This window comes from Natrinema altunense (assembly GCF_000731985.1).
Classification (GTDB): Archaea; Halobacteriota; Halobacteria; order Halobacteriales; family Natrialbaceae; genus Natrinema; species Natrinema altunense.
The window spans coordinates 1-54,716 of record NZ_JNCS01000010.1; the positions used below are offsets into that span (position 1 = coordinate 1).

The 54,716-nt window shown below is 63.8% G+C and carries 52 protein-coding genes, 5 tRNA genes and 1 other RNA gene; 19 read left to right on the plus strand and 39 right to left on the minus strand.

Features of this window, described 5'->3' with window-relative positions:
• Positions 1-388: 388 nt before the first annotated feature.
• The 4 genes from ALTAJ2_RS15060 to ALTAJ2_RS15075 form a co-directional block, all read right to left on the minus strand.
• A tRNA-Ile gene (locus tag ALTAJ2_RS15060) sits at positions 389-495 on the minus strand.
• Between the two features lie 390 nt (positions 496-885).
• Positions 886-1,404, minus strand: coding sequence for an ATP-binding cassette domain-containing protein (locus tag ALTAJ2_RS15065; protein ID WP_007110415.1), 519 nt, complete (start codon positions 1,402-1,404; stop codon positions 886-888).
• A 157-nt stretch (positions 1,405-1,561) separates the two neighbouring features.
• Positions 1,562-2,149, minus strand: a complete 588-nt coding sequence (locus tag ALTAJ2_RS15070; protein ID WP_007110414.1) for a MogA/MoaB family molybdenum cofactor biosynthesis protein — start codon at positions 2,147-2,149, stop codon at positions 1,562-1,564.
• A gap of 135 nt (positions 2,150-2,284) precedes the next feature.
• A tRNA-Asn gene (locus ALTAJ2_RS15075) sits at positions 2,285-2,357 on the minus strand.
• Positions 2,358-2,452: 95 nt separating this feature from the next.
• On the opposite strand from ALTAJ2_RS15075, the gene cca reads away from it, so the two are divergent.
• Positions 2,453-3,898 carry a CCA tRNA nucleotidyltransferase gene (gene cca, locus ALTAJ2_RS15080; RefSeq protein WP_007110413.1) on the plus strand — a complete coding sequence of 482 codons (1,446 nt, stop codon included), beginning with the start codon at positions 2,453-2,455 and terminating at the stop codon, positions 3,896-3,898.
• Positions 3,899-3,904: 6 nt separating this feature from the next.
• On the opposite strand, the gene ALTAJ2_RS15085 is transcribed toward cca, so the two are convergent.
• The 3 genes from ALTAJ2_RS15085 to ALTAJ2_RS15095 all read right to left on the minus strand — a co-directional run bounded on the left by ALTAJ2_RS15085 (position 3,905) and on the right by ALTAJ2_RS15095 (position 6,869).
• Positions 3,905-4,936, minus strand: a complete 1,032-nt coding sequence (locus tag ALTAJ2_RS15085; RefSeq protein ID WP_007110412.1) for a histone deacetylase family protein — start codon at positions 4,934-4,936, stop codon at positions 3,905-3,907.
• 4 nt (positions 4,937-4,940) lie between these two features.
• Positions 4,941-5,372, minus strand: coding sequence for a histone (locus tag ALTAJ2_RS15090; RefSeq protein ID WP_007110411.1), 432 nt, complete (start codon positions 5,370-5,372; stop codon positions 4,941-4,943).
• A gap of 66 nt (positions 5,373-5,438) precedes the next feature.
• Positions 5,439-6,869, minus strand: coding sequence for a single-stranded DNA binding protein (locus ALTAJ2_RS15095; RefSeq protein WP_007110410.1), 1,431 nt, complete (start codon positions 6,867-6,869; stop codon positions 5,439-5,441).
• 455 nt (positions 6,870-7,324) lie between these two features.
• Between ALTAJ2_RS15095 and ALTAJ2_RS15100 the strand changes: the two genes are divergently transcribed.
• A tRNA-Arg gene (locus ALTAJ2_RS15100) sits at positions 7,325-7,397 on the plus strand.
• A 326-nt stretch (positions 7,398-7,723) separates the two neighbouring features.
• On the opposite strand, the gene ALTAJ2_RS15105 is transcribed toward ALTAJ2_RS15100, so the two are convergent.
• Both ALTAJ2_RS15105 and rnpB read right to left on the minus strand, forming a co-directional pair.
• Positions 7,724-8,119, minus strand: a complete 396-nt coding sequence (locus tag ALTAJ2_RS15105) for a hypothetical protein (protein ID WP_049900825.1) — start codon at positions 8,117-8,119, stop codon at positions 7,724-7,726.
• Positions 8,120-8,200: 81 nt separating this feature from the next.
• Positions 8,201-8,642: RNase P RNA component (rnpB, locus tag ALTAJ2_RS15660), an RNA gene on the minus strand.
• A 591-nt stretch (positions 8,643-9,233) separates the two neighbouring features.
• Here rnpB and ALTAJ2_RS20145 point away from each other — a divergent pair.
• Complete coding sequence (locus tag ALTAJ2_RS20145) at positions 9,234-9,443, plus strand: hypothetical protein (RefSeq protein ID WP_239647742.1); 210 nt, start codon at positions 9,234-9,236, stop codon at positions 9,441-9,443.
• Between the two features lie 139 nt (positions 9,444-9,582).
• Positions 9,583-10,182: a TIGR00296 family protein gene (locus ALTAJ2_RS15115; RefSeq protein ID WP_006183876.1), complete on the plus strand. Its 600-nt coding sequence runs from the start codon at positions 9,583-9,585 to the stop codon at positions 10,180-10,182.
• A 69-nt stretch (positions 10,183-10,251) separates the two neighbouring features.
• Here ALTAJ2_RS15115 and ALTAJ2_RS15120 read toward each other — a convergent pair whose 3' ends face one another.
• The 4 genes from ALTAJ2_RS15120 to ALTAJ2_RS15135 form a co-directional block, all read right to left on the minus strand.
• A complete protein-coding gene (locus ALTAJ2_RS15120) occupies positions 10,252-10,512 on the minus strand; it encodes a hypothetical protein (protein ID WP_007110406.1) in 261 nt (86 codons plus the stop codon).
• 83 nt (positions 10,513-10,595) lie between these two features.
• Complete coding sequence (locus ALTAJ2_RS15125) at positions 10,596-11,756, minus strand: nicotinate phosphoribosyltransferase (RefSeq protein WP_007110405.1); 1,161 nt, start codon at positions 11,754-11,756, stop codon at positions 10,596-10,598.
• A gap of 30 nt (positions 11,757-11,786) precedes the next feature.
• Positions 11,787-13,349, minus strand: a complete 1,563-nt coding sequence (locus ALTAJ2_RS15130) for an Hvo_1808 family surface protein (RefSeq protein ID WP_007110404.1) — start codon at positions 13,347-13,349, stop codon at positions 11,787-11,789.
• A 51-nt stretch (positions 13,350-13,400) separates the two neighbouring features.
• Positions 13,401-15,113 carry an Hvo_1808 family surface protein gene (locus tag ALTAJ2_RS15135; protein ID WP_081603393.1) on the minus strand — a complete coding sequence of 571 codons (1,713 nt, stop codon included), beginning with the start codon at positions 15,111-15,113 and terminating at the stop codon, positions 13,401-13,403.
• 447 nt (positions 15,114-15,560) lie between these two features.
• Between ALTAJ2_RS15135 and ALTAJ2_RS19810 the strand changes: the two genes are divergently transcribed.
• A complete protein-coding gene (locus ALTAJ2_RS19810) occupies positions 15,561-15,737 on the plus strand; it encodes a hypothetical protein (protein WP_007110402.1) in 177 nt (58 codons plus the stop codon).
• 487 nt (positions 15,738-16,224) lie between these two features.
• Here the strand turns inward: ALTAJ2_RS19810 and ALTAJ2_RS19480 are convergent, their stop codons facing one another.
• Positions 16,225-16,413, minus strand: a complete 189-nt coding sequence (locus ALTAJ2_RS19480) for a hypothetical protein (RefSeq protein WP_152421245.1) — start codon at positions 16,411-16,413, stop codon at positions 16,225-16,227.
• On the opposite strand from ALTAJ2_RS19480, the gene ALTAJ2_RS15145 reads away from it, so the two are divergent.
• The 3 genes from ALTAJ2_RS15145 (at position 16,412) to ALTAJ2_RS19820 (ending at position 17,584) form a co-directional block, all read left to right on the plus strand.
• On the plus strand, positions 16,412-16,984 hold the full coding sequence (locus tag ALTAJ2_RS15145; protein ID WP_007110400.1) for a cysteine hydrolase family protein: 573 nt from the start codon (positions 16,412-16,414) through the stop codon (positions 16,982-16,984). The genes ALTAJ2_RS19480 and ALTAJ2_RS15145 overlap by 2 nt on opposite strands.
• Before the next feature lie 129 nt (positions 16,985-17,113).
• Positions 17,114-17,278 carry a hypothetical protein gene (locus ALTAJ2_RS19815; protein ID WP_006183882.1) on the plus strand — a complete coding sequence of 55 codons (165 nt, stop codon included), beginning with the start codon at positions 17,114-17,116 and terminating at the stop codon, positions 17,276-17,278.
• A 141-nt stretch (positions 17,279-17,419) separates the two neighbouring features.
• The gene (locus ALTAJ2_RS19820; RefSeq protein ID WP_007110399.1) at positions 17,420-17,584 is read left to right on the plus strand and encodes a hypothetical protein; all 165 of its coding nucleotides are present in this window, start codon (positions 17,420-17,422) and stop codon (positions 17,582-17,584) included.
• A 54-nt stretch (positions 17,585-17,638) separates the two neighbouring features.
• Here ALTAJ2_RS19820 and ALTAJ2_RS15150 read toward each other — a convergent pair whose 3' ends face one another.
• The 8 genes from ALTAJ2_RS15150 to ALTAJ2_RS15185 all read right to left on the minus strand — a co-directional run bounded on the left by ALTAJ2_RS15150 (position 17,639) and on the right by ALTAJ2_RS15185 (position 26,170).
• Positions 17,639-18,208 carry a nitrous oxide reductase accessory protein NosL gene (locus ALTAJ2_RS15150; protein ID WP_007110398.1) on the minus strand — a complete coding sequence of 190 codons (570 nt, stop codon included), beginning with the start codon at positions 18,206-18,208 and terminating at the stop codon, positions 17,639-17,641.
• Complete coding sequence (locus ALTAJ2_RS15155; RefSeq protein ID WP_007110397.1) at positions 18,205-19,152, minus strand: ABC transporter permease; 948 nt, start codon at positions 19,150-19,152, stop codon at positions 18,205-18,207. The genes ALTAJ2_RS15150 and ALTAJ2_RS15155 overlap by 4 nt, the downstream gene beginning before the upstream one ends.
• Positions 19,149-20,078: an ABC transporter ATP-binding protein gene (locus ALTAJ2_RS15160; RefSeq protein ID WP_007110396.1), complete on the minus strand. Its 930-nt coding sequence runs from the start codon at positions 20,076-20,078 to the stop codon at positions 19,149-19,151. Before ALTAJ2_RS15160 ends, ALTAJ2_RS15155 begins: the two co-directional genes overlap by 4 nt.
• The gene (nosD, locus tag ALTAJ2_RS15165; RefSeq protein ID WP_007110395.1) at positions 20,059-21,438 is read right to left on the minus strand and encodes a nitrous oxide reductase family maturation protein NosD; all 1,380 of its coding nucleotides are present in this window, start codon (positions 21,436-21,438) and stop codon (positions 20,059-20,061) included. The genes ALTAJ2_RS15160 and nosD overlap by 20 nt, the downstream gene beginning before the upstream one ends.
• The gene (locus ALTAJ2_RS15170) at positions 21,435-22,277 is read right to left on the minus strand and encodes a hypothetical protein (protein WP_007110394.1); all 843 of its coding nucleotides are present in this window, start codon (positions 22,275-22,277) and stop codon (positions 21,435-21,437) included. Before ALTAJ2_RS15170 ends, nosD begins: the two co-directional genes overlap by 4 nt.
• 7 nt (positions 22,278-22,284) lie before the next feature.
• The gene (gene nosZ, locus ALTAJ2_RS15175) at positions 22,285-24,204 is read right to left on the minus strand and encodes a TAT-dependent nitrous-oxide reductase (RefSeq protein ID WP_007110393.1); all 1,920 of its coding nucleotides are present in this window, start codon (positions 24,202-24,204) and stop codon (positions 22,285-22,287) included.
• 327 nt (positions 24,205-24,531) lie between these two features.
• A complete protein-coding gene (locus ALTAJ2_RS15180; protein WP_007110392.1) occupies positions 24,532-25,023 on the minus strand; it encodes a PaaI family thioesterase in 492 nt (163 codons plus the stop codon).
• Positions 25,024-25,276: 253 nt separating this feature from the next.
• Entirely contained in the window at positions 25,277-26,170 is an 894-nt protein-coding gene (locus ALTAJ2_RS15185; RefSeq protein ID WP_049900819.1) for a hypothetical protein, read from the minus strand.
• Positions 26,171-26,226: 56 nt separating this feature from the next.
• Here ALTAJ2_RS15185 and ALTAJ2_RS15190 point away from each other — a divergent pair, with 56 nt between their 5' ends.
• The 3 genes from ALTAJ2_RS15190 to ALTAJ2_RS15200 all read left to right on the plus strand — a co-directional run bounded on the left by ALTAJ2_RS15190 (position 26,227) and on the right by ALTAJ2_RS15200 (position 28,306).
• A complete protein-coding gene (locus tag ALTAJ2_RS15190) occupies positions 26,227-26,940 on the plus strand; it encodes a lipoyl protein ligase domain-containing protein (protein ID WP_007110390.1) in 714 nt (237 codons plus the stop codon).
• A gap of 87 nt (positions 26,941-27,027) precedes the next feature.
• Entirely contained in the window at positions 27,028-27,582 is a 555-nt protein-coding gene (locus ALTAJ2_RS15195; protein WP_007110389.1) for a class I SAM-dependent methyltransferase, read from the plus strand.
• A 157-nt stretch (positions 27,583-27,739) separates the two neighbouring features.
• Positions 27,740-28,306, plus strand: a complete 567-nt coding sequence (locus ALTAJ2_RS15200) for a DUF7529 family protein (protein ID WP_007110388.1) — start codon at positions 27,740-27,742, stop codon at positions 28,304-28,306.
• 6 nt (positions 28,307-28,312) lie between these two features.
• Here ALTAJ2_RS15200 and nadC read toward each other — a convergent pair whose 3' ends face one another.
• Genes nadC through nadA form a run of 3 tightly spaced genes read right to left on the minus strand, consistent with a single transcriptional unit; the run spans position 28,313 to position 31,804 of the window.
• On the minus strand, positions 28,313-29,128 hold the full coding sequence (nadC, locus tag ALTAJ2_RS15205) for a carboxylating nicotinate-nucleotide diphosphorylase (RefSeq protein WP_007110387.1): 816 nt from the start codon (positions 29,126-29,128) through the stop codon (positions 28,313-28,315).
• Position 29,129: 1 nt separating this feature from the next.
• Entirely contained in the window at positions 29,130-30,668 is a 1,539-nt protein-coding gene (locus tag ALTAJ2_RS15210) for an L-aspartate oxidase (RefSeq protein ID WP_050031479.1), read from the minus strand.
• A 2-nt stretch (positions 30,669-30,670) separates the two neighbouring features.
• A complete protein-coding gene (gene nadA, locus ALTAJ2_RS15215) occupies positions 30,671-31,804 on the minus strand; it encodes a quinolinate synthase NadA (protein WP_050031480.1) in 1,134 nt (377 codons plus the stop codon).
• Between the two features lie 205 nt (positions 31,805-32,009).
• Between nadA and gfo6 the strand changes: the two genes are divergently transcribed.
• The gene (gfo6, locus tag ALTAJ2_RS15220) at positions 32,010-33,080 is read left to right on the plus strand and encodes a D-xylose 1-dehydrogenase Gfo6 (RefSeq protein ID WP_007110384.1); all 1,071 of its coding nucleotides are present in this window, start codon (positions 32,010-32,012) and stop codon (positions 33,078-33,080) included.
• A gap of 454 nt (positions 33,081-33,534) precedes the next feature.
• Here the strand turns inward: gfo6 and ALTAJ2_RS15225 are convergent, their stop codons facing one another.
• Positions 33,535-34,965, minus strand: a complete 1,431-nt coding sequence (locus ALTAJ2_RS15225; protein ID WP_007110383.1) for a sodium-dependent transporter — start codon at positions 34,963-34,965, stop codon at positions 33,535-33,537.
• Between the two features lie 526 nt (positions 34,966-35,491).
• Here ALTAJ2_RS15225 and ALTAJ2_RS20325 point away from each other — a divergent pair.
• A complete protein-coding gene (locus ALTAJ2_RS20325; protein ID WP_275039514.1) occupies positions 35,492-35,620 on the plus strand; it encodes a hypothetical protein in 129 nt (42 codons plus the stop codon).
• Between the two features lie 1,182 nt (positions 35,621-36,802).
• On the opposite strand, the gene ALTAJ2_RS19240 is transcribed toward ALTAJ2_RS20325, so the two are convergent.
• Entirely contained in the window at positions 36,803-37,321 is a 519-nt protein-coding gene (locus tag ALTAJ2_RS19240; RefSeq protein WP_144240256.1) for a hypothetical protein, read from the minus strand.
• 592 nt (positions 37,322-37,913) lie between these two features.
• On the opposite strand from ALTAJ2_RS19240, the gene ALTAJ2_RS15235 reads away from it, so the two are divergent.
• Complete coding sequence (locus ALTAJ2_RS15235) at positions 37,914-41,747, plus strand: Eco57I restriction-modification methylase domain-containing protein (protein ID WP_007110382.1); 3,834 nt, start codon at positions 37,914-37,916, stop codon at positions 41,745-41,747.
• A gap of 2 nt (positions 41,748-41,749) precedes the next feature.
• On the opposite strand, the gene ALTAJ2_RS20150 is transcribed toward ALTAJ2_RS15235, so the two are convergent.
• From ALTAJ2_RS20150 to ALTAJ2_RS15260, 4 genes are all read right to left on the minus strand, one after another.
• Complete coding sequence (locus ALTAJ2_RS20150; RefSeq protein ID WP_050031481.1) at positions 41,750-42,697, minus strand: DUF4268 domain-containing protein; 948 nt, start codon at positions 42,695-42,697, stop codon at positions 41,750-41,752.
• 316 nt (positions 42,698-43,013) lie between these two features.
• Positions 43,014-43,427 (minus strand): SWIM zinc finger family protein, encoded by a 414-nt coding sequence (locus tag ALTAJ2_RS15250; protein ID WP_239647743.1) that lies wholly within the window; start codon positions 43,425-43,427, stop codon positions 43,014-43,016.
• Positions 43,428-43,453: 26 nt separating this feature from the next.
• Positions 43,454-43,663 carry a hypothetical protein gene (locus tag ALTAJ2_RS15255; RefSeq protein WP_007110377.1) on the minus strand — a complete coding sequence of 70 codons (210 nt, stop codon included), beginning with the start codon at positions 43,661-43,663 and terminating at the stop codon, positions 43,454-43,456.
• A 347-nt stretch (positions 43,664-44,010) separates the two neighbouring features.
• Complete coding sequence (locus ALTAJ2_RS15260) at positions 44,011-44,256, minus strand: MarR family transcriptional regulator (RefSeq protein ID WP_394295519.1); 246 nt, start codon at positions 44,254-44,256, stop codon at positions 44,011-44,013.
• Positions 44,257-44,389: 133 nt separating this feature from the next.
• Here ALTAJ2_RS15260 and ALTAJ2_RS15265 point away from each other — a divergent pair, with 133 nt between their 5' ends.
• Both ALTAJ2_RS15265 and ALTAJ2_RS19485 read left to right on the plus strand, forming a co-directional pair.
• Positions 44,390-44,863 carry an FxLYD domain-containing protein gene (locus tag ALTAJ2_RS15265; RefSeq protein ID WP_050031482.1) on the plus strand — a complete coding sequence of 158 codons (474 nt, stop codon included), beginning with the start codon at positions 44,390-44,392 and terminating at the stop codon, positions 44,861-44,863.
• Positions 44,864-44,884: 21 nt separating this feature from the next.
• Complete coding sequence (locus tag ALTAJ2_RS19485) at positions 44,885-45,061, plus strand: hypothetical protein (RefSeq protein ID WP_160163699.1); 177 nt, start codon at positions 44,885-44,887, stop codon at positions 45,059-45,061.
• Between the two features lie 51 nt (positions 45,062-45,112).
• Here the strand turns inward: ALTAJ2_RS19485 and ALTAJ2_RS15270 are convergent, their stop codons facing one another.
• The 4 genes from ALTAJ2_RS15270 to ALTAJ2_RS15285 all read right to left on the minus strand — a co-directional run bounded on the left by ALTAJ2_RS15270 (position 45,113) and on the right by ALTAJ2_RS15285 (position 48,464).
• Positions 45,113-46,102: a hypothetical protein gene (locus ALTAJ2_RS15270; RefSeq protein ID WP_007110374.1), complete on the minus strand. Its 990-nt coding sequence runs from the start codon at positions 46,100-46,102 to the stop codon at positions 45,113-45,115.
• A gap of 50 nt (positions 46,103-46,152) precedes the next feature.
• Positions 46,153-47,343, minus strand: coding sequence for a tyrosine-type recombinase/integrase (locus ALTAJ2_RS15275; protein ID WP_049900809.1), 1,191 nt, complete (start codon positions 47,341-47,343; stop codon positions 46,153-46,155).
• A 183-nt stretch (positions 47,344-47,526) separates the two neighbouring features.
• Positions 47,527-47,598, minus strand: a tRNA-Thr gene (locus ALTAJ2_RS15280).
• Positions 47,599-47,696: 98 nt separating this feature from the next.
• Positions 47,697-48,464, minus strand: coding sequence for a DUF7114 family protein (locus ALTAJ2_RS15285; RefSeq protein ID WP_007110372.1), 768 nt, complete (start codon positions 48,462-48,464; stop codon positions 47,697-47,699).
• Positions 48,465-48,524: 60 nt separating this feature from the next.
• On the opposite strand from ALTAJ2_RS15285, the gene ALTAJ2_RS15290 reads away from it, so the two are divergent.
• Together ALTAJ2_RS15290 and ALTAJ2_RS15295 are read left to right on the plus strand one after the other, a co-directional pair.
• On the plus strand, positions 48,525-49,229 hold the full coding sequence (locus ALTAJ2_RS15290) for an enoyl-CoA hydratase/isomerase family protein (RefSeq protein ID WP_007110371.1): 705 nt from the start codon (positions 48,525-48,527) through the stop codon (positions 49,227-49,229).
• 87 nt (positions 49,230-49,316) lie between these two features.
• A complete protein-coding gene (locus ALTAJ2_RS15295) occupies positions 49,317-49,859 on the plus strand; it encodes a GNAT family N-acetyltransferase (protein ID WP_049900806.1) in 543 nt (180 codons plus the stop codon).
• Here the strand turns inward: ALTAJ2_RS15295 and ALTAJ2_RS15300 are convergent.
• On the minus strand, positions 49,856-50,650 hold the full coding sequence (locus ALTAJ2_RS15300) for an NAD+ synthase (protein ID WP_007110369.1): 795 nt from the start codon (positions 50,648-50,650) through the stop codon (positions 49,856-49,858). The two genes, ALTAJ2_RS15295 and ALTAJ2_RS15300, sit on opposite strands and share 4 nt — an antisense overlap.
• A 234-nt stretch (positions 50,651-50,884) precedes the next feature.
• On the opposite strand from ALTAJ2_RS15300, the gene ALTAJ2_RS15305 reads away from it, so the two are divergent.
• Positions 50,885-50,955 (plus strand) — tRNA-Gly (locus ALTAJ2_RS15305).
• Between the two features lie 89 nt (positions 50,956-51,044).
• Here the strand turns inward: ALTAJ2_RS15305 and ALTAJ2_RS15310 are convergent.
• The 3 genes from ALTAJ2_RS15310 to ALTAJ2_RS15320 form a co-directional block, all read right to left on the minus strand.
• The gene (locus ALTAJ2_RS15310; protein ID WP_007110368.1) at positions 51,045-51,728 is read right to left on the minus strand and encodes a hypothetical protein; all 684 of its coding nucleotides are present in this window, start codon (positions 51,726-51,728) and stop codon (positions 51,045-51,047) included.
• Between the two features lie 313 nt (positions 51,729-52,041).
• Positions 52,042-53,007 carry a transcription initiation factor IIB gene (locus tag ALTAJ2_RS15315; protein WP_006183920.1) on the minus strand — a complete coding sequence of 322 codons (966 nt, stop codon included), beginning with the start codon at positions 53,005-53,007 and terminating at the stop codon, positions 52,042-52,044.
• A gap of 107 nt (positions 53,008-53,114) precedes the next feature.
• On the minus strand, positions 53,115-54,620 hold the full coding sequence (locus ALTAJ2_RS15320) for a hypothetical protein (protein ID WP_007110366.1): 1,506 nt from the start codon (positions 54,618-54,620) through the stop codon (positions 53,115-53,117).
• Positions 54,621-54,716: the final 96 nt, after the last annotated feature.

Consider the following 54,716-nt stretch of genomic DNA (forward strand, 5'->3'; position numbering starts at 1 on the left):
TCTCGTGCGGATGTATTCGTAGGCCGCCCGGGGTATATAACCCCTTCGAGACCGATCCATCCAAAGCAGCGGAGTGCACCACGCACGCCGCCTCTTTCTTCGTATATAACCACAATCGCTGGTTACTACTTAAGGCCTACGAACCAAAGGTCCAAAGATAGGTAGTAACACACACCGAAATAACGACTTGCTGTTCCGCCGATACCGACGTTGGACGGATCACTATTGGATAGCTAGCCGGTTGATAAACGCAATCGAGATACTGCGATCGAATCGAGAACGCTGTGCGGGATCGAGTGATGGTCCGGCTCGTCTGTTTCATACCGGTCGCATAGCGGTCAGATGAACCTGCAAGTGGAAGGTTTCTCGAAAAGGGAAAACCGTTCCATGGGCCCTGACGGATTCGAACCATCGACCACTCGGTGTCTCACACGACCTCACACAGTCAGGTCGCGTTATGAGCCGAGCGCTCTAACCAGACTGAGCTAAGGGCCCTTGCGCTTGAAGGAAACCGTGGAATATAGTTAACCCTTACTCTCTGTCGCGCTCGAGTCGCTCGACTCGAGCGATCACGCCACGGGCAATGCGGCTGGTAGCCGGAGTCGATGGTGGGGATGCCCTCAGGGCACGCGGTACGAGCCGGAAAGTGGATGAGTCACTGTCGATGGCTACAGTGAAAAGGGGAAGTCGAGACCGAACAGAGGCCGAGTCAACGGCCATCATGGCTGGGGGCGTGTCTCAGTAACTCGCGGCGATCGTCCTGCGAATCCGGTTCCGGATACGCGAGCCCGCTCGCTGCCGCGAGGAGTCGCTTCGTGTACGCACACTCGGGAGTTATACAGAGTTGCTCTGCGGGACCCGACTTCACGAGTCGACTGTCACGCATCACGGCGACGCGATCAGCGAGGTGGCAGACGACGCCGAGATCGTGGCTAACGAGGACGAACGCACAGTCAAATCACGCCTGGAGGTCGAGAAGCAGGTTACACACCTGCGCACGAACGGAGACGTCCAGCGCGGCTGTCGGCTCGTCGAGGACGACCAGCGACGACTCGAGCGCGGGTGCTGAAAGAGCCGTCCGACGGCGGCGAGTTGGGGGCGCGACCGATCGGCGACCGTGCCGACGGGGTCGCCGTCGATGGTGATCGTCCCGGTCGTCGGGGACTCGAGGCCAGAAAGCAGATCGATGACAGTCAATTTCCCGGCACCGCTCTCGGCGACGAGATCGGCGAGCAGGTACAGAATCGCCGCCTGCGTCGTTGCGTCCAGCGCGGTCGTCGGTTCGTCGGCGAGCAACAGGTCGGAATCGGACGCGAGCGCGACGGCGAGGGGGACGCGTTGGGCTTCGCCGCCGCTCAATTCGTGGGGATAGCGCTCGAGCGTCTCGGAGGAATCGATCCCCACCTGCTCGAGGAGGGTGAGCGCTCGTGTCCGCTGGGCGCGGGTTGGCTGGTCCCAATCGCGTGGATCGATGACACGCGTCGCTCAGCGTCAATCGAGCGCGTGACGGCGCGGCCGACTATCACCCGCCGCGGCCAAAACAGGACGACGAGACAGCCGTTCAGTCCTCGATCCCGTACTCGACCAGCGACTGATCGGTCCCGTCCGTGCGATGTCGCGTCGCTAACCCGGCGAGGTGTGGGGTCTCGGGAACGATCAACTCCTCACAGGCTGTTTCGCAAGCACTCTGACTTCCCGGGAGACAGAAGACCGGCGTCTCGACCGCGATTCCGGCCGTCGCACGCGAGGCCATCGCTCGAGTACCGACCTCGTCCCACGAGAGGGACCGGAACAGTTCGCCAAAGCCCGGCAATTCGCGCTCGAACAGGGACGAGACCGCCTCCGGCGAGACGTCGTCGGCGGTGACGCCCGTCCCGCCGGTAGTACAGACCACGTCGATGTCCCGACGTGCGACCAGTCCGCGGACCGCGGTCCTGATCGCCGAGTAGTCGTCCCGGACCAGCAATCGCTCCCGAACCTCGTGGCCCGCGGCCTCGAAACAGTCACGGACGGTATCTCCGCCCGGATCGTCCGGGTCCTCGTCGCCCGCCCGCGAGCTCGAGACCGTGACGATCCCGACGTACAGCGGGTCGATGATGTCGTGGCCGTGGTCGTCGGTACTCCGTCGGTCGTCGGTAGCGCCGGTCATATGTCCACAACGCTGGCGGAGGAAGATAATCCCTCCCCCGATGGCCGCACGCGGACACGGGCGGTTGCACCGCTCGAGCGGGACGAGAGGTAAAGAGCCGCCAGGACGATCGACGGGCGGTAACTCGGGAAGAAGCGCCGAAGCCAGGACTCGAACCTGGGACAACCTCGTTAACAGCGAGGTGCTCTACCATCTGAGCTACTTCGGCTCATCATCGGATAGTCGGGTGTATTTAATAGGGCTTTCGTTTTCCCCGCACCGGGTTCGATACCCTTTCACGCACTGCTCGAGTACGCACGGCCAATGAGCGAGGAGGACGGCGACGGCGTCGATCACGGTCCCACGAGCAGCCACCGCGGCGACCACACTGGCGGCGAGACAGACGATCGGAACCGTGCTCGCGATCTCGAGGGAGTCGTGGCGGCGGTTCGCGATCGAGTCGATCCGGACGAAGACGAACGGACGCGGCTTCGCGACGTCGCCGATCGACTCATGGAACGGGCCGAAACGGCGGCGGCGGAACTGTGTGCCGATACCGACGTCCTACAGGTCGGCTCGACCGCCCGTAACACCTGGATCAGCGGCGACCGCGATATCGACATTTTCGTCCGCTTTCCGCCGTCGCTCGACCGAGGGACGTTAGCGGACTACGGTCTCGAGGTCGGCCACGCCACCATCCCCGACGGCCACGAGGAGTACGCCGAACATCCCTACGTCAAAGGGACCGTCGAGGGGTTCGAGATCGACATCGTCCCCTGTTTTCGCCTCGAGTCGGCGACCGAGATTCGCTCGGCGGTCGACCGAACGCCGTTCCACACCAGGTACCTACAGCAACGGCTGGACGACGAGTTGGCAGCCGACGTTCGGCTCACCAAACAGTTCTTGAAAGGCATCGGTGCCTACGGGAGTGACCTTCGTACGCGGGGCTTTAGCGGCTACCTCACCGAACTGCTCGTCGTCGAGTACGGCGGCTTTCGACCGTTGCTCGCCGCCGTCGCCGACTGGCAGCCACCGGTCGAACTCGATCCCGAAGAGCACGGCCGGGAAACGTTCGACGATCCGCTCGTCGTTATCGATCCGACCGACCCCGATCGCAACGTCGCCGCCGTCTGTGCGTCCGACAACGTCGCCCGGTTCCAACACTACGCCCGGTCGTTCCTCGAGCGTCCCCGAATCGACGTGTTCGAACCCGACGACCCGGAGCCGCTGACCGAAGCCGGCCTCCGGGACCACCTCGAACGCCGCGGGACCACGCCCGTCGCCGTCCGGTTCGAGGCTCCCGACCTCGTGGAAGACCAGCTGTACCCGCAGCTACAGAAGTCGCTGGACGGAATCACGACCGGCCTCGACGACCGCGGGTTCGACGTCTTCCGTGCGACGGCGGTCGCCGACGAGACCGCGGCCGTCCTCGTCGAACTCGCCGTCAGCGAGCGCCCCGCCGTCGAGCGCCACGAGGGGCCGCCGGTCCACGTCCGCAACCACGCGGAGGGGTTCTACGACGCCTACGCCGACGATCCCGACGCCTACGGCCCCTTCATCGAGGGCGGTCGCTACGTCACCGAGCGCGACCGGGCGTTCACGACCGCCCGCGGGTTCCTCGAGAGCGACCGGCTCTTCGACGTGGGACTGGGCGCACACGTCGAAACGGCACTCGAAGACGGCTACGAGGTACTGAGCGGCGACGAGATCGTGGCGCTGCTCGACGAGTTCGGGCCGGAACTCGCCGATTACTTCACACCGCGTCCCTGAGGGCGGCTAGAACTCGTCCGGAGTGATCTCGAGGTCGTGGGCGTCGATAACGTCCTCGAGCGCCGATTCCGCTTTGTCGCCCGGTTCGTCCTCGGGTTCGATCGGTTCGCGGCCGTCGAACGTCTCGTGGACGAGTGCGACGCTATCCGCGAGGACATCCAGCCCGTACCCCCCCTCGAGAACGAACGCCAGTGCCGCGTCGGTGTCGGCGGCGAGGGATCGAACGCGGTCACTCAGGAGGGCGTAGGCCTCCGTCGAGAGGCGAATCCGCGAGATCGGATCGTGACGGTGGGCGTCGAAGCCGGCGCTGATCAACAGCAGATCCGGATCGAAGTCGGTGAGCGCGGCGGTAATCGGTCCCTCGAGCGCGGCCAGATAGTCGCGGTCGTCCGTTCCAGCGGGCATCGGGACGTTCATCGTCGTGCCCTCGCCCTCTCCCGTCCCGGTTTCGTCGATGTCGCCGGTGCCCGGATAGAGCCCCTGCTCGTGAAGCGAGACGAAGAAGACGTCGCCCCTGTCGTAGAAGATGTCCTGCGTGCCGTTCCCGTGATGGACGTCCCAGTCGATGATCGCGACCCGGTCGACGTCGTACGCGTCGTGATCGAGGGCGTGCTGGGCCGCGACGGCCACGTTGTCGACGAAGCAAAACCCCATCGCGTTGTCGGAGACGGCGTGGTGTCCCGGCGGCCGGCCGATCGAAAACGGCGTGTCGCGACCGGTCGCACCCTCGAGGGCCGCCTCGGCGGCCCAGCAGGCGAGCCCGGCGCTCCGACGGATCGCTTCCCACGTTTCCTCGACGGCGGTCGTGTCGGGGTCCCAACTCCCGCCACCGTCGGCACAGAACTCCCGGACCGACTCGAGGTAGTCGCGTTCGTGGACGGCCGCCATCCGATCGAGGTCGCAGGGGTCGGCCTCGACGTACTCGACGCCGTGTTTCTTCTTCAGTCGTTCTCGGATCGCCCGTAGCCGGTCCGGCGACTCTGGATGGCGCGAACCGGGGTCGTGTGCGAGACAGAGCTCGCTGTAGCCGAACTGCATCTGCTCACTCGAACAACGAGAAGTACGTCTCGATGTCGTCGTCGGTGATCGTTCGCCGGTCGGCGTGGTGTGCGAGGACCGCGGCCGCCTGCGCGACGTTGTCCGCGTAGTCCTCGAGAATGTCGGCCAACGCGACGCGGGCATCCATCGAAACCCGATATCGATCGTCGATCTCCAGCCTGGCGATGCGATCGACCGGAGCGACCGGCAACTCGAGGTCGTCCTTGTCGACGACCGTCTCGACGCCGAAGTCCTGGGCCATGAGCGTCTTGCGGCCGTCGGCCGTGGCCTCCCCGGCGGCGTCGATGGCGAGTTCGCTCCCGTGTTCCTGAATCCGCGTTGCGAGTTCCTTCGACGCGTCGGCACTCACCCGAAGATCGCCCGCGTTTCGCCGGATGATCGTATCCACCGGGGCGAACGGGAGTTCGACGTTCATATAATCATAGGCGAAGCTGACTCCCTTAACGCTTTTCCTAGGCGGACGATGAGGTTGCTCGCGACCTCAGAATACGTCGTTTGCTTCGAGATGTCCGTCGCGGACGACCCCGCGGGCGGTTACCTCCTCCCCGAGGCCGACGTCGGCGTCGGTCGCGACGCTCATCGTCGTCTCGCCGTCGTCGAGAACGACCGGGCTGCCGGCCTGAACGACGACGCCAGTGAACTCGAGTTCCTCGCCGTCGTCGGGATCGTCCGAACCGGCATCCGCGCTGGCGGTGTCGGCCGCCGCCTCCTCGTCGGAGCCGGCTTCGTCGTCGGCAAAAGCCGACAGACCGGCGTTTTCGTCGGTCGACCCGCTCGACTCGTCGTCGGCAGCGTCGGGGCCGGCCGACTCGGACTCGAGAACCGTGATCGTCGACTGCCAGCCCGCCGAGGCCTCGAGATCGTCCTGCCAGCCGTCCTGAATTTCGACGTCGCCGAGTGCGACCTCGTCCCCCGGTCCCACGTCGAGGTCGGCCTTGTCGCCCCAGAGGGCGACGCGGATGTCGTCGGTCGCATCTTGGACGCGGATGTTGCGGACCTGTCCCTCCGACCCGTCGTCGCGGTCGAACGTCCGCTTCGGATCGGCCGACCGGACGACGCCCGCGAGGTCGACCACTTGGTCGATTTCGACGTCTTCGATCGGCGTGTTCTCGGGGACGTACTCGACCGTCGCGTCGATTTCCTCGACGGTTCCGCGGTTGCCGACGTGGAGTTCGAGGCTGCCGTCGCGGTCCTTGACGTAGCCGTCGATCACCTCGACAGTGGTCCCGGCCTCGAGCTCCGTGGCGAGATCCGCCTGCTCGTCCCAGAGCGTGACGCGAACGCGGCCGGTCGAATCCCCCAGGACGAGGTTCGAGACTTTCCCCTCGGAGCCGTCGTCGCGGTCGAACGTACGGACGCTGTCGGTATCCAGCAGCACGCCGACGAGGTTGACGTTCGAGAGGCCAAGCGAGAGGTCCTCGACGGTGTACGTATCGGAGACCTGAACGTCGATTTCAGTGTCCGGGTCGGGTTCGACGTTATCCACGCTGATCTCGACGCCGGAAAAGCCCTCCTTGGGGCGGCCCGCGATCCGCAGGACCTGTCCCTCCTCGAGTTCGTCGATGGCAGCTTCGGCGTGGTCGTCCCAGAAGGCCGCTCGGACGGAGCCGGTCTCGTCCGCGACCTCGACGTTGACGACCTGTCCGTCCTCGTCTTCGCCGTCGCGCTCGAAGGTCCGTTTCTCGCCGATCGAGAGTACTTTCGCGACGAACTTCGCTTCTTCCATCCCGGGTTCGATGTCGGCGATGCCGCCGACCTCGCTCTCGCCGACTTCGTGAGCGACGAGCATCGCCGCCGTCTCCTCGTCCGCGAGTCCACCCATCTGCTCGACTTTCGCCTCGACGGCCTCGCGAAACTCCTCGAGAGAAACGTCGGCCTCGAGGTCCTCATATACGCCCTCGATGTCGCTCATTCTATGCTCGTGCATGGTCAGCCCGCGCATAAGCGTTATCCATTCGGTGTCTCGGAACCCGGCCGTGATCGGCCGACAGGAGCCGCGTGCGTGCCGTGTTGGCTCGGTTCAGCCCCGCGGATGCGGGTCGTCTCGGCGGCGCTTCGACGTGGCTCGAGCGGGGAGTCATACGCCACGCTGGCCGCCCCATGGTATATAAACGTCGGGCGAAGATCCGCGGTCCCATCGCGTTCCGATCTCGATCGTCACGGTTCCGGTTCGCGTCGCCTCGTCGCACACGCCGGTCCGGGGACGTCCCCGTCGAATCCGTTCCATTCATTCGGATCGCGTCTCACGGCGCTCGAGACAGCGACCGGCACTCGAGCCGGGGACCTGTCGGCCAGTTGCACCGAACCCCCGTGCCGGCGGGCGTCTTTCGAAAGGGCTTTAATGTTCACCGGGGTATGAAGAGATGAGTCCTGATAGGGTAGTGGACTATCCTCTTGGCTTGCGGAGCCAGGGACCGGAGTTCAAATCTCCGTCAGGACGTTTCTCTTCAGCACAACACTGTGAGCGTAGCGAGCACTCCGTGCTGAAGGAACCTCCGATACGGTGATTTGAGCAGACGAGTCGCAGCCCGGGAGCGAACGCAGTGAGCGACCCGGAACGTCTCGGCGTGTTCAAATCTCCGTCAGGATGCTCACTCCTTACGAGTGCTTCACGATGTTCAGCACTCGCTGCGTCGTTCGGTCCTGACGTGCCTCACGCTCGCTATCGCTCGCGTGAGACTCCGTCAGGACGCGTTTCTGCCGAGACAACCCGAGAGCGAAGCGAGCGGCTGATGTCGATGAAACTTGTCCGCGGAAGTTGGCGAATCAACTCGAGCGAACCGTCCGATAGCCGTCGACGGCTTCAGTCAGGACGTAGCCGACGATCGTTACGCCGATAACGGCCCGTCCGATCGTCCGGAGTTCGATCGTTGCGATGGTCTGCTCACCGTTAACGGCGAGTGCGGCACGTGCGACGAGGAGGATGATGAGAACCGCGAGATATCGCCATCGTGCGGACGGTGGCACGTCGCTGCCCTCGTTTCGGAGCGCGAGGTACAGATGGCCGCCGCCGAGTGCGATCCCGTAGAACACGAGCAGCATTGCGATTTCCACCATGTCTGAGTCGAACCCGAGGACAGATGCCACAAACCCAGCTACGGGAACCCCCACGAACGCCAGCAGTATGGCCCCGAGATAGACGACGACTTCGCGGCTGTTCATATCAGAACTGAGCGTGACAGAGAATAAATAACTTCTGTCAGAGGTTTCTGCGAGGATAGCGACCGCTCGAGGGCGAAAACTGGGTGAGAGGAGTAAGCCCCCTTCTGTTCGACCCGGCATTCGGCTGAGCGTCCGCGCCGTCCGCGGCGAGGCCGCGGGGCGTTCGGGCTACCACGGCGCGGACTTGCACCGGTGAGGGTTCGCCGTTCCATCGATCCTCGGCCGTCCGTGTGCGGTCGGTCGTGACGGTCCGTGCGACGGCACGCGCCGTCGCACGGCTCGCGGTTCTCGTGCTCGAAGCACGCCGAACCGCGTCCACGACCTGTGGGGTCGAACCACAGCTCCGCGACCGCCATCCTCTGCGGGTCAACTCCCCTTCCTCTCGGTCGGGTTCGCGCGCATCATCGGTCGGGCCGAGACGTGTCGTTTCTGTTCCAGAGCCAGCGGTCTCCCGCTCCGGACTTGCGCCCGGTCACCTGCCCGAACAGGTGGGGGGACTTTCCTCGCGTGCGTGACATATCCCGAAGGGATGGGTCACGTGTCGCCTGACGCGACTCGAGGAGTCACGCCGGGCTGTGGTGATGTCACCGTTGCCGGTGGCACCATCGCGGCAGCCAGGCTCTCTCTCCCGGTCCTCGTAGGGGCCTCTGTGGAATAAGTTCCTCGGTCGGCCGAAATCGGTTTTGAAGCGGTGAGACGGGCACTCTCTCCACAGAGCGGTCACAATGCCCTCGAGTGGACCCAGCGGGCGGCAACGAGAGGGACGCGGTCGCCCGCCCAAACGTATCAGGCTACAGCGCACCGGTGATCGCCGCGTCGTGGGCGTCGGATACGCTGAACTTCTGGGCGGCAGAAGACAACGCGGACGACGCTGGGCCGATGGTTCCGCGAGGAGTTCCAACGGAACTCGAGGACGACGATTCGCGTCGTCGGGCACTCGCTGGGGCCCGCGTGATACTCGGGGCTCTCGCCGAACTCGGTGGTGACGTCGTCCTCGATACCGTCGCACTGCTCGGGGCTGCTATCGAGGCCGATTCGGCCTGTGAGAGTGGCCGGTACGCCGCTGGCATTCGAACGTCCGCCACGGAGTGTATAGCATCGCTCCGAGAACGACGTGACCGTCTGTACGATTTACGACGTGATCACGGTCGGGGACGGACTGGGCTGTGACGGTGCGGACTGCGGAGGCTGGTGGGACAGCGGTTCGACGCCGGGCAACTACCGCGATGTCGACGTCACGGGGTCCGTGCCCGGACACTGCACGTACTTCGAGCCGGATCGACCGATCGGCTGTATGGACCGGGTGGTTAGCGACTTCCGCTGACCGACCCGCAGTCGGGAGTCGACCGTCCGCGTCCAATTCTCGGAGTCACGGCTGGTGAATATAACGCCCGTTTCGCGTGGTTCCGTGGCCTCGAGAGGAATGGAAGCGTTTTAGGACGACTATCCCCTTGTCCATCTGTATGTCCCAGCGACAGGGCGCTGACCTCTCCTACGAAGACGGGGCTCGCGCGGTCGAACTCGCGCGCGAATCCGTCGAATCTTACGTACAACACGGGCAACGAGAACAACCGGGTAGCATGCGCGAAGCCTTCTACGAGCGAACGGGGGCGTTCGTCCGCCTCGAGTCGACCCGCGGCCGGGGGAGCCTGCGGGGCTGTGCGGGCGGCTACCGCTCGGACGACCAGCTCGGCCACGTCATCGTCGACGCGGCGATCGAAGCCGCCAGCGAGGACTCCTGTGGCTCGGAGGTGAGCCCGTCGGAACTGCCGAACCTCACGGTCTCGGTCTGTACCGTCAAGAACGTCCTCCTGACGGACGATCCGTTGGCCGACCTCGAGCTTGGTACCCACGGCGTCGCCATCGACGGCGGCGAGGGCGGCTGGCTCTACCCGACGGTGCCGGTCCAAAACGACTGGAGCGCCCGTGAGTACCTCGATCGAACCTGCCGGAAAGCGAAACTCGCACCGGGGGCCTGGCAGGACGACGACATCGTCGTGACGCTGTTCGAGGGACAAGTGTTCCGCGAGCGCGACGCCGACGGGAGTATCGAGGAAGTCTAGGGCTCCCGGCGGCCGTCAATCGACGGTCGCCGGCCGACGAGCGACGCGATTTCTACCGGAGATACCGATTCAGTCGCCCGATTTCGACGGTCGATTCAGATCGGCGAGTTTGACGTCGAGCAGATCGTTCAGGGCCGCGAACACGTAGTGGACGGAGACCCAGAGAGCGATCAAGTCGACAACGAGGACGAGCGGGACCGACAGGACGGACGGCCACGGGAGCAGGACCCACGTACAGAACCCGGCGACCGCGAAGACGAGGACGAGACGGATCGCCAGCTGAGTGGCGATTTCGGAGTGGCTATCGTCGGATCGCGTCTGCGCGCTCATTACCGGGGGTTCGTTCCCACGGTAAAAGAGTTCAACGGACCAACGTTTGTTCTCGGTCCGTCGACGGGCCGCCGACCGGCGGATTACGCCGTCGACCCGCCGAACCCGACTGCGCTGGCGTCTTCGAGACAGCGTTCGGTCGCGTCCTCGAGAGCGAACTGACGGACGATTTCGCCGTCGCGGACGAGCGGCTCGAGCAGGGAGTCCCCCCCGTCCGGCCCGTCGCCATCGGCGAGCGCGACGTGGTGGCCGCCCGCGGGCGTTCGATAGACGTCCTTGACACCCGACAGTTTGCCGCGTTTGGAGATCGGATCGCCCTCGATTGCGACGATGTCGAGGCTGAAGTCCACCGAGTCGGCACCGGTGATGTGGCTGCCGACGCCGAAGCCGTCGGCGACGTCACGCAGAGCACGGATCGAGTCGGGATCGATCCCGCCGCTACAGAAGATATCGACGTCCTCGCGGCCTCGAGCGTCGAGTTCCCAGCGGACCTCGCGGATGATGTGTCGGAAGTCGCCCCGTCGGGACCCGGTGGTGTCGATCCGGACCCCGTCCAAATCGTCGCCGAGCGTCTCGGCTGCGAGCAGGCTTTCGCTTTTCTCGTCCCAGAAGGTATCGACCAGCGCGATCCGGGGCACGTCCTCGTCGACGGCTTCGTCGAACGCCGTCCACGCGTCGGCCTGATTGCCCTCGCCGAAACAGAACATGAGCGCGTGGGGCATCGTCCCGCCGGCTTCTCGATCGAGTATTTCGCCCGCGGCGACGTGGGAGAACCCGTCCAGCCCGGCCAGCAGCGACGCTCGTTCGACCGTCGAGGCGATCGAAGGATGGACGTGCCGCGCGCCGAAGGAGAGGACGAGCGAGTCCGGGGCGGCCAGTCGGGCCTCGAGTGCGGCCGTCGCGAAGCCGCTCGGCTGTGAGAGAAAGCCGAGCAGCGACGTCTCGAGTTCGGCGAACGCGAGGTACGAGCCCTCGATCCGGAGGACCGGACCGCCGTCGAACAGTTGGCCGTCCGGGAGCGCGTCGACGTCGACGTCCCGTCCCTCGAACAGCGTCGCGACGTCTTTGACGCCGGTGAAGACATCGAAGCTGCCGGTCGGGAACTGGTCGGCGGTCACTTCGGCGACGACGTGGGGGTTCTTCTCCGCGTGCTCGAGCGTGGCCCGCGTGCGCTCGAAGTAGGCATCGGTGGCATCCCCCTCGAGAATCGCTGCCGGGGGAACGGTGCCGAACGGGTTTGACATATCGCCGGTTTCCCGTGGGAGACAAAAAAACTACCCGTCTACCGGCGGGCGCGGCGATTGCCGTCCCGGCTCCGGATCGACGACGGCAGTCGATGTCGGCACCGCAACGGTCGGTGCCACCGACGGGCTAGCAGTCGCCGTCGGCGCGGCAGCGGCCCCCGACTCGAGAGCGGCCGCGGGCTCGGGCGGCGACATCGATCCGGTGGTTGCGGCGTGGATCGCCCCGAGGTCGCCGACGGTCGGCGCGCCGACGATATCGACCGTCGTTCCGGTAGTCGAAACGCGATACGCGCCGGCAAAGGGGTCGCCGTCCGGAATCCGAAAGACACCGGCGGCGGAGTCGACCGGCTCGGCCCCGCGGGTCTCGAGGAGCCGACGGTACGCGTCGGCGAACTCGGCCGCGTCCGCCGGGCTGTCCCACTCGAGTCGCCAGACGTGGCCGGTTCGAGTCGGGTCGTCCGCGTGCCGGTAGACCCGAATGGTGTCGCCGGCCCAGCCCTCGGTCGCGGGATGCGAGTAGTTGTACTGGGCGCGGTCCGGCGTCCCCGCGGTGAGCGGGCGGTCGATCGCGCCATTGGCCCAGAGGGTCGCGAACAGCGTCGCCTCGCCGACCGTTTCCGTTCGGGGCTCGCCGCCGGCACCGGCGGTTCCGTTCCCGTCGTCGGTCGCATCCGCTCGGTCAGTAATGGGGTGCCAGTCGTCGCTCGAGCGGTCCGCAACGGTGACGTCGACCGGACGCGTGTCGGGATAGCGCTCGGGATGGAGCAGTTGTGCGGTACTTCGGGGCGGCTCGTCGTGAGCGCGATCGACGGCATCCCAGCCGCCGCGCTCGTGGAGGTCGGCGACGAACGACGGCCCCTCGGCGTAGGGGGCGTAGATCGAGAGGAACAGACCCACGTTGAACGGCCGCTCGGTGAGCCCCGCGCCGGACGCCGCCGGCGGCTGGGTGTCGGGGAGACACTGCCACTCGGCCCCGCAGCGGCGATCGTACCGTTCGGGAACGTAGCCCGCCTCGCCCTCGAGCAGCCCGCTTTCGGCGCGGACGCCGTCGATCGTCTCGCTCTCGCGTCCGATGCCGAAGTGCTGGTCCTGTAAGGCGTGCGTTAGCTCGTGGACCAGGGTCCGCCGATCGATCCGGATATCGTCGGCGTCCTCGGTGACGATCACGATCCGGTCGTCGACGTAGTAGCCCTGGATCGAGTCGCCGTAGAGGTCGTCGAACGCCCGCTCGACGTCGGTCTCGCCGTCGACGACGAACGCGCCCCGCCAGACCTCGTTCTCGAACGCCGACGCGTTCCCGCTTCCGCCCGCCCACTGGTCGCGGTAGGCGGCGCGGCTCACGATCTCGAGGGAGACGTCGCGCTCGTACTTCAGCCCGCGGACGACCTCGATCCGGGCCATCGATCGGTATTTCACCGCCTCGAGTTGGGACTCGGTGAGTCCATCGGCCGTATCGAACGCGAAAGTATCGTCGTGGGCGTAGTCGCCGACCTCTCCGAGATCGCGGTCGGTGTCGAACCCGCTCTGGCTGCCGGGGAGTGCACAGCCCGAGAGAACGACCAGCGCGAGCACCGCGAACAGGCGAAGCCTCATTGGGTCAGTGTTCGCCGAGACCGTGAAATGGGCGTCGATCGGCCGCGTCAGTCAGTCGCGATCGCGGCGGTCGGCGGCGGCTCGGTACCCGGTCCCGAGCAGGGCGGTCGCGATCGCACCCACTGCAGCCCCCGGACCGAAGCCGGACACGGTATCGCTCCGGTCGGTGATCTCGAGGGTGTCCTCGCCCTCGGGCGCGGCACCGGCCTCGACGTTCGACAGGTCGTCGACGGCGGGCGCGCGGACGATCGTCAGCGTCTCTCCCGACCGGTTGAGATAGTACGCACCGGAATAGCCGCCGTCCTCGATCACGTAGGTGTCCTGTCGACCGTCGACGGCGTCGGCACCGTGGTTCTCGAGCAGTCGGAGATAGCCGTTGACGAACTGCTGGGTGTCGGCCCCGGACTGCCACTGCGTCCGCCAGACGTAGCCGGCGCGGCCGGCCGCAGCGGCCGGCTTGCTCGCGCGATCGGCCTCGTCGTTCGTGTAGGCGACCAGTTTGTCGCCGGCCCAGCCGTTCGTGTACGAGTGGTTGTAGTTGTAGTTCTCCGCCCCCTCGAAGAGGTCCGCGGCCGAAATCACCGCGTCCCGGTCGTCGTTGAGCGCGTCGGCGGCGAACATCGCGACCATGCCCGCCTCGCCGATGGTGTCCGTGGCGACGTCGCCGTCGGTTCGGAGCTGTCGCCAGTCCGCGCTCGAGCGATCGGGGACGGAGACGTTCGCGGGTTCGCGCTCCGAGCCGGGGTGGATCACCGCCGAGGTCGTCCGCGGCGGGTCGTCGTAGGCCGCGTTGACCGCCTCCCAGTCGTTGCCCTGATAGCGGAGGTAGTTGACGTAGTCCGGCCCGTCGCTGTAGGGCTGGTAGACGCTGAAGTAGATTCCCCAGTTGATGTCGGGGAGCTGGCCAGTGTCGTCGTCGCGCGGGACGAGACAGTCCCACTCGCGATCGCAGGTCGCTTCGTACTCGCGTTCGACGCGGCTCGCGTCGCCTTCGATCAGCCCGCTCATGGCGGTGTCCTCGTCCTGGGTCGTCCCGTGGAACCGCGACAGGTTGAACCGTTGGTCCTGAAGCGCGTGGACGAGTTCGTGCCCGAGCGTGACCTCGTCTAACTCGGGGGTGTCGGGGTTCTCGGAGACGATGACGATCTGGTCGGTCTCGGGGTGGTAGGACCCGCCGACGGAACCGCCGTAGACCGTCTGGGTCGCGTTGGCCGCGTCGGTCTCCCGGTCGACCATGAACAGCGCCTCGTAGCCGACGTTCGCCTCGAGACGGTTCGCCGAGGAGATGTTGGTAAAGCGGTCGCCGTTGGTCTCCCGGTACTCCGATCGGGAGATGACGTCGACGGCGACTTCTTCGGAGAAGGTGAGGTTGCGGATGCGCTCGACGCGGGCCATCGCCCGGTAGACGACGGGGTCGAGGTCGTCCTCGTCGACGACCGCGTCGGACTGGTTGTCGACCGGCAGGGGATCGTCGTACCAGTAGCCCTCGACGTAGCCGACAGTGTCCTCGGTCGAGGGGGTGTCAGGACGAGCGTCCTGAACGGCCGCGCTCGCCGGACTCGAGGCCGTCGTCTCCGTGGCCGTCGACCCGACGGCGCTCGTCGAGTTGAGGGACGAGTCGGCGGGCGTAGTCGTGGACCGGACGGCGGCGTCGGTCGGGCCGGCGGCCGGCCCCGCCGCGAGGACCGGGCCGGCGAGCCCGCTGGTGACGAGGAGCGTCGCGAGAGCTATTGCGAGGAGGGCGGTGGAAGAACGGGTGCGCATCGATCTCATCTGAATCAGATAGACATCGGTACGGAGAGGAGTGTAAAAAGGACGACGATTACGGGAACGGCTACGCCGGGAGGCAGTCCTGCGACGGCGGCCGTCGGTGACAGGGCCGTTGCTCGAGGCGAAACGCGCTCGCTCGGGCCTCGCGCTGCCCGTCCGGAGGGCTGCGCGTGCTCGAGACCGGATCGTTTTCATCCCGAGAGCAATAGATATAAGTCATAACGGGTTAGATATTCGAACGGAAGCGACGTTCCAGAAAAGTGGGCGTTCTCGAAATGCCCCGGGTGGAAACAGCACCCGAGACGTAGCTTCCAACCCCTCCGAGGGGATTGCAAGCAATGATTGCATACGTTCTACCGGGATATAAACCTCCCGCAAGACAACGGAATCGCCAGACTGCAGGAGTGTCATCGCCGTTCCCCCGCTCGAGTGGTGGGACCCATGTGTAGCGGTCGCGACGGCGACCGGGACGGCGACTCGTCGCCGCCGGAGTGTCCGCGCTGCGGTGAACCGGTCGGGTTCCTCACCGTGTCCGGCCCCATGACGGCGTCGGCCAGCCCGTGTGGCTGTACGGTGCCGCCGAATCTCGTCCAGCCCGACAACTACAGTAGCAACTGAACGTCAGTGCACACCTGATCGCACGCAGCGGTATGATCGGTGTGTCGATCGGTTCGGTTGCGACGATAGAGGACCCGCTGCCCGTCACTGCACACCTGCTCGCGACGGTTGTACGACGGGTGTGCGGATCGGGTCAGGTGGTCCTGACGGGGGCTCGCTCGAGCCCCGGCAGTCATCCGGCCGGTCGGCGGTACCATCGAAATCACCACAGCACCACCGCGACCGTCGACATCGCACGTCGATCGGCCGGGCTGTAAACGGGGCCTGGGTGTGTCGCGGCCGAATCGAACCGGCGACGCACTGACCAACCGGAACGTGCTGACGAACCGGGACGCACTGCTGACGACGGCAGGGAAGCACCGCGTCTTCCCCAGCCGATCACCACGTCCTCCCCAGCCGATTCGCTCGTTTGCTCGCGGGCGCATTGCGCCCGCTCGTCCCACTCGCTCATCCCTCGCACGGCTTCCGCCTGCGGTTCGTCGGCGACTCACCGCAGCCCAGCGCGCGCCACGGCCCACTCTCGAGCGGGGACGCGTGTCGCTCGCCCGCGTCTCGTGCCGCCGCCGTGACGGGTCGTGGCCGGCAGCCGACGGGTCGTCCCTCGACGGGTACCCGCGCCGCGCTCGCGGGTCCCGCGAACGTTTTGCCGATCCCGGCCGTACCGTCGCGTAGTCATGCACCTCGAGCCAGACAGCACGGCGGTGATCGTCGTCGACATGCAAAACGGGTTCTGTCACCCGGACGGGTCGCTGTACGCGCCGGGCAGCGAGGCCGTCATCGAACCGATCGCCGACCTCGTCGCCCGTGCCCGCGACGCCGGCGCGTGGCTGCTGTTCACCCGCGACGTCCACCCGCCGGACCAGTTCGACGACGCCCACTACTACGACGAGTTCGAACAGTGGGGCGAACACGTTCTCGAGGGGTCCTGGGAGGCCGAGGTCGTCGACGAACTCCCCGTCGAAGCGGCCGACAACGTCGTGGAGAAACACACCTACGACGCCTTCCACGACACGGAACTCGAGGGGTGGCTCAACGCCCGGGGGATCGACGACCTCGTGATCTGTGGCACCCTCGCGAACGTCTGCGTGCTCCACACCGGTGGCAGCGCGGGGCTGCGTGACTTCCGCCCGATCATGGTCGAGGACTGTATCGGCGCGATCGAGGACGATCACCACGAGTACGCCCTCGAACACGCCGCGTGGCTGTTCGGCGAGGTCGAACCGAGCGACGCGATCGAGTTCGCATAACGACGGCGACGCGACCACACCGGCGATTTTTCACGGCTTCGGTCCAATACTGGGTATGACCGCGATCCGACCGCACCTCGCGGCGGCACACTGCTCGCGCCGCGAGCGGCCGAGCGACGGTGAGAGCGAATGAACCGACGGCGGTTGCGACCGCTCTATCTGGGTGGCATCGCACTGAACGCGGTGGCGTTCGCGTACGCGGTCACGAGCGGGACGTGGCTGTACGCCGCCGCGTTCGCGTTCGTGGCGGTGTACCTCGTGGTACGTCTGCGGATGCTGTCCGCCGATCGCTGAGAGACGCGTCCCACGGTCGCCCTCGAATGGGAGGCTTTTCCGATCGTCGGTCGAACGAGTGGGTATGAACGGAGCGCAACCGGGGTCGACCGAACCGATCGGTCGGGCGCGGCTCGGGTCGAGAACGGAGTGGGATGCCGAATGAACGAGCAACGGCTGCGACCGGTGTACCTGCTCGGCATCGCGGGCAGCGCGTACGCGCTCTGGTACTACCTCTCGTTCGATGCGACGGCGTACGCCGCCGTGTTCGGGCTTGTGACGGTGGTACTCGTGTTCCGCCTCCGGAGCCTAACCGCCGACGACTGACGCGAAACGGCGTCTCGGTCGGCCCGGACGGCTCGAGAAACGGTCTCGGTCGACCTAGTCGACGAGGTGCTCCCACTGTCGCACGTCCCCGTCGTGATCGTCGGCGAACGCGGTCGCCTCCTCGTACTCGGAGAAGGGGAAGTAGTCGTCCCCCATCGCACCGCGTACGTCGCTGTCGACGACGTAGAAGCACTCCGTCGCGTCCGCGAACGCCGCGGCGGCCGCGTGCGTCGAGATGTATGTCGTCCCGCTCCGGTCGACCAGATCGTAGTCGACGCTCGAGTAGTCGGTGACGAACGTGGCACGTCGCGTCCAGCCGCGGGCATCGCGTCTCACGGCGTAACTGACGAGTTCGGCGATGCTGTCGAACCGGGCGGGGCCGTCCCGCGCGTCCGGGTTGCCGTCCGCGTAGAAGATCTGCCCCGCGGGACCGAAGTGATCCGCGATCGTCATTCCGCAGGCGTCACACGTCTGCCCGTCGGTGAGCGCGATCGGGTCGGCTGGCTCGGCAGTGACGCCGGACCCGAGACAGCCCGCGAGACCGGCGCTCGCGAGCGCTCCCGCGCCGAGCAGTATGCGACGGCGAGCGGGCGAGACGGCCGTCAGCGGTCGGCGCTCCGTCATAGTCGTCGCCTCCTGACGGCGACCGCCGCGAGCGCGAGCGGGCCGACGATCCAGACGACGAGCGCACCGACCAGCGTGCCCGTCGACAGCCCCGCTTCGGCGAGCACGGCGGCGAAGCCGGCGTCGCCGCCCGCACCGAGCGCCCCGAGGACGAGCCCGCGGAAGACGCCGGTCGGGTTGGCCAGGACCATCGCCGAGACCGCGAGATCCGGGAGCGAAAACGCCGCGATCACGCCGAGCGCGAGCAGGTCGTGAACGAGGACGAACCAGGCCCACGCGAGCAGCGCCAACCCCAGCGCGTGGGTCTTCTCCCGAGCCAGCGTCGACAGGCAGACGCCGATCGCGAGGAACGCCAGCCCGAGGCCGACCGCCCCGAGCAGGAAGCCGACGTACGCCTCGAACCCGCCGACGCCGTACTCGAGCAGGAGGAGGAACCCGGCGACCCCGAAGCCGATGACGGTCGCGCTCGCGAGGACGATCGCGCGGCCGATCGCGGTCCCGAGGACGACCCGCGACCGCGAGACGGGCAACGAGAACAGCGCTTGCAGCCAGCCGCTCTCCTCGCGGCCGACGATGGCGTCGTAGCTGAACGCGAGGGCGACCAGCGGCACGAGGTAGACGACGAGCGCGGCCAGGCTGGCGACGATCCGTTCGAAGCCGGCGGGGCTCGTGTCCGAGCCGCTGAACGTCGCCATCCCGAGGCTGAAGACCGCGAAGATCGCGGTGAGCGCGAGCGCCCAGCGGCTCCGCACCGACAGTCGATACTCCGTCTCGGCGACGACGAACAGCTGTCCGAAGCGCGTCCCGGAGTCGCCGCTGTGGGCCATCGCCGCGGCCGTCTCGTACCCGCCGTCCGGCTTCGGGTCGACGGCGTTCGAGTCGCCCGTCGATTCGGCGTCGGCCGACGCTCCGTCGCGGTCGTCTCGTCGGCGATCGGCGGTCATGCCGACACCTCCGGGTCGTCGTTTTCCGCCTCGAGTGCGTCGTGGAACGCCGCCTCGAGTCCCGGTTCGCGCACTTCGAACCCGTCCACGAGGGCGCGCTGGTCGCCGAGCGCGGCGACGAGATCGAACGCGTCCCCGCGGTCGCAGGTGAGTTCGATCGTCTCGCTCGTCTCGGTGACATCGCCCCACCCCTGAACGGCCTCGAGCAGCGCCGCGCGGTCGTCGGCGGGCCGACAGACGACGGTCACGCGGTCGCCGACCGCCCGTCGCAGGTCGTCGATGGGACCGTTGTTCCGCAGCCGCCCGTCCTGAAGGATGGCTACCTCGTCACAGAGGCGCTCGATCTCGCTCAGGACGTGCGAAGAGATGACGACCGTGGCGTCGGTTTCGCGGCCGATCCGTTCGATAAGGCGGTGAAACGCCGCGACGCCGCGCGGGTCCAGGCCCGCGGTCGGCTCGTCGAGGACGAGCACGGGCGGACGGGAGAGCAGGACGGACGCGAGGCCGAGCCGCCGGGCCATCCCGTTGGAGTAGCCCGAGACGGCTCGGTCGGCGGCGTCGGGGAGGCCGACCACGTCGAGACACTCCGCGATCCGCTCGCGACGGTCGGCGAGCCCGCGGATGCGGGCGTGGACGTCGAGCACCTCGCGGCCGGTCATCGACGGCGGGAACCCGCTGTGTTCGGGCAGGAAGCCGACGCGCTCGCGGACGCGGTGGCCCGCCGTCTCGACGTCGAGACCGCCGACCTCGATGCGCCCCGCGTCGGGGCTGTCGTGGCCGACGAGGAGCTTGAACAGCGTCGTCTTTCCCGCACCGTTCGTCCCGAGGACGCCGAACGTCGACCCCGATGGTACCTCGAAGGAGGGACCGTCGAGGGCGACGACGTCGCCGTACCGTTTGTGAACGTCAGTGATCGTGATCTGCATAGTAGGTCCTCCAGTTGTCATGGGGTGAGTCGGCGAGCGGTCGATTGTCGATGATCCCCGGCGTCTCGAGGACGGGGAAGGAACTCTCCGCCAGCGTAACGGCGTCGAAGGCCGGGCTCTCGGCGAAGACGGCCGCCTGCGGTTTCTCGTGGATCAGTCGCTCGACGGTGCCGGCGGGTCGGTGGCGGTTCTCGCTGATCCCGTCGCCGTCGAGGTCGGCGACGCGCGCGCCCGACCAGTAGTTACCCCGCTCGGTCGCGTTCCAGTGGGCCTGTGAGTTCGTCTCCGCGAACGCCGCCTGGGCGTTCCGGATGAAGCTGTTCCCCGAGACGTGCTCGACGCTGCTGCCCGCCGTGATGTGGATGCCGACGTCGTTCTCGAGGAGGAGATTCGACTCGAGGCGGTTGTCCTGGGAGTTGTGGATGTACAGCCCGTTCCCGTTGCCGACGAGGTCGTTGCCGGCGATCCGGCTGTTCTCGACGTCCTTGACGAGGATGCCATGGCCGCTCGTCCCGTCGTTGTTCACCGCGGTGTTGTTCAGCAGCGTCAGCTCTTCCGAGACCATCAGCGCGAAGCCGACGTCGTTGTCGAAGGCGACGTTGTTCTCGAGGGAGTTCTCGTTCGAGTACATGTAGTGGACGCCGTACCGCATGTTCCACATGGTGTTGCCTTCGGCGACGACCCCCTCGGCCCACTGAAAGTAGATGCCGTCGCGGACGGTGGTGATGGAGTTGTTCCGCACCTCGGCGTCGGTCGCCTCCCAGAGGTGGATGCCGTTGCCGCGTTGGGCCAGCGGCACGTCCTCGCGGCCGGCGACGATGGAGTCCTCGACGGTCACGTCGTCGACGCTGCCGATCCAGATCCCGAACTGGATCTCGGTCAGTCGGAGCGCCGACAGCGTCGCGTTCGAACCGTTGACGACGATGCCGCTGTCGGTATCCTGTCGGTCCGTGCCGGAGTTCCGGATCCAGACGTTCTCGAGGGTGACGTTTTCGGCCTCGATCACGAGTACTTGCCCCTCGCCGCCGCCGTCGATCACCGCGCCGTCGCGGTCGGCAGCCGCGATCGTCACGGCCGGCGTGTCGACGGTGACGCGTTCGTCGAACCGGCCCTCGAGCCGGACGGTGTCGCCCGGGTCGGCGGCGTCGACGGCCCGCTGGACCGAATCGAACGTCCGATCGTCGACCGTCGCGACGCCGTCGGACTGGGGTTCCGAGACGTCGTGCACGGCCGGGACGTCCGTCTGCCAGCCGGCGACGCTCCCGGGGTTGTCCGAGTTGCCCGTCGCGGCGACGGCGGCCCCGGCCAGCGAACAGACGAGGACGATCGCGGCGGCGACGGCGAAGGTGCCCTCTTTCACGGCGGATCACCGTCCGGTGTGGTTCGCGGAGGGTCGTTCGTAGCCGATCCGTCGCCGGATTCGCCGGGCGGGCTCGAGGCTCGATTACCCCCTTCGGGAACGGGATCGGCAGCCGTCCCACGACCGGATGCCCGGGGCAAAACGCGGGCCACGCGGTCCCGCAGACGGTCACAGCCGGTGCGGACGAGCCCCGGAACGTCGGTGATCGTCGCCGGCGAGTGTCGGAGACCGAACGCGACGGCCAGCAACGCGACGCCGACGGCCATCATGTAGCCGCCGGGCCCGAACCAGGCGGTCCCACTGATGTTTGCGACCTCGTATGAGCCGGCCAGCGGCGGCGTAAACCCTTCGAGACCGTTGAGCGGGGCATCCGGATCGAGCGTGTGACCGGACTGGTAGAGGCGGTACTGGATCAAGGCCCCCATCGTCCCGAAGATCGCGATCGAACCGGCAAACAGCGCGGTCAGCCCGCGCGAGATCTTGTCGGTCGGGAGGGCTGCGACGATCGCCGAGGCCGCGGCGATGCCGATGAACACGACCGGCCCGAGAATCCACTCGGGGACATCGATCGCTTTCTCGTGGGGCTCGTAATTGGGGTCGACGTAGACCGGGTCCGGATAGTAGAACCCGACGTACTTGTTGAGCCGGCGGACTTCCTCCCAGTCGCCGCCGATCTTCGGGTGGGCGTAGAGGTCGACGACGAGCGTATCGACGTACTGCGGTGCCGTCAACGTAATCCGCCACACCGGAACGCGAAGGGCGAGCACGAACAGCACGGCTGCGACGAGCGGGAGGAGTCGTCTGAGCTCGAGCAGCCGCGTGAGGCGGGAACTGGCCATTGTGAGATCACTCCGCGGGTTCGACGATCAGTCGCGAGCGCATCTCGAGGTGGAGTGCGCTACAGAAGAACGCACAGTACATCCAGTAGACGCCCGGTTCGTCCGCGGTGAACGTCACTTCGCGCGTCTCCTGTGGTGCGAGCTTGATGTTGATGTTGTGCTCGGGAATCGCAAGCGAGTGGAGGATGTCGGAGCGGTCCTCGATGTTCGTCACGGTCAGCGTCACTTCGTCACCCTCCGTCACGGTGACCTCCTCGAAGCCGAACTCGTTGCGCATCGAGTACATCTTCACGTGGACGCGGCCGTCCTCGCGGGTGATCTCGCTGTCGTCGCCCCCGACGAACTCCTCGTCGTAATCGTCGGGATCGTAGATCTTCGCGGGATCGATCTTGTCCGCGCTGACGACCGAGGCGTCGTGGGGTTCGGCGTAGGAGGGGGTATCCTTGACGAGGGACATGCCCTCCTCGTCGTCGCCGATGTAGATCAGCTGGTCGTTCTCGGGGTGCATCGGCCCGACCGGCAGGAACCGGTCCTTCGAGAGCTTGTTCAGCGAGATCAGCCAGTCGCCCTGCGGATCGGCCGTGTACGACTCCGCCGCGATCAGATGGCCCGGGTTGTAGTGGACGTCGATCTTCTCGATGACCGGGTCCGTCGACTTCTCGCCGGCCTCGACGGCCTTCTCGATGTCCCACTTGACGACCTGGGAGTCGATGAACAGCGTCGTGTACGCGTGCCCGCGGCCGTCGTAGGCGGTGTGGAGCGGCCCCATGCCGAGTCGCGGACGGCCCACGATCGATTCGTTGGGATCGTCGGCCTCGGCGAGCGTCTCGATGTCGATGACCGTCGCCGTCGGATCGAGTTTCCCGCTGGCGATCGCGTACTGCCCGTCGGGCGTGACGCTGACGCCGTGAGGGCTCTTCGAGACGTCGATGTAGCGGACGACGGGGCGGTCGCCCTCGTTCAGCGCGCTGTCGCGGGTGCCGTCGACGACCGGAACGCCGTTTATTTCGTCGTACTCGCCGGCCTCGACGGCCTCCTCGATGGCGGGCACGTCGAAGGCCTTCACCCAGTCAGTGTCCGTCGAGGACATCTCGCTCTCGGTGGTGGCGTGCTCGCTGTTGTAGCCGGTCGCGAAGAACCACCGACCCTCCTTGCCGCCGTCGCCGTTGTCCATATTGCCGTCGACCAGCACCTCCCACTCGACGTTCATCGTCTCCGGATTGATCGCGGCGATGGTCGAGGTGTAGTTCTCCGGGTCGGTGAGGTCCTGGCCGTCGTTGGGCATCGGAACGCGGAACTCGCCGACGCCGAAGACGTACTTCGTATCCGGCAGTAGACAGCAGGCCCCGTGGGTCCCCTGCTGGTTCGGGACGTCGACGATCGCGTCCGTCTCGAAGTACTTCAGGTTGATCCGGGCCATCCGTCCGTTCGCCTTGTCGTTGACGAACGCCCAGCGGCCGTCGTAGTCGTTGTCCGTCTGGCTCACGCGCGGGTGGTGTGCATCGCCCCACGTATAGTCGCCCGACTCCTCGAGCATCTCACTCGTCCGATCGTCGTAGCCGTAGCCACGGGCGCTCTCGGGCTGGAACACCGGAATCCGCATCAACTGTCGCATCGACGGCAGCCCGTAGACGCGGATTTCGCCGGTGTGCCCGCCCGAGAGGAACGCGTAGTAGTCGTCGTGTTCGCCGGGCTTGACCTCGGTCTTGACGTCCTCGAGCGATACCGAATCGTCGCCGCCGAGTAGGCCCGTACAGCCGGCCAGGGAACTCATCGCACCCGCAGCGGCCCCCGCTTTCATGAAATCCCGCCTTGGAACGCGGTCGAACAGCGGGTCGCGGTCCGAACCGCTCCCGGCATCGATCGCGGAGTCGGTCGAACTGTTCGTCTCGGTCGGTCGGTCGTCGGAATCGTGGGTTCGGGTCATTGTCCTGTGGAGTGCGACTCGAGGCCGAGGTGAACGGCCCCGGGCCGCGAGACGCGTGTGTAGTACGGGACGTCGGGACCGGATCGCCGCCCCGCGCTGTACAGGTCACCCTCGAGACCCCATCCTAATAGGCGAGAGATAAATTCCTACGGAGTGGCAGATATGCAGAACGTGTTCGGCGACAGCTAGTGGGTGGTCTCCCGTGACTAGCCTAAGTTAGAGCGAGCGGAGAGGGCAGTCGCGGATCTCACGCCGGAAGCGGGGTCCGTCCCGCTGCCGAGTCCACGCCGAAAAGTTAAGCCGCACTGACAAGAAGGTCGACGGCCGCTACTCGGACCGGAACACGCGGTATGCGCCCTGGCCGATCGCCACGGGGTTCGTCGTTCCGTCGGGGGTCGTGCTTTCGACGGTGATCTCGCTGACGCCGACGCTGCCGCCGACTCGGATCACGTCCGCGGTCGCCACGAGGTCGCTCGTCGCCGGCCGGAGGTAGTTGACGTTCAGGTTGATCGTTGCGATCCGCGCACCGAACGGATCGTCCATGGCCGTCCGCAGGGAGAGGCCGCCGACGGTGTCGATGAGCGTGGCCGCGACGCCGCCGTGGAGGTCCGCCTGTTCGTCGGCCGACGCGGTAGGTCGCGTGTTCGTCAGTTTTTCGTCGTAGGGGATCGACATCGTCATCGTCCCGTCGCCGACATCGTCGACGGTCGTTCCGAGCCACGAGAGGAACTCCTGGTTCTCGTCGAGAACGTACTGGAGCATACCCTCGAGATCGTCGAACTCGTCGAGTGCATCCGTCGTCGGCGTCTCCTCGGTCATGGCCGCCCGTCCGTCGGCAACGGTCTTGACAGCTACGCTTCCCGGCGTGTCCGTTGTTCGGCGTTCATGCGGAGCAGTGCCCGACGGACGGCTCAAACGGCGCTTTCACCTTGGAGACGGGGATTATCGATACCCGACGACCGGTCGGCTACGGGAGACCGACACGACAGACGAACCGTCCTGGCGTTTCCGGTGCCCTTCTCGCCGGCATCGCCGAGTGTACGGACCGCTGCAAGACGATTGAGCGAGCGTCTCAGATGGCAGCATTCGAGCGAACCCGTACCCGGATCCGTTCGCCGCGTGCGAACGAGCGCTCCGGACAGATCAGTTTCGCGCCGAACTCGCCGTCGCGAGCACAGAACAGCGACAGTCCGGTGATCGGCGCGCCGTTTGCGGTGACGGTCACGTCGTCCCACGCGATCGTACGGCCGTCGGCGACGCCGAGGCGGTCGCCGTTCAGCGAGACGACCGTCTCGGTCGGCTCGTCCGCCGCCGGCGATTCGGACCGCTCGAGCAGCCCGCCGCCGTCGTAGTGAGGGACGCCGCCGTCGAGGACGCCGCCCCCATCGGCCCGCACGCCGACGAACGTCGCGCCCGGATCGGGGTGGGTCGGTGCATCGAGCACCGCGTAGGTGTCGCCGGTCGATCGAACCCGGCCGGTGCCATCCCACTCGAGCGGGCGCACCGCCGCGCCGAGGTCGATCGGGAGCGATCCCGCCGCCCGATAGGGATTCTGGTCCGGGCTGCGAAACCCGACGTGGAGGTGGTTGTCGACCCAGGGTGCGAAAAACCCTGCACGGACGAGCCGACCGAGCGAGTCCCCTCGATCGAGGCGATCACCGGCGTCGACCGCCGGTTCGACGTGTAGGATTCGAACCGTCAATCCGGCGAACGGGCTGGTGTCCGCGGGCTCGAGCAGGATCAGGTGGTCGTGCTCGGGTGCGTAGGGCTTCGGCGGCGCGCGAACGGTTCGGGTCTCGCGGACGGTACCCGCGACCGGACTCGGCGCGGCGGTCGTCCGCCCGTCGGCGAGGGTCCCGGGATAGAGATCGATCGCACAGCCGCCGTCGTGGGCGGGATACGGGGAGTTGTACAGCGAGAAGCGCTCGTAGCGCGCCAGTACGGCCTCGGGAAGCGTGACGGCCATCGTCGTCTCGGTCTGGGTAGCGTGAACGTTTAGATGCACCGGGTCGAACGGCCGGTATGCGCGTGTTTCGTGGGCGGGCAGGGTCCATCGCGGCCGATCGAGACGCGAGCCAGCGACTGCTCTCGGTAGCCGCCGACGGCGAACCGGCCGTCCGCGTCTGGAGGCCCCACCGACAGATCGCGTTCGGCCGCCGGGACGCACGCCTCGAGGGGTACGACCGCGCCCGCGAGCGCGCCGACGAGCGGGGCTTTCCGCCGGTCGAACGCGGCGTCGGTGGGCGAGCGGTCGCCTACGACGGGACGACGACGCTGGCGTTCGCCCGCGCCGAACCGGTCGCGGACTTCCGGACCGGCTCGACCGAGCGCTACGACCGCGCCTCGGCGGCCCTCGAGCGGGCGCTTCGGACGCTCGGCCTCGAGCCGCTCCGGGGCGAACCCGACGACTCGTTTTGCCCCGGGACGCACTCGCTATCGGTCGCGGCCGCGAGCGCGGACGGTCGGCAGCGAAAAGTCGTCGGCATCGCCCAGCGCGTGCGAAGCGACGCTGCCCTCGTTGCCGGCATCGTACTCGTGGCCGCTCGCGAGGAACTCGCGGACGTGCTCGAGCGGGTCTACGACGCGCTCGCGGTGCCGCTCGATCCGGCGTCGGTCGGAACCGTCGCGGCCGCGGGCGGGCCGTCCGATCCAGACGCCGTCCGAACCGCGCTCGAGGAGGCCCTGATCGGCGACGCGAACGAGGTCTCGATCGAACGCATCGGCGGCGGACGGTAGCGGCCGCCGGCCCCGGATGGAGACGAGCCACCGTCCGACGCCGGGCATAGCCGAGAGGGTTTTCGACGCGCGGGCCGACGGTATCGTATGGGAGAGAACCACGACAGGGAGCGGGCGCTCGCCGCGTTCGCCGCGTTCGTCGCCGATGACGACCGAAAGCCGGTGGTCGTCGTCGCGGGCTGTGGCGCGGGGGCGACCGTCGCCGAGTTGCGCGCGGACGGCGTGGCGGCCTACGGTTTCGACGCCTCCCGATCGATACTGGAGACGGCGGCACCGTCAACGCGTGAGCGACTGCTCGAGGCGGACGTTCGCGATGACGACCTCGTCGCGTCGCTGCGCGAGGCGTTCGGGATCGACGAGATCGACGTCTTCGTCACCGAATGCATGCTCTCGTTTCTGACCGTCGACGAAGCGACGGCCGCGCTGGACCGGCTCCGGTCGCACGACCGGGTCGGAACGTTGCTCCATCTGGTGCGGATCGACCCGCCGGTGGCGGCCCAGGACGGGGAGATCGATGCGACGATACTGCCGCCGGCGGAGTGGCAAGCGGCGTGTGACCCCGACGGGGAGGATCTCTGGCGTGACGCGATCGGGCCGCTCGACCTGCCGCCGTCGGACCCGAGCGATGACGGCGACACGTAGACGCGGGTCGCCGAGCGCGTCGGTCTCTCGAGGGGGATGCCGACCGCCGGCTCGCCGCCCCCGATCCCGACCGGCGCGGAGGGAGTGAGGTAACGTTTTTCCGCTCCGCGTCGTCGGCCTCGAGTATGACGACACGAACGCGACCGGAGGCGTACCGATGACGCGCGACGAGTCGGAGCCAGCAACCGGATCGGAAGCGACGACCGAGTCGGCGGCCACTGACGGCGCGGAGCCGGCTGGATCGCTGTGGGCGGACCTCCTCGCGGACGCGAACGCCATCGCCGAGGAGTACCGCGACGAGGGCTGGGACGTCGTCGTCCTCGAGCCGACCGCCGTCTCGCCGGTCGATCGGGACGAACGGGTCGGACTCGACGTAACGGTCAGCGACGCGGAGTACGAGATCGTCGAGGAGCTCATCGAGGAGGGAGCGGTCACGATCACGTCGGCGAACGTCTACTACCGCCCGGTCGCTGCCGACGGGAGCGAGCGCCGACTCGCGCTGACGGTCGAGCGCGACGAATCGAGCGAGACGGCCATTTTCGTCCCACTCACGTACGATCTGTCGACCTGTCGGGACGTGTTCGAAACGGCGCTGCTGGAGGAACAGCTTCTGACCCACGTGACGACGCCATCGACGGCCCGGTGGGTCAGCTTCTCACACGACGATCCGTCGCTCTTTCTCGAGGAGTCGGACGTGCGGGCGTGGGGTCCGGACGACGAGTGAGAGCGGTCACTCGCCGGTCCGAAAGGAGAGGTCCAGCGCCGGGGCCGAGTGGGTCAGCGACCCCATCGAGATCACGTCGACGCCGGTCGCGGCGTAGGCCGGAACGTCCGCGACGGTGATCCCGCCGCTGGCTTCGGCCAGAACGTCGTCGTGATCGGCGAGCGCCGCGACGGCCGCCCGCGTTTCCGCGGGCGTCATGTTGTCGAGCAGGACGATGTCCGCGCCGGCCGCGGCCGCCCGCGGGGCGTCCGCGACGGTCTCGACCTCGACATCGACCTTCGTCGCGAACGACGTGCGCTCCTGCAAGCGGGCGATCGCGTCCTCGAGTCCCAACTCCGCGATGTGGTTGTCCTTGACCATGACCATGTGCGAGAGGTCGAGCCGGTGGGTGTCGCCGCCACCCGCGACGACCGCGCGCTTCTCGAGGCCGCGCAGGCCGGGCGTGGTTTTGCGGGTCGCGGCGATGGTGACGTCGTCGGACTCGGACCGAGCGTGTTCGACCGCCGTCCGCGTCCGCGTCGCGATTCCCGACGCGTGACCCGCGAGGTTGACCGCGACGCGCTCACCGCGGAGGACGTCGCGTGTGGTTCCCTCGACCCGGAGCAGGTCGTCGCCCGGTTCGACGGCGGTGCCGTCCCCGAGTCGGTCGACGACGGCGACGCCGAGATACTCGAAGACGGCCGCCGCGGCCTCGAGACCGGCGGCGACGCCCGCCTCCGTCGCAACGAGCCTGCCGGTCGTCTCGCCGGGAACGCGGTTCGTCACGTCGTGGTGGCCGACATCCTCGCGGAGCCAGCGCTCGATCTGTGCGTCGGTAATCATCTCAGTCGTCCGCCGGCGGTTCGGCCGTCGATTCGTCGGCGTCGGTCGCGACGTAGTGACAGCCCACCGAGTCGGTGTTCTCGCTCGCCGCACGCGCGATCAACAGCGCGACGACGCTGGCGTTGCGGAATTCGTAGAGGTCCCGCGCCGTCCGGGTTCGGATGTAGGCGTCGACCTCGCCCTTGAGCCGCCGCAGGACGCTACTCGCGCGGGCGATCTCGTCGGGATCGCGCTCGAGACCGAGGAACTCGTCCATCGTCCGCCTGAGACGGGTAAACTTCTCGGCGGCGAAGCGGTCGGGCAGCGCGGGGTCCCGGTTCAGGAGTTCCGGGGCGTCGACCGCTTCGGGGTCGAATCCGACCGCATCGTCGCCCGCTCGGAGCCCCCAGACGAGTCCCTCGAGCAGGCTGGTACTCGCCAGTCGGTTCGCGCCATGGACGCCGGTGCGGGCGCACTCGCCGACGGCGTAGAGCCGATCGAGCGAGGTCCGACCGCGGTCGTCGACGGCGATCCCGCCACACAGGAAGTGCTCGCAGGGCGCGACGGGGATCTCGTCTCCCTCGATCCCGCGATCCCGGCACTTCGCGGCGATGGCGGGGTACTCGGCCGCGAACTCGAGCGAACTCACGTCGAGGACGACATCGCCGGTTGCCTCGCGCTCCGTTTCGACCGCGCGAGCGACGACGTCCCGCGGTGCGAGGTCGCCCTGGGGGTGATAGTCCTCCATAAAGCGTTCGCCGTCGCCGTTACGCAATACTGCGCCTTCACCGCGCAGCGCTTCGGAGAGCAAGAACGGGTCCTCGCCAGCGTAGGCCGTCGGATGGAACTGGACGAACTCCATGTCCTCGATCTCGGCTCCGGCGAGCGCGGCCATGGCGATCCCGTCGCCGGTCGCGTCGGCCGGGTTGGTCGAGCGGCCGTAGAGCGCGCCGATCCCGCCGGTCGCGAGGATCGTCGCGCCGGCGTAGATCGGGTGACCCTCGGGCCTTTCGTCGCTCACGACGCCGTGGACGCGGCCCTCGGCGGTGACCAACTCGAGGGCGGCGGTATCCTGCCGCACTTCGATGTGCGCGTGGTCGGCGATGTAGTTGAGGAACGGCCGCAGGATGTGCGAGCCGGTCGCGGCGTCGACGTGGAGGATGCGATACGCCGAGTGAGCGGCTTCGCGAGTGTAGTCGAACTCGCCGTCCTCGCCCTCGTCGAACTCGACCCCGAGGGTGTCGACGAGCACGTCCTCGACGGCGTCGTCGGCGTTCTCGACGAGGGTATCGACGGCGTCCGGAACCGCAGTGCCGTCGCTGGCGTCGATGATGTCGGTCTTGAGCGACGCCGGATTCCCACGCGTCGTCGAGATCCCGCCCTGCGCCCAGTCCGTGCTGGCGTCGTCCGGTTTGGTCGCTTTGGTCAGGAGGAGGACGTCCGCGCCCTCCCGCGCGGCCGATAGGGCGGCCGCACAGCCCGCGATACCGCTGCCGACGACGAGGACGTCCGCGACCTCGCCGTCGGTCGTCGTTGCCGTCCCGGTGTCCGTCTCGGTCATGGTTAGATCTCGAGCATGCGGTCGAGCGCGACCCCCGCGAGTTCCTTCTCCTCGGGGGCGACCTCGATCACGTTGTGTTCGCGTCCCGCCGCGAGTTCCTCGAGCACCCAGGTCAGGTAGTTCGGGTCGATCTGGCGCATGGCGTTGCAGTCCATGCAGGCGTCGCCACAGAGCGGGACGACGTTCACGTCGGGGTGCCAGCGCTGGAGGTGATTCGTCAGGTGGATCTCGGTGCCGATGGCCCAGGTATCGCCGGGAGCGGCGTTCGCGACGGTTTCGCAGATCGTCGCGGTCGAACCGGCTTTGTCCGCCGCCTCGACGACCTCGCGACGACACTCGGGGTGAACGATAACGTTGGCGTCCGGGTTGTCCGCCCGGATCTCCGCGATGTGCTCCTCGCGGAACCGTTCGTGGACCTGGCAGTAGCCGTCCCAGAGGATGATGTCGCTTTCCGCGACCTCGTCGGCGTCCTTGCCCTCGGGGTCCCAGGGGTCCCACTCGGCGATTTCGTCCTCCATGTCGAGTCGGTGGGCGGTGTTCTCCCCGAGGTGCTTGTCGGGCAGGAAGAGGACCTTGTCACCCTCGTCGAAGGCGTACTCGAACGCTTTGTGGGCGTTCGAGGAGGTACAGACGAGCCCTCCCTGGCTCGCGCAGAAGGCCTTCAGGTCCGCGTAGGAGTTCATGTAGGTGATCGGAATGATGTCCGCGTCGGGCGCGGCCGCCGTGATCTCGGCCCACGCGCTGTCGACCTGGAGGGCCTCGGCCATCCCGGCCATCGGACACGATGCCTCCATGCTCGGGAGGATCACGGACTGATCGTCGTCCGTGATGATGTCCGCGCTCTCGGCCATGAACGTGACCCCGCCGAAGATCACGTACTCGGCGTCGGCCTCGGCCGCCTCCTTCGAGAGCTGGTAGGAGTCACCGATGAAGTCGGCGTGCTCGACGATCTCCCGTCGCTGATAGTTGTGCCCCAGGATGACGACATCGTCGCCGAGTTCCTCGAGCGCCGCATCGATGCGTTCGGTCCGTTCGTCTTCCCCGAGCTCCCGGTACCTCGGTGGGAGTTGCTCGAGGTTGTCGTATTTGAACAGACTCAGATCGGTGTCCAGCTCCGCCGTTTCCATTTTGACCATCTTACGTCACCAGTGGCTGTTCGCATATCAGTGGCGGTCATTGAATAACTTTTTCCTTCGAAAAGTCGTTCCGGCGGAATACCATCGATGTATACGACGTTCGAAAACCCGCTATCGGTTGTTCCACTGGATCGATAGATCCCACGCGCTGACAGTCAGGACAGCGTTCACTGTGGCCCTTTCCGCTGCAGCCCCTAGGGAGAGTATGGCGCTCGAGGACGCGTTCACGGACTTCACGCGACGGGACTGGGAGCACGAATCGGTCGAGGGAACCGTCCGTCTCGCGGTCATCGGCATCGGCGGCTTCGCGCGCCAGCGTGCGCTACCCGCGATTGCCGAGGGCGACAACTGCGAGACGACGGTCCTGGTCACGAATTCGCCCGATGAGGTGGCGGACGTCGCCGAAACCTACGACGTCCCACACGTCATCGACTACGACGGCTTCTTCGCGGGGGAGCGGACGGACGCCTACGACGGGATCTACGTCGCGGCACCGAACGCTTTCCACGGCGACTACGCGACCGCGGCGGCCGCGTTCGGGAAGCACGTCCTCTGCGAGAAACCCCTCGAGATCACCGTCGAGCGCGCTCGGAAGGTCGTCGACGCCTGTGCCGACGCCGGCGTGACGCTGATGACTGCCTACCGACTGCAGACCGAACCGACGGTTCGTCGCACGCGGGAACTCGTCCGCGAGGGGGTGATCGGCGACGTCGTCCAGGTTCACGGCGGGTTCTCGAATCCGTTGCTCGAGCACGCGACTCCCGACACGTGGCGGCTCGATCCCGAACTCGCCGGCGGCGGCGCACTGGTCGATCTCGGGGTCTATCCCCTCAACACGACCCGGTTCCTGCTGGACTGCGAACTAACAGGGGTGTACGCGACCACCCACTCGCGGGGCGAGCCGTTCGACGCAGTCGAGGAACAGATCGCGTTTCAACTCGAGTTCGAGACCGGCGCGACGGCCTCGTGTACGGCGAGTCTCAACGCCCACGCCCGGAGCGCGCTCGAACTGATCGGCACCGACGGCATGATCGACATCGAGTCGCCGTTCGGCGGCGTCGTTCCCCAAGAGATGGTCGTCGAGAGCGGCGACGTTCGCATGGAGTACACCGGCCCGCCGGTCGACGAGGTCCGCGAGGAGTTCGACTACTTCGGCTACTGTGTACTGACCGGCACCCACCCCGAACCCGACGGCGAAGACGGCCTCGCGGACCTACAGGCCATCGAAGCCGCGTTCGAGTCGGCCGACACCGACTGTCGAGTCGAACTCGAGTGAGCTCGGATCCGGGTTCGGTGTCGAACGATCGAGAGGCCCGCCTCCGGTCGGTACGTCCGTGCGATAGCGGGACGGCCGCCGGTCTCCGAGGGACGACCCAACCGGCGTGACGACGTGACCGACGACCGCCCCATCGAGCCATAGGACGGGTTCGAAACCGCCGATGACTGCAACAGAACCCGACGAGACGGGCGCGGAGTCGCTCGAGGGGGACTGTTGCTATAGTAGCAACTGAAAGTCATTGCACACCTGATCGCACGACAGCGTTGTGATCAGTGTGTAAATCGTTTCAGTTGCTACTATAGTTGAGACTCCGTCGCGCTCGTAGTTCGACGGCGCTTCGCATCTTTCGTCGTCGAGCGAAGCCGTAGGCTTCGCGGATCTCGCGCATTCTGGTAGGAGATCTGTTCCGCTAACTTCGCGGACGTGTCGCTCCCGCTGAGCCTCGATTCGCTCAGTCAGTCCGTCTCTCGCTCGGTTGCGGTCTGTTTCCGGGGCCGGAACGGCGGGCTACGAAGACGAGCGCCACCACCGTCAGCAGCGTCGCGACCGCCAACAGTCCCGTACCGGCCGAGAGCCCGACCAGAGCCGCAATGTCGGCGTAGAACGTAAAGAGGAGAAACGCCGGGAAGAGGGTCCCGATGGCATATCGCCACGGGACCACCAGTGAGCGTGAGAGCTGTCCCGCGCCTTCGAGGTACTCCTCGATCGCGGCCGGACCGAGGACCCAAGCCGTGTAGACCATGAACCCGGTCAGGCCGAGCATCAAGAGCAGATCGACGAGGTGGTCCGCGAACAGCGTAAACACCGCGGGGCTGAACGCGTTCACGCCGCCGGTGAGGACGATCAGCGCGAACAGCCCCCGGGTCGCCGTCGACCGCTCGAGATCGAACTCGTCGACCAGAAACGAGACCGGAATCTCGAGCATGCTGATCAGACTCGTCAGGGCTGCGAGGAGAACGACGAGGAAGAAGACCGCGCCGAGAAGTCGCCCGCCGGGCAGGCTCGCGAACGCACCGGCGATCCCGATGAACAGGGCACCGGGGCCGCCCTCGGTCGGCCCCGGCGCGAACGAGAACAACAACGGAAACACCACGAAGCCGGCCAGGATGCCGATTCCGAGATTGAACACGGCGATCGCCGAGGCGTCGAGCGGCAGCGAGCGGTCGTCGTCGATGTAAGAGGCGTAGGTGATCATCGTCCCGCTCCCGATCGAGAGGGTGAACAGCGCCTGGCCGGCGGCCCCTCCCAGTACCGAGAGGAAGTTCTCCGCGAGGTAGGCACCGTCGAACTCGAGGTAGAACTCGTATCCCTGCGCAGCGCCGGGTTGTCGGGACGCCCAGATCGCGAGTCCGATGAGCAACACGACGACGCCGGGAATCATCACCTTCGTCGTCGCCTCGATGCCGCGTCTGATCCCCGCGGCGACGATCAGCGACGTGGCTGCGAGGACGGCGAGTTGGTAGCCGAACGCTTCGGCACCGTAGCTGATCGCCGCGAAGTGGGTTTCGGGACTCGCGAAATAGGCACCCGTCGCGCTCTCGAGGAAGTACCGAAGGATCCACCCGCCGACGACGCTGTAGAACGACATCAGCATGATCGAGGTGACGACACAGAGCGCGCCCAACGCCGTCCAGAAACGCGATCCGGCGAGCGATTTGAACGCCCCCACTGGGTTCCGATTCGACCGGCGACCGATCACGAGCGCGGCCAGCAATCCCGGTACCCCGACGACGAGGACGATGAGTAGATACAACAGTAGAAAGGCGCTCCCGCCGTTCTCCGCGGTCATCCAGGGAAATCGCCAGATGTTCCCTAGCCCGATCGCGCTTCCGACCGCGGCAAAGATGAATCCGGCACGACTCGCCCAACTCTCACGTACCATCCTGTCTCAGGGAATCGACTCGGCGCGCATAAGGATTGTTTATCAATGGCACAACTCTATTCGCGGTGACATGGAATCAGACATGCCGAACACGACGCTTACTCACCTTCCGACGGACCGCCACGATCGGAGAATCGGCGAGGGGTAGAGATGGATCTTCCAGTATCGGTCGTTAGAACCTCACGATGGAATCAAAACGCGGGAAGCCTAGGCCGGGATTTGAACCCGGGCTCTCGTCCTTACCAAGGACGCGCTTTACCCAAGCACTCTCTGGCCTATTTTCGGGCAGGTATTGCCGGAGAGTGCCCCACTTCGGCCCTTCTTATGATATTATAGTAACTGTACTTTTATAAAATGTGGGGTGGGAGCAGTGTATGTCGAGCCAAGACCAATCCGTTTCCCTAACTTTCAAGATTGATTTGGCCTCGTTCGACTGTTTCTGGTGATATGACCTGCGCCCACCGTGACTACCTATGTGGTTGCCACCGACGAAAGGGATTCATTCGTTGAGAGTGACGGTTCACATATGACCGACGAGAATCCCGATACTCAACTACCTGACGACGAGGACGAGGTGATAGAGATTGCGGAAGCAGAGACGGACGAAGAGAAGACGCTGGCTGTCGCACAGGCTCGCCTGATTGGCGACTTGTAGCAGGTAGATACTCGAGTTCACCTACTTCAATTATTTAAACACGGTACCAATATCTCGGTTAGATTTGGCCCCGAAAATCGGACATTCAGAGAGAGCGCGAGAGGGGGTCAGGGGGTCCGGGTTCATCAGGAGGCTATCCCATCTACGACTCGAGTGGTCCCATTCGACCGCCCACGATAACCCCCCTGATCCCCCACCCCGGCCAGACCCCCGCCTCTCCTACCCCTATCAGCCTACCCGATCCCCGAGGGGTACCCATTGGCCCTGCTTCTGTAGAGCGCTCACAGGGTGCTGGTACGAGTGTGTAGATAGATAAGTTCGGGTCGGCTGACCCCAACCCGACTAACGCCGACCCCCGTCCTCACCGAGAGCCAGTCCCAACTACCAGTTACCCCATTGGACACCCCGGCAGACCCACTCCCCCACCCCTACGGGGTCCCCCCTGTCCCACGACGGCGTCAGCAGTCACAGGGATACAGTAAGATGATCCCTATGATGGGCAAACGTGTAAGACGACCAAGTCCCTTGCCGGGACGGCACCCACTACAGAGGTTGTGCTAACAAACGTTGCTGACTATTAGCGATGGGAGGGGTCGAAGAACCAGAAAGCTCCTGCTCGGCGGGTGGGTTTCGAGCGGAGAATATCCGCAGAGAGTGCCAAACCAATTTTACCAATTCGGGGTTTAGAGGTTGACTGACTCGACACTTTTGCGGTCAGCTTGGTCGAGACGATGTTTCCCTCCCGATGGTGGAGAAAGGTTCATCAGCATAGTTCCAGTCAACGTGTCTGACCTACAGCGGCGTTTGTGCTACCTCGAGCGGACCCTCATTCGTAGTTAGTAGTGGTCGCGGTCTTCAAGCGGGACGCTATGTGGATGATCTATCCTTGTGTTAGTGGTAGGTCGTCGTTTGTGTAGTCTCTATAACGTTATAGACGTAGTATGAGGGACGACCCTCGACACTACGTAGGACAACAGTGAGATAGTACAATAGGGTCGTCTGTCGTCCCTATACTATATGAAGAGTAGAACGAACGATACTCTTGTTCTATAGACTGTATAGGACGAACAACTACGACTACTGTAGAAGAGAGAAGGGAAAACATACGAAAGGGATAGAGTGTTGCTGTAGTTGTTCTAAACGAACAGCAGAGAAAGACGAGATAGATAGAAGACAAGGGCACTACCAGTCTAACGGGTTAGTAGTATCCCCGGCGTCACCGTCGTCGGCGTCCGAATCAGTATCTTCACCGTCAGTTCCGTCTTGACTCTTGTTCTTCGATGGTTCAGAAGATTCACCAGAGGATGACACAGAACTATTGGACTCCGACCAGTCATTAGAGACGACGCTGGCATGGGTAGAGTCGGAGCGAATCGAACCCTGTAGTTTCAGGGATCCTCTTGGGATGTATCCGCCGACCCCGGTGATACGTTCGCCAGAGAAGTTGTGTGGCGCTACCTTTCTGCCACCTTCAACACGGAGTTCCGTCGGCCAGAAATTGCTCCGTCGCAGGAGACGCCGACATGGTCCACGAATCTCCGAATAGACCCACACGACAGGGTCTTCGTATGGAACTGACTCCGGTAGTGGTTCACCGGCTTTCGACCAGCGAATCTGCATTTCCTTTTCGAGCGGCTCGAGGTCGTTGTCTTCGCCAACAGCCGCACACAGTTCGTCTCGATTGAACTCTTCGTCACTCATTGGTATGATTCGTCGTTGGGGTCGTTCGAGCGCTCGATTCTGGTAGGGATCGCTTGGCTGTACCTGCTTGACTTCCGCGAGGTGTTCTGTATTTCATTGTGTGAACATGGAAACTGCCGAGAGCCGTCCCCAACGGTTTTGATTCCCTACCCGGTAGAACCAGATAGAGAGTCCGGGGGAACTCGGCTCTCACTTGCTCGACGCCGAAACCGGGACCGTCCCCTGTAAGGTTGGCCCGGCGGCGTCGTCCTTTGCTGTCGAATCTCTCGATTAGTAGCTCACATAGCAATTAAGACTATGGAGACACGGGCACATAAGTATTATCAATATGATGATATGTATATCAGCGGAATTTCCGGGGATTCTTTCTGATAGGGATATTGGCGTGACCGCCGCTAATTTGTCTCTTCCTGTACCGCAGACTGGCCAATAGGGGTATTGAGAGTGGGGCACCAGCCAAGTCAAAACACTCACAGATCTAACCTTGCAGTCCTATAGATTCACGTTCAGTCGTGCTATCGCTATTACTCGTTTCCCAATCTTTAACGTGGTTTGATTGGTTGGCTTGAAACATCCCTTCGGAGAACATCATATGCCACCTGCTACAACATCTACTCCGCAAACCGAGTTCGTTCAGGAAGCCTTCGAGACGACGGTCGAAGACGAAGACGAGATACGGCTTCTCGAGGCTATTGACGACGCTGTATCCCGTCTTCGGGAACAGATAGACGACGATACGCTGGAAAACATCCTACGAGCCGACGCCGGATCGTATCGCCTTCGGAGCGACATGACTCGAGACGGGCTTCAACCCGAACCCTTCACCCAACAGGCGGTTATCGAACCACTGCTTTCGGAGTTGGGCCACTCGTTCGACACCGAAGCAGGCGGTCTTTCTGGTGGGCGGACGATGGTCGCGGACTACACTGTCTCCCTACGCGACTACGATACCGATTCGACTCGGCTCCTTATCGAAGCCGAGCCGGTCAACAAGGATCTGGACAGCCGTGAACACGGTATCGGACAGGTTCGTGACTGGTTGAGTCAGCGCGAGTTCGAGTCCGACTTTGGATTCGCTACCGATGGTCTTCGGTGGGCGTTCGTCCGGTACGATCCTGATTCGTACAGCCACAACGTTATCGAAGAAGTAGACCTTCAGCCTGTCTTTCTCGCGCTCTTCGAGAATCAGGTCGGGACGCGGGACCCCGTCGAGGAAGCCGTCTTCGACGCTGATCGAGAACGAGTCGCTCGGCTTCTACGTACCTTCGAGTTCGGGAACTTCGTTTCCATCGCTGTCGAGGCTCGGCAGGTAATCAAGCGGACTCAAGAGGAAATCACTGACGAGTTCTACGACGACTACATTCGCTACGTCTTCGGGATCGTAGACGAGAACGAAGAGACGCCGCGCTCGCTGATTGGCGATGGCGTGGTCAAACCCGACGGTGCCACCGAAGACGACGCTCGATTGTTCGCCGTCGAGTTGATGAATCGTCTCGTGTTCATCAAGTTCCTCGAAGACAAGGAACTCGTTGACCCCGATCTTCTGCTGACGCTCAAGGATACCTACGAGGACGGGATGTACACCGGGTCGCTCTACGACGAGTTCGTCAAGCCGCTGTTCTACGACGTGATGAACGAGAAGCCCGACCAGCGGCCCTCGACGGTCCAAAACATCGACGTTTTCGAGGACATTCCGTACCTTAACGGTGGGCTGTTCCGTCCGTCTCTTGGCGACGACGAGTTCGATGAAGAGGACTTCGACGTGCGGAACTCGGTACTGAAATCCATCATCGACCTGCTGGAACGCTACAGTTTCTCCGCAGGCGGCTCTCCAACTGATCTTGACCCGAGTGTCCTGGGGAATGTCTTCGAGAAGACTATCAACTACATCACCAGCGACAACGCAGATAACAACAAGGAACTCGGAGCGTACTACACCCCGAGCGAGATAACGCGCTTCTGCGCTGAAGAGACGGTTCGACCAGCGCTATTGGATCGCTTCGGTCGCGTGCTGGTCGAAGAGCGTGGGTGGCCCGAGCCGGAAGTCGAGAACTATGATTCGGTGTACTCGCTCATTGAGGATCTGCCGGGCAACTGGAGTCTGATTAGCTCCCTTCTCGCAGAGGTAGACGAGTTCCGTGTCGTGGATCCTGCCTGTGGGAGTGGACACTTCCTCACGTCAGTCCTCGAAGAAATCGTCAATGTCCGGAAGGCGCTGTATGCACAGAACGAGAACTACCCACAGGAGTACCGCCTGAAGAAGACGACAGTCCTGAATAATATCTACGGTGTAGACCTGATGGGACCTGCCGTCGAAATCGGGAAACTCCGGCTGTGGCTTTCCATCATTTCCGAGTTAGACGAGGATGTAGTGGACGATCTTGACGACGACGAGCTTGCACTACCAAACATCGTCTTCAACCTGCGGGAAGGGAACAGCCTCATTGGCTACACCGGCTTCCCCGAGACGACTGACGACGGCGAATACACGCTCGGGAGTTTCACTGAAGACAGTGTTCGGGACCGCTATCAGGGGATCATAGACGAAATCGAAAACCACGAACAAGCGCTGGACACCGAAGTTGCCGAAGAACACCGACAGAAGGCATTCGAGAAACTACGCGAGGCCCGTGAAGACCTGATAGATGACATTCACCGTGATTTCCAAGAAGCGGGTGTGGACGAAATCACTCCACAGGAGGTCGCGGAGATGAACCCCTTCAATTGGGTGTTGGAGTTTGCAGAGGTATATGCTGAAGGCGGATTTGATGTGGTTGTCGGGAATCCTCCGTGGGACCGACTGAAACCTCTTCGAGATGATTATTTCGCACGGTATTACCCTACTTTCCGAACTCTGCCACCAGATGAGAAAGACCAGAAGCAGGAAGAGTTATTGAATGATGATAGGATTGCGGAGGGATGGAATGAATATCTTGAGAACATGGAAAAAAGATCGGAATACTTCAAAAATAGTTCCGAGTATTCACTTCAGAGGCCAGAGATTGACGGCCGGGTGAAGCCAAATCCGAATGATCTCTCGGCATTATTTTTAGAACGGGTTTTCAATATTGCAGACAGTAGTTCACATATAGCACAGGTTCTCCCCGGCGCAGTGTTCAACGGAGCATCATGCAAAGACTTACGGAGTCATCTCCTTGACAACACACGACTCAAAGCGTTACCCATCTTCGAGAATCACGGTATCTTTGACCAGATTCATGGACAATACAAATTTGGAGTTCCCGTCTTTGAGAATCAAGGTTCAACTGATGACGTAACCGGAATCTATCAGGAGGGGAATGTTGAGATACTCCAGACATTTGAGAGAGACGCGATCGACATTCCGAAGAAAGTTCTCGAATCATATTCACCGGAAGCTCGTATCTTCCCATATATCGAGTCAGAGGAGAAATTGGAAGTTATCAAGACCCTAATTGAAAAACCGCCTTTAGGAGATAAGACTGCCTCAAATTGGTATATGGAGCCGTATCAAGGGCTTCGTCGGACAAGCGATTCTGACAGATTTGTTGATGAATCAGAGGGCGAATATCCCGTCTACGGTGGTAGCAATATATATCAATTCTCATATAATAATAAATTCTTTGAAGATATAGATTCACCTGAATTCTGGAGCGTTGAAGAGGAGACTAACCCGGAAAAGAGCGCCAAGCAACGTATGCGTGAAAAGACAGTAGGGGACCTAAAGAAAGCTATTTATGAAGAATTTGAGGGATCTGGTTCGCAGAAAAGCTTTGTCAATAACTTACTGGAAGAACATCGTGGAAGATCCTTGAGTAAAAAAGACGTTCTCCTTGATAGTACAGAAGCTCGAATTGTATTGCGAGATATTACAAATTCCACAAACGAGCGGACACTCATTTCTACAGTTCTTCCTGAAGGAATTGTCTGTCATAATACCCTCCGAACAGTTCGCAATTATCAGATTGAACCCTTTGAGGAAGGACTAACAGAAGATCCATTACACAGCTTCTACCAGCGGATATTCACAGATAAAGAGCTATTTGTCGGGGTTGGTCTGCTTAATTCTCTTCCCTTTGACTATCTTATCCGAACCAAGGTGGACACCCATATTGTCACCTACAAGTTTAAAGAAACGCAAATGCCTCACCTTTCAGAGGGGGATGAGTGGTTTGACTATATCTGGAAGCGAGCCGCTCGACTCAACTGCTACGGTGAGCAGTTCGAGGAAATTCGCGACCGGCTCGGTGGTATCGACCCGGCAACTGACATGGACGAACGGCGGGAAGTTCAAGCTGAACTCGACGCCGCCGCGTTCCATGCCTATGGACTCGACCGCGACCAGACCGAGTTCGTCCTCGACGACTTCCACCGAGTACAGAACCCGCGCCTGATGGACGAAGATTACTTCGAGACAGTCTTGGAGAAGTACGACGAGTTGTCGTAACGTTATAGCTGCTGAATCCGGTCGTAGAAGACCTCGTGGAACTTCTCACCGTGTTCAACCATCCAATCGAGGTATTCATCCCATTGGTCTTGGTCCGTCACATCAGCGGACTTCGTGACCACAATCCGACTTCGCTTCTTCCCTGAACGTGTTTCCTCTGGTTCGTTCCACGTTAGTTCTCGGTCAAATTCGGACTCGATCTGTTGGGATTGCTCGATCAACTCTCGATACGCTTCGGCGTCGTCTCGGATCACAAGCCCGGTCCCGAGTTCGTTGTCGCGCGAGTTGATGGTGAACTGAAGTTCGAAGCCCGCTTTTCCAATCGGGTTGTTGTAGTAGTATTCCGGGTACGGTTTCCGTGCGCTCAAGGGAGTATCGCGGTCCTCGATCCGATCCCGAAACTCGGTCCAAAACTCTTCCTGCAATGTCTCCGTCTCGGTCAGCTCACCCTCTGATCGTTTGGCCTTCTCCTTCCACTCGCTCGGTTCTGCAACAGGATTGAGCCGGACAGCAGGATCGGAATCTCCTATTTTCCATACTTCGAGGCGGATAGCGAACAGGTCTACGCCCTCACGACTGTTCTCGTTGAGCCATTGCATCGCGTCTCGGTGTTCGTCGTAGAATCGAGGCGCTATCCATACGATAATGTCCGCGTCAACACCGGAGGCGTAGGCAATAGACTTCCCCAAGTGGTCATGATCCGAGGGGTTCAGTTGATTCTCGATAACGACGTTTCGGTTGTCGTCTACGACCTCTGCGAGAATATCGACGTTGTAACGTCCAACGCTCTTCTCTTCCTCGATTATCTCGAGGTCCAACCCTAACGAGTCTTCCAACTTGGAAACGCCCTCTGCGCGGATTTCATCTGCTATCCATGGAGTGAACTCTTGCGCCTCATGCTCCCAATACTCGCGTGCTTCTTGGGCTTCAAGCGAAGCAAATTCGGGCATACCGGGAACCACTAACCGGTCTGTCAAAAAGCTGCCTACTATTCTTCGGGCCGACTTCGATCCACCGTAGTCACACCGACGAGTCGATTACGCCAGACAACCGCCTCGATGACGACTTCATCGGCTCCGTCAGTCGGTAGACCGATACTCGTCTGGCCGCAGTCGGTACACGATACCCGGCGGATGATCCATCCGTCGCCATCGTAGTGCGTGGCGTAGGCGACCGCTTTGTCACCCGTTCGGATTCCTTTGTTGCACGAGTCGCAGGTGGTTCCCGTCTTCTCTCCGTTGAGTGCTTTTGCCGGAGGAAGTTTCGTCATTCGGAATCACCCGGAAGATCGCGCTGACCATCCCGATAGCAGTCGAAGCACGGGAAGTCGTGGTCGTCACACCAGCACTCGTTCTCGTTGGTGTCCTCGGTAGCGAACGAGTCGAGCGTCACACCACCGTCGGCGCGAACGGGCCGCTCCCGGCTGGCCGCTTCGAGGACTGGTTCTCGAATAGCGACCGCGATCATGTGCTTGCACGGACCCGACTGATATTCGAAGGCCGGACAGGTGCAATCGCTCGGGATACCGCCCTCGACATGGACGGTATAGGTGTGATCGTCAGCGTCCTCGTGGGAGCCGTTGACTACCTCTACGTCGCCGTCTCCGAGCAGCGCAAACGAGAACGCTTCCCACTGCGCTCGCTTCTCGACTGCCACGTCGGCGTCAAGTACGTCCACCACATTGGTAGGGGAAATCGCCGCCATCGTTATCCCTCGATGTAGGTGACGAACTCGTTCCCGCACTCGGTACAACGATGGGTGTACGTCACGAACTCGCTGTAGCCGACCGACTTGCTCGTCTGAATGGCTTCGACGCCACAGGCACACGGCGATCCGGAATCCAGATGGAATCCCGGTAGTTCTCGAAGTATCTGTTGTTCGGTACGCTCTTGACTCTCGACGTGCGTAGTTGGCATTGGTCTTCCCTCTGAAGGCCACCGCTCGCCTGTTCCAGCAGGCGGGCTTTTCGACGCGAATTACGCCCCGAGAAGCGGTTGCCCTCTATTGTATAATAGGGGCTGTAGGATTATTATTGTTGGGAATTATAACTCCATAGACAATGCATAGTGTGTATTCTACTTGTCTCATATAGCCGCTCAATGCCGTTGAGACGGATCGGGAAATACGATGATCAAGACCACTCGCTTGGACGGCAGGTTCACTCACGCCCTACTCATGGCGCTCTCCCTGGTCGTTGGCGACAAGGACACCCTCGGAAATTGCAGTAGAAGTATTCTCTTCCCGGTTTAGGGAACGAACATGGTTAGTCCTCGTCCGGCTCGAGTTCGGCGGCGTCAAGATCACCATCGAGATACTGGTGGCCTTCGTCGGTAAGGACGTACACCCCATTCCCGAGGAAACGAATCAATCCATACCGATCTAATTTCTTCATCCGCTGGTGTAGATGTGTACGGCTGAATCGGACGTATTCGTTTTGTGATAGACTTGTCGGCGTGCCTGACTCTTTCTCCTCAAGCGCCTCAAGAATCCGTTCGTCTGCGATACTCATCCAATCCGCCGATTTTCTCATTATCGGAAACTCGCGCCACTTGTCGTTACATATCACGAATAGTATGGTTTAGTTAACTCTGTGTTAACTACAGAAACAATTATAAGCACTCTCTGTTTTGTGTTGAAATGAAATGTTCCGACGGAAGTATCTGGCAAGCATAGGTGCGACCGCTACCACCCTCGCCCTCGCGGGCTGTACCAGCGACGAAAGTGATTCAGACGAAGGAGACGCCAACGGAAACAGCGGTGACAGCGATACCAGCGACTCCGGAAACAATAACGGAGACAACAACGGCGGCGACACTAACAGCGGAGACAACGGTGACGACAACCAGTCGGACGTAGAGATTCTCGACCACGAGTTCTACGAGGAAGAATTTCAGTCGGGTGTCCGTGGTACCGCTATCAACAACGCTGACCGGGAACTCTCATACGTCGAAGCGACCGCGACGTTCCTCGACGCCGATGGGACGCAGATCGGTGAAGGACTCGACAACGTAAACGACCTCGCGGCTGGTCGTGAATGGGAGTTCGACTGTATGTACACGAGTCAAGACGCGAGCCGTATCGAAGAGTACGAAGTCGAAGTCTCGGTCGGGTTCTGACCACCAATTCCAATTAGAGAAATGAAGCGGACGAAAGCGCTTGGGATGTTCGTCGGCGTTTCGCTCCCGAGTCTGTTCATGTTGCTCGTCTCGTTCGACGCGCCGCTCGTCACCGGAACAGATGTGTTTCTCATTTCGTTCCTACAGGTGGTATTCGTCGGCGCGTTCATCGGGTATGCCTACCGACAGGCGTCGTGATTGATAGTAGAACGCTCGAGCGAACCGTATCGGCTTTCGAAATAGAGACGACTACCCACTACGGGCTGACTCGTGGAACGAGCGCCCTGACTGGAACTCGGTGAGTTCAGAAATTCGCTCTTCGAGTGCCTCGATTTCTTCGCGGAGTTCCTCGGCCTCTTCTCCCTCGGTCGCCGCGAGTTGATCCTTGAGGCCCTGTAGGCGCGTCTCTTTCCGGTCCTCGTCCACGTCAGCCTTCCGAACGTATTCACTCTCTTCGACCTCATACACATCGCTCTCGGACAGTTCAGTCACCTCGAGTGCTTCGTCTACCTTGTTCGAATCCACAGTGGTCAGCCGCTCGCGCTCGATACCAGCGGACTCGAAGGCGTTCAGTACCGTCTCGTCGTCCTTGAGCGACCGGTTCCGACGACTCGTCCGTTGGACTGACCCGAACTGTCCGGATACCGGCTGGTCATGGTGGAGTCGGTCGAGAAGGACACTACGCACCTCTTGGCGTAGATCGTTGGCGTTCCGCTGTACGTCCGACAAGAGCGTGTAGAGGTTCACCAGTGCGGGCGTTTCCACGTCTTCGAGCGTGGTCACGTCGTGGCGCTCGAGGGCGTCTATCAGCAACAGAGCGTCCGCATACACGTCTACATCCGGCTCTTCCCGCTCTTGATCGCCGTCGTCGGTGTTCTCGGTCGCGTCCACCAGTGGCGATCCTGTCGGCGTTTCACTCTCTGTAAGCGTTCCCGCACGGTCGTCTACCTCGAAGCGTGGGTGTAGGGACAGCACGGTCGCGTAGGGTTCGGCGTCCGGGGGAAGCCGATCAAGGTCGAACTCACCATGTGCGTTTTGAATACGCCGATGGAGCGTCTCGAACTGGTCGCGCTGTAGAGGAATCGTCTCGTCATCGTCCCGGTACTGAATCAGGACACGAGGTTCCTGTACGTCAGTGACGCCGAAGGCCTTGCGCGAGAGTGGGGTGACGAGGGTCGCATCAGAGGGGAGTTCTTCGACGTTCTCGAGAAGGTTGTGCCACGTCGTGCCGAAGGTCATACAAGTGAGTACGGACGAGCGGAATAAAACGTTCAGGTGGGTAATTCCGTCTACCAGATTTGTTCTACGGCACTGTTCCGCGTCTCCGCGTCGGAGTGAAGATATTTCATCGTCGTGTTCAGGCTCTTGTGGCGCAGTTGCTCTTTTGCGTGGTGAGGACCCACGTGGTTCGCCCAATAGGTCGCCACGCCGTGCCGGATAGAGTACCACGAAATCTCCTTATGCTCGGGGATCGGAACGTCCCCACTCTCGATCACCCGATGAAGGAGCGCATTGCAGGACTTGGAACTGTACGGTGACGATTTCTGCGTCAGCCACAACTCGTCCCTGTCCTCGTACTTGTCCAGCGACGCCCGTTCATCGAGCCATCGCTTCAGAGCCTTCGCAGTTCGACCCTTGATCGCACAGTTCCAATGTGCCTCATTCTTCGTAGACTCGTCCTTGGGGATGTTCAACTCGTTGTCTTCGAGGTTCACCCACGACACCTTTGCCCGCCCAACCTCGATGGGACGCAATCCAGTGTCGAGAGTGACCGCAATCATAGACGGGTACTTCCACGAGTTCGCTTCTTTGAACTCCGCCGGACCGACCTTCTCTTTCGGGATACCAAGCCGCTGTGCGACGAAGGCCTTCAGTTGACTACGTTCGTCAGGTGAGACGGAGTGGTAACTTTTGACTGACGAGTGTTCGAGCGCCGCTTGATACAGCGGCTCGAACGTACTACGACGAAGGTAGTCTCGTTCGTCTCCGTTGGACTGCGAGAGTTCTACGTCGAGTTCCCACTCGTAATCCGTTCCCCGGACGTGGTTACTGAAGCGGAAGTACCGCTTAATGTCCTTGGCGTGGTGGAGAACGGTCGAGTCGATCATCCCGTCCGACTGGTCGAGGACTCGAACGAACTTGTCTGCGTGGTCGGGCGTGAACTGCGTGGTGTACTGGTTCTCGTACCGCCAGAGCCAGCGGAAGGCGGTTTCGAGTTTGTAGTGGGTGGATTCGAGCGTGGAGCGAGCAAGTCCCTCGTGCTTCTCGGGGTTCTTCCCGTAGTTAGCGAGCCACGACAGCAGTTCACGCTTGAAGTCTCGGTAGTCGTCCACCATGTTCAGCCCGAACTCTTGCAGGTCGCGCTTCGAGCGCTCGCTAACCAACGGATAATCGAACTCGTAGTCCTCGGGCGCGGGCGGGACCTCCGTGGACATGGTATCACCACTGCCGAGGTTATCGAGTGGGTCAGTCCGGTTCATCGAGAACGCTCACCCCCCGAATCGCCGGACGGCGTAACGTCTGACGTTATGGTGTCCTGACAGCTATACGAATCGCAAGACGGCGACGGGGTTCCCGTGTAGTGAAACGTAACGTTCTTGCGTTGCATTTGTTCTCTCCAAAGAAGGGCGTAAAATGGTCGGAGAGGCGCTGAAACGCGCGGAAGCCTAGGCCGGGATTTGAACCCGGGCTCTCGTCCTTACCAAGGACGCGCTTTACCGCTAAGCTACCCAGGCGCGTACTTCTTCGTTGATCGGAGATGTCTTTATGGGTTTCGATTCGATCGGGCCGTGCGCCGGATTGTCGGGGTCCCCGCCGGTGGTCGACGCCGACATCACGGGTCCGTCGCCGACGTGGCCCGATCGGTCGCGTGGTCCTCGAGGGACTGCTCGCGGGCCGAGGGCTCGAGGTTGGCAAGCGAGTCCTCGACCGGCGGAAACGAGGTGCCGACGGCGTCGGCGAGCGAGTCGACGATGGCAAGCAGGCGCGGCGACGGCGTTTCGCCGACGGCGACGGCCCCGGTGAGGGCGGCGAGTTCGAGCACGTCCCGCTCGAGGTTGGCGTCGAGATCGGACACCGTCGGATCGAGGTCGCCGTCGGCGGTCGCGAGGTCGGTCCGCCGGGTCTGGTCGCGGCCGAACGACTGGACGGTTCGGACCGCCTTGTTGGCGGCGTCGGTACGGGCCAGCAGGTAGAACCCGCGGGCGACGAGGATGTCGGCCGCGAGGATCGCGAGATCGCCGTCGCCCGCGCTGGCGTCGGTCGCCGTCCAGGGCTCGTCGCGGGCGAGCGAGCGGGTCAGACGCAGCCCCTCGTAGATGAGCTGGACGCCGGCCGCGTGGGTGACGACGCCGTCGGGGGTGCGGTCGGCCGATCGCTCGCGTCCCCCATCGGTGGCGGAGTCGGCATCGAGGGACTGCTCGCAGTCGGGTCCGACGACGGGTCTCTCGGACCCCATCATGGCGGCGCTCTCGAGGGTGAGGGTTCCGGGCACCATCGATACGCGCTCGAGGGTGGCTTCGATGTAGTCGTGTAGCTGTGGTGGTTCGACGTCCGCGATTGCCTCGACGGCGGCACGCCGACAGCTGTCGGCATTCTCCATTAGCGGGGGGTTACGACGGGGGAGGCAAAGACCTTTGGAAACGCCCGATCGACTGCTGACATGATCGAGGTCGACGCTGACGGACCGATTCGTACCGTGACGATGAACCGCCCCGATGCGCGCAACGCACTGACGGGCGACGGGCTCGAGGCCCTCGAGACCGCGATCGGCGAGGCCGAGGAACCCATCGTTTACCTTCACGGACGCGGTCCGGCGTTCTGTGCCGGTGCCGACCTGACCGAGGTCGCGGCCCTCGAAGGGGATCGCGACCGCGCAGCCGCGTTCGCTCGTCTGGGCCAGCGCGTCGCCCGGACCATCGAGGACTCGCCGGCGATCGTCGTCGCGGGAATCGACGGTCCCGCACGCGGCGGGGGTCTCGAACTCGCGCTGGCCTGTGACGTCCGGGTCGGAACCCCGGAGTCGACCTACGGGGAACCGGGGGTCAGTTTCGGGCTGTTCGGTGCCTGGGGCGGCACCGTCCGACTGCCCCGCGTCATGGGCCAGGGGGACGCCCTCGAGTTCGCGCTGTCGGGCCGGTCGATCGACGCCGAAGCAGCGCTCCGGACGGGTCTGATCTCGCGTCTCGAGGACGATCCCCGATCGGTGGCCGAAGGGATCGCCGATAACGCAGCCGATGCGCTGGCGGCCCTGAAACGGCGACTCCGGGACGACGGCGAGCGGGCGAGTCAGGAGCGACGCGAGGCCGCGGCGTTCGCCGACCTCGTGACCGCCCACGCCGACGATATCGACGCGGTCCTCGAATAGTACGACTCCGAAGCCGATATCACCGGCGGCGCAGTATCGGGATCGGTCCGGCCAAGGTAATATATTCGCTGACACCGATAGGCGAGTATGCCCGGCCCAGTGTTTCTGGAGGGCGAGCGGATCGCACTGCGACCGATCGAGGAGGAGGACCTCGAGTTCCTGCAGACACAGATCAACGATCCGACGATCTGGCGGTCGATCGGGCGCTCCAGACCGCTCAACGGCGAGCAGGAACGCGACTTCTTCGATAACGTGGTCTGTGGCGACGACACGGTCGACCTACTGATCGGCGTCGATTCGACGCCGGTTGGGACGATCGGACTCTTCGAGTTCGACTGGGAGGCCCGGACCGCCGAGATCGGATACTGGATCGCACCCGACCACCACGACCGGGGGTACGGCACCGAGGCGACGGAGCGCGTCGTCCAGTACGCCTTCGACCAGCTCGGTCTCCACCGGATCGCCGCCCACGTCTTCGAGTTCAACGACCCGTCACAACGTCTTCTCGAGAAGGTGGGGTTCACGAAGGAGGGCGTCCATCGCGACGCCGACTTCGTCGACGGCGAGCATCGGGACGTCTACTGGTACGGGCTTCTCGAGGACGAGTGGCGAAGCGATGGTGGTGATTAGTCCAGTGGGTCCGGTGCCGGCGGGACGGTTCGCTTGTGCTCGGTGCGGTCGTACATACCGCGGACCCGTTCGACGGTCGCTTCGTCGACCTCGAGCAATCGCCCGGTTGCGGCGACCGACAGCGGCCCGTCGACGTGTGTCGCCAGGATCGAGTCGAGCGTGTCGTAGCTGATTCCGAGTTCGTCCTCGTCGGTCTGGTCGGCCCACAGTTCCGCGGTGGCGGTCTTGGCGGCGAGATCCTCGGGGACGCCGACGTGACGGGCGAGTTGGCGGACCTGCCCCTTGTAGAGATTGCCGATCGGGTGGCAGTCGACGGCCCCGTCACCGTACTTGGTGAAGTAGCCCACCGCGGCCTCGCTGCGGTTGCCCGTCCCCAGCACGAGGCGCTGCTCGTGGTTGGCGACGAGATAGTTGAACACTGCACGGACGCGGGCGCGTGCGTTGCCGACCGCTTCGTGGTCGCCTTCGGCCTCGGGATAGGCCGACAGCAACGAGTCGACGATCGGCTCGATCTCGATCACGTCGTAGGTGATTTCGAGGTCCTGCGCGACCCGTTCGGCGTCGCTCATGTTCCCCTCGCTGCTGACGGTCGCCGGCAGGACGAGGCCGTGGACGGCGTCAGCCCCGAGCGCCTCGACGGCGAGGTGCCCGACCAGCGTGCTGTCGATCCCGCCCGAGAGGCCCAAGACGACGCCGTCGACACCTGCGGCGTCGACTCGATCGCGAATGAACCGCGTGATGTGTTCGCGTCGCTGCTCGAGTTCCGCCTCCGAAAAGCGAACGTCGATCATGGACGGGACTAGGGGCGGCGTGACCTAATAGTCTCCCCTCCCCGGGAAAAACTGACCGGGCGGTCGGTTCGGACGGCCGCTGCCGGTTCGATGTGCCGAACAGTGACCGCCTCCATCGGGAACGTCGACGGCCCGGGTGCGAGAATCGAACGCCGACGGGACGGCCGACTCGAGAGCGCTACGTTCAAGTGTAACCGGCGGGTATCTTCGAGTGGCGCGACCGACCGACGTGGAGCGCTGGTGGTCTAGTGGTAGGACATGAGCTTCCCAAGCTCATAGCCCGGGTTCAATTCCCGGCCAGCGCATTCCGAGAGGCCGCCGCGGCGACTCGTTGTGGCCGTTGTTCTTCCTCGCGCGACCTGTCAGATAGTGAGCGGCTCGAGCGCGGCCAGCGTTACTGGGTGGTCGATTCGGCGTATAGCGAGAGCGTCTCGTCCAGGGACTCCGGAATCGGGTTTTCGGTAACCGTGCTCGCGCGGGTATCGACGAGCACTCCGATATTGAGACGGCCACCGGGGCGGATCGTCCGTTCGGTCTTCGCATCGACTTCGTCCTTGAGGCGGCCATCGACGAGCGTACTCCGATCGAAGCCGGTCGTGACCAGCCGCGGTCGAACCGCTGCCAACGAGTGGTCCATCTCCGACGGCAGCGGACTCGCCCACCCGACGACCACGGCGGTTTCGGCGGTATTGACCGTGTATCCCCAGCCACCTGGGGGCTCGTCGTAGTCACCGTGCTCGAACGCGTACTCGTCGTTGAACCCGACCGCGATCTCGGTCGGGCCGTTGTTCGTGATCTCGAGGAGCCGATCGACGGCCGTGACTGCGTGTTTGGAAACACCGTGTCGGCCGTCCTCCGTCGCGGTCAGATCGATCTCGATCGTGCCGTTCTCGAGGACGTACGCGTCGCCCTCAGCACCGGGTTCGATACCGAGGAACGCGTTCGCGTCCCCGGCCGTTTCGACGGCTACCGTCCGTACGGCGTCAACGGTACTGAACGCACTCGTTCCGAGAAGTGCGCCGCCGCCCGCGATCACGCCGCCGAGCCGCGTCAAGAGCGTTCGTCGGTGAGAGGACATCGATACGAACGAATTGGATGGAGGAGCCATTTCATCCTTCCGCTTGCACCGTTTAACTATCAATTTGTAATATTTATTTATAATCCGCTCTCGGCGCACCACCGACACGGGACTGATAGCGAATCGTACTCGAGATCGACAGCCACGGCGCTCATCGAGGGCGGTACTGGCAAGACAGAAATCCCGTCGAGGCGGTCAATAGAGGCGGCGTCCCCTGAGACGCTTCGTGCCACCGTGTGCGGGCAGTCGCCACCGCGGTCGGCGTCCGAGCGGCCCGAACGCCCGCGCTCCGACGCCACGAGTCCGAACCGGCCTATTCGTGAATGCCCATCGCCTCGATCTGTTCCTGATACCGGTTGCGGATGGTGACCTCGGTCACCTGCGCGACGTCGGAGACTTCGCGCTGGGTCTTCTTCTCGTTACAGAGCAGCGAGGCAGCGTAAATCGCCGCCGCGGCGTAGCCCGTCGGCGACTTGCCCGAGAGCAGCCCCTTCTCGGTCGTCGTATCGATGATCTCGTTGGCCTTGACCTGGACCTCCTCCGAGAGTTCGAGCTCCGAACAGAACCGGGGCACGTACTTTTTGGGATTGACCGGCTCCATCTCGAGGTTGAGTTCCTGGGCAACGTAGCGGTAGGTGCGGCCGATCTCCTTGCGTTCGACCCGGGAGACGGCGGCGACTTCCTCGAGCGATCGGGGGATGCCTTCCATGCGGCAGGCGGCGTAGAGCGTACTGGTCGCGACGCCCTCGATCGAGCGCCCGCGGATGAGGTCTTCGTCGAGCGCGCGCCGGTAGATGACGCAGGCGACCTCGCGGACCGAGCGGGGGATGGCGAGCGAGGAGGCCATCCGATCGGTTTCGGAGAGGGCGAACTGGAGGTTTCGTTCGCCGGCGTCTTTGGTTCGGATCCGTTCCTGCCACTTTCGCAGTCGGCGCATCTGATTGCGTTTGTCCGAGGAGATCGAGCGGCCGTAGGCGTCCTGGTTCTTCCAGTCGATGGAGGTGGTCAGCCCCTTGTCGTGCATCGTCTGGGTCGTCGGCGCACCGACGCGGGACTTGTTCTGGCGCTCGGAGTGGTTGAACGCCCGCCATTCCGGACCGTGATCGATGTTGGTACCTTCGACGATGAGCCCGCACTGATCGCAGACGAGTTCGCCCTGATCCTCGCTTTTCACCAGCGTCCCGCCGTCGCACTCGTCACACACCCGCTCACGCTCCGGTTCCTGCGTTTTTTCTGTCGTTTCAGGATCGCGTTCGCGCTGACGGGTGGGGCTTGCCATGTCGTGTTGATAACGATGTTGGAAGGACTTAAGGGCTCGGCACCGAAGGACCACGATTCGGCCGCCGATCGACTCCGGCCGGCGGAGAAACCGGGCCGCCGGCCGCCTCAGAAGTAGCCGAAGAGCGTTCCGACCAGGACGAGCAGCCACATCGCGGTGCCGACGAGCAACATGTCGTTGAACCTTGAGTTCCGAGCGGCCCGTTTGGCCGCACCGCCGGCGATCAGTCCGAGCGCGACGACGACGAGCATTCGCTGGACGACGACGTCGACGGGCAGCGAGGAGACGCCGAGCAGGCTGTAGTCGAGCCAGACCGCGACCGCGAGCGAGCCCGCGGCGACGACGGCGGCGTCGAGCCGTCGCGTGAGCCCGCGTGCGAGCAGGTAGGTCGCGACCGGGATGCCGACACCGATCACCGGATAGAGGAGCCCGGCGATCTGGTGTGGCGTGAGGAACGCGGCCCGCCGTTCGAGCGCGAGGCCGCCCATCCGGACGCCCAGATACAGCGCCAGGATGGTGAAGACGAGGAGGACGTGGCCGGCCTCGAGGCGGGCGTACGCCGCGGCGAGGCGTTTCCGGTCGACATCGGTCAGGTGGTCGTCGATCGCGCCGGGCGTCCGCTCGGCGACGCGCTCGGTCGCGGATCGATCGGTACCGCTCGAGGCGGTGCCACCGCGTCGGCCGGCGCGAACGCCGACGAGCGTCGGGACGACGAGCAGGCCGGCGAGTTCGACGAGGGACGCCCAGCCGTCGGCGTCGACGGAGTTCCTGTTGTCGAGGTAGATCCGGCTCACATCGTCCTGAACGTCGACGCGTGGGTGTTTCATGAAGTCGGTCTCGACCTTCGTCTGGGCGTCCTGGGAGCCGTGGACGCGATGCCGAAGGGTAAACCAGTCGAAGTGCTCCGAGTGTGTCTGCATGGCGACCCAGTCGTCGTCCTCGTTGGGACTCTCGTAGAGGCGGATGTGATACCGTTGCCCGAAGTAGTCGCCGTCCTCGAGCTGGCGCGTTTCGGTCGTCCAGTAGCCGCTCTCGTTCGGCCCGGGGTCGACGTAGGCGTAGCGGGTGCCGCCGTCGGCGTGCCCCCAGTTGAGGTCGGGAATGGGATCCCGTGGCTCGTCCGACGCGGCTTCCGCGGCGGTCTCGTTCTGTGGCGAGGCGTTCACCGTCGATTCGTCGGCGGTCTCGTTGGCCGGTCGGTCGCCGTCGGCGGTCGCGTTCGCCGGTTGCATTTCGTTGTCGGAGGCGTTGCCGACGGTAAGCGAGTACGTCTCCGGAAGCGCTTCCTCCTCGGATTCGTTGACTTTCGACCAGTCTCCGTCACCGCCCTCTGCGTCGGACAATACCCGTTCGACGTCGTCGACGTCACCGCGAACGACCACGTTGATCGGACTTCGTTTCTGGAACCGCTTGGTCGGACTGAGGTACTCCCAGAAGCCGCTCTCGGAGTCCTCGAACGTCACGAGTTCCGGCGTCGATTTGGGCTGAGTCGACTGAGCGGGTAGATCGGACGCCGTCTGGCTGGTCGACAGCGACAGGAACAGCGACGGCCCGCCGACCAGAAGGACGGCGAGAACGAGTAAAACGGCCGCGATCACGATCGATCGGCGCATCTCCTCGTCACTAGCGAGGGCGGACACATCAAACCCTCTGTATCACCACCGGTCCGCACGATCGAACTGGGCGGCCACCTCGAACGGGGAACGGTG

Bases quoted from the DNA above. Each gene is read 5' to 3' on its own strand.
- ALTAJ2_RS15070 (WP_007110414.1), bottom strand. From the start codon at position 2,149: ATGACCGGCGCTACCGACGACCGACGGAGTACCGACGACCACGGCCAC.
- cca (WP_007110413.1), top strand. From the start codon at position 2,453: ATGAGCGAGGAGGACGGCGACGGCGTCGATCACGGTCCCACGAGCAGC.
- ALTAJ2_RS15085 (WP_007110412.1), bottom strand. From the start codon at position 4,936: ATGCAGTTCGGCTACAGCGAGCTCTGTCTCGCACACGACCCCGGTTCG.
- ALTAJ2_RS15090 (WP_007110411.1), bottom strand. From the start codon at position 5,372: ATGAACGTCGAACTCCCGTTCGCCCCGGTGGATACGATCATCCGGCGA.
- ALTAJ2_RS15095 (WP_007110410.1), bottom strand. From the start codon at position 6,869: ATGAGCGACATCGAGGGCGTATATGAGGACCTCGAGGCCGACGTTTCT.
- ALTAJ2_RS15105 (WP_049900825.1), bottom strand. From the start codon at position 8,119: ATGAACAGCCGCGAAGTCGTCGTCTATCTCGGGGCCATACTGCTGGCG.
- ALTAJ2_RS15115 (WP_006183876.1), top strand. From the start codon at position 9,583: ATGTCCCAGCGACAGGGCGCTGACCTCTCCTACGAAGACGGGGCTCGC.
- ALTAJ2_RS15120 (WP_007110406.1), bottom strand. From the start codon at position 10,512: ATGAGCGCGCAGACGCGATCCGACGATAGCCACTCCGAAATCGCCACT.
- ALTAJ2_RS15125 (WP_007110405.1), bottom strand. From the start codon at position 11,756: ATGTCAAACCCGTTCGGCACCGTTCCCCCGGCAGCGATTCTCGAGGGG.
- ALTAJ2_RS15130 (WP_007110404.1), bottom strand. From the start codon at position 13,349: ATGAGGCTTCGCCTGTTCGCGGTGCTCGCGCTGGTCGTTCTCTCGGGC.
- ALTAJ2_RS15135 (WP_081603393.1), bottom strand. From the start codon at position 15,113: ATGCGCACCCGTTCTTCCACCGCCCTCCTCGCAATAGCTCTCGCGACG.
- ALTAJ2_RS19810 (WP_007110402.1), top strand. From the start codon at position 15,561: ATGTGTAGCGGTCGCGACGGCGACCGGGACGGCGACTCGTCGCCGCCG.
- ALTAJ2_RS15145 (WP_007110400.1), top strand. From the start codon at position 16,412: ATGCACCTCGAGCCAGACAGCACGGCGGTGATCGTCGTCGACATGCAA.
- ALTAJ2_RS19480 (WP_152421245.1), bottom strand. From the start codon at position 16,413: ATGACTACGCGACGGTACGGCCGGGATCGGCAAAACGTTCGCGGGACC.
- ALTAJ2_RS19815 (WP_006183882.1), top strand. From the start codon at position 17,114: ATGAACCGACGGCGGTTGCGACCGCTCTATCTGGGTGGCATCGCACTG.
- ALTAJ2_RS19820 (WP_007110399.1), top strand. From the start codon at position 17,420: ATGAACGAGCAACGGCTGCGACCGGTGTACCTGCTCGGCATCGCGGGC.
- ALTAJ2_RS15150 (WP_007110398.1), bottom strand. From the start codon at position 18,208: ATGACGGAGCGCCGACCGCTGACGGCCGTCTCGCCCGCTCGCCGTCGC.
- ALTAJ2_RS15155 (WP_007110397.1), bottom strand. From the start codon at position 19,152: ATGACCGCCGATCGCCGACGAGACGACCGCGACGGAGCGTCGGCCGAC.
- ALTAJ2_RS15160 (WP_007110396.1), bottom strand. From the start codon at position 20,078: ATGCAGATCACGATCACTGACGTTCACAAACGGTACGGCGACGTCGTC.
- ALTAJ2_RS15170 (WP_007110394.1), bottom strand. From the start codon at position 22,277: ATGGCCAGTTCCCGCCTCACGCGGCTGCTCGAGCTCAGACGACTCCTC.
- nosZ (WP_007110393.1), bottom strand. From the start codon at position 24,204: ATGACCCGAACCCACGATTCCGACGACCGACCGACCGAGACGAACAGT.
- ALTAJ2_RS15180 (WP_007110392.1), bottom strand. From the start codon at position 25,023: ATGACCGAGGAGACGCCGACGACGGATGCACTCGACGAGTTCGACGAT.
- ALTAJ2_RS15185 (WP_049900819.1), bottom strand. From the start codon at position 26,170: ATGGCCGTCACGCTTCCCGAGGCCGTACTGGCGCGCTACGAGCGCTTC.
- ALTAJ2_RS15190 (WP_007110390.1), top strand. From the start codon at position 26,227: ATGCGCGTGTTTCGTGGGCGGGCAGGGTCCATCGCGGCCGATCGAGAC.
- ALTAJ2_RS15195 (WP_007110389.1), top strand. From the start codon at position 27,028: ATGGGAGAGAACCACGACAGGGAGCGGGCGCTCGCCGCGTTCGCCGCG.
- ALTAJ2_RS15200 (WP_007110388.1), top strand. From the start codon at position 27,740: ATGACGCGCGACGAGTCGGAGCCAGCAACCGGATCGGAAGCGACGACC.
- nadC (WP_007110387.1), bottom strand. From the start codon at position 29,128: ATGATTACCGACGCACAGATCGAGCGCTGGCTCCGCGAGGATGTCGGC.
- ALTAJ2_RS15210 (WP_050031479.1), bottom strand. From the start codon at position 30,668: ATGACCGAGACGGACACCGGGACGGCAACGACGACCGACGGCGAGGTC.
- nadA (WP_050031480.1), bottom strand. From the start codon at position 31,804: ATGGTCAAAATGGAAACGGCGGAGCTGGACACCGATCTGAGTCTGTTC.
- gfo6 (WP_007110384.1), top strand. From the start codon at position 32,010: ATGGCGCTCGAGGACGCGTTCACGGACTTCACGCGACGGGACTGGGAG.
- ALTAJ2_RS15225 (WP_007110383.1), bottom strand. From the start codon at position 34,965: ATGGTACGTGAGAGTTGGGCGAGTCGTGCCGGATTCATCTTTGCCGCG.
- ALTAJ2_RS20325 (WP_275039514.1), top strand. From the start codon at position 35,492: ATGACCGACGAGAATCCCGATACTCAACTACCTGACGACGAGGACGAG.
- ALTAJ2_RS19240 (WP_144240256.1), bottom strand. From the start codon at position 37,321: ATGAGTGACGAAGAGTTCAATCGAGACGAACTGTGTGCGGCTGTTGGC.
- ALTAJ2_RS15235 (WP_007110382.1), top strand. From the start codon at position 37,914: ATGCCACCTGCTACAACATCTACTCCGCAAACCGAGTTCGTTCAGGAA.
- ALTAJ2_RS20150 (WP_050031481.1), bottom strand. From the start codon at position 42,697: ATGCCCGAATTTGCTTCGCTTGAAGCCCAAGAAGCACGCGAGTATTGG.
- ALTAJ2_RS15255 (WP_007110377.1), bottom strand. From the start codon at position 43,663: ATGCCAACTACGCACGTCGAGAGTCAAGAGCGTACCGAACAACAGATA.
- ALTAJ2_RS15260 (WP_394295519.1), bottom strand. From the start codon at position 44,256: ATGAGTATCGCAGACGAACGGATTCTTGAGGCGCTTGAGGAGAAAGAG.
- ALTAJ2_RS15265 (WP_050031482.1), top strand. From the start codon at position 44,390: ATGTTCCGACGGAAGTATCTGGCAAGCATAGGTGCGACCGCTACCACC.
- ALTAJ2_RS19485 (WP_160163699.1), top strand. From the start codon at position 44,885: ATGAAGCGGACGAAAGCGCTTGGGATGTTCGTCGGCGTTTCGCTCCCG.
- ALTAJ2_RS15270 (WP_007110374.1), bottom strand. From the start codon at position 46,102: ATGACCTTCGGCACGACGTGGCACAACCTTCTCGAGAACGTCGAAGAA.
- ALTAJ2_RS15275 (WP_049900809.1), bottom strand. From the start codon at position 47,343: ATGAACCGGACTGACCCACTCGATAACCTCGGCAGTGGTGATACCATG.
- ALTAJ2_RS15285 (WP_007110372.1), bottom strand. From the start codon at position 48,464: ATGGAGAATGCCGACAGCTGTCGGCGTGCCGCCGTCGAGGCAATCGCG.
- ALTAJ2_RS15290 (WP_007110371.1), top strand. From the start codon at position 48,525: ATGATCGAGGTCGACGCTGACGGACCGATTCGTACCGTGACGATGAAC.
- ALTAJ2_RS15295 (WP_049900806.1), top strand. From the start codon at position 49,317: ATGCCCGGCCCAGTGTTTCTGGAGGGCGAGCGGATCGCACTGCGACCG.
- ALTAJ2_RS15300 (WP_007110369.1), bottom strand. From the start codon at position 50,650: ATGATCGACGTTCGCTTTTCGGAGGCGGAACTCGAGCAGCGACGCGAA.
- ALTAJ2_RS15310 (WP_007110368.1), bottom strand. From the start codon at position 51,728: ATGTCCTCTCACCGACGAACGCTCTTGACGCGGCTCGGCGGCGTGATC.
- ALTAJ2_RS15315 (WP_006183920.1), bottom strand. From the start codon at position 53,007: ATGGCAAGCCCCACCCGTCAGCGCGAACGCGATCCTGAAACGACAGAA.
- ALTAJ2_RS15320 (WP_007110366.1), bottom strand. From the start codon at position 54,620: ATGCGCCGATCGATCGTGATCGCGGCCGTTTTACTCGTTCTCGCCGTC.